Here is a 56,441-nt window from a genome sequence, read left to right as displayed (position 1 = left end):
GAACGAGGTCGAGCGCGTCACCGCCTACCACCGCGAGTCGGATTCCTAGCCGCCGGGGCCGGCACCGTGGTCGTCTACGGCATCCCGAACTGCGACAGCGTGAAGAAGGCGCGTGCCTGGCTCGCCGAGCGCCACGTCCAGCACCGCTTCCACGACTTCCGCAAGGACGGCCTGCCGCCCGCGGAGCTCGACCGGTGGATCACCGCCGCCGGCTGGGAGCGCGTGCTCAACCGCAAGGGCACCACCTGGCGCCGGCTCGACGACGCGGCGCGCGCCGCCGTGGTGGACGCGGCCTCGGCCCGCGCGGCGATGCTGGCGCAGCCCAGCCTGGTGAAGCGGCCGGTGATCGAGTGGGACGACGGCCGCCTGACGGTCGGCTTCGAGCCGGCGCGCTGGTAGCGCGGCCTCAGCCCGCTGCCTTGCCCACCGCCACGCCGCGCAGGCGGTGCGCCTGCGGCAGGCCGCTGCCCAGCAGCGGTCGCAGGTAGTCGGCGAACGCCGGCGTCACGTGGTTGCCGGCGGCGTTGATGAAGTCGTCGTCCATCACGCGCGTCTTCGCCGCCACGGCCTCCAGCGGCTGCAGCACGTAGTCCACCGCATAGTCGCCGGTGCGGCGGATCGCCACCGAGCCGACCCGGTTCTCGCGCAGCGCGAACTGCACCGCACGCTCGCCCACCTCGCGCGCCTCCTGCGCGTCGACGTCGCTGACGCAGCCCAGGAAGCTGCGCTGCAGGTAGCCGAAGGTGTCGCCGCGCACGCGCTTGATGCCCAGCCGCGCCTTGATCTCGTCGCACAGCAGGTCGGCCAGCGCGCCGGTGCCCGACAGCTGCACGTTGCCGTGCGCGTCGCGCTCGACGCCCTGGGCCAGGCGCGTGGCCACAGGCTGCCCTGACGCGTCGTGGATGCCCTCGGACACCGCCACCACGCAGCGGCCGAGCCGGTCGTGCACGGCCTTCACGTCGGCCAGGAAGCGGTCGAGGTCGAACACCCGCTCGGGCAGGTACACGAGGTGCGGGCCGTCGTCGGCGCGCGTGCGGGCCAGCGCCGCGGCAGCCGTCAGGAACCCGGCATGGCGGCCCATCACCACCGCCACGTACACGCCGGGCAGCGCGGTGTTGTCGAGGTCGGCCCCGGCGAAGGCCTGCACCACGAAGCGCGCCGCCGACGGGTAGCCCGGCGTGTGGTCGTTGCCCATCAGGTCGTTGTCGATGGTCTTGGGGATGTGCACCGCGGCCAGCGGGTGGCCGGCCTTGCGCGCCTCCTCGACGACGATGCGCACGGTGTCCGACGAGTCGTTGCCGCCGATGTAGAAGAAGTGGCCGATGCGGTGCGCCGCCAGCACGCGCAGGATCTCCTGGCAGTACTTGAGGTCCGGCTTGTCGCGGGTGGAGCCCAGCGCCGAGCCGGGCGTGGCCGCCACGCGTTCCAGGTGCGCCGTGGTCTCCTGCGTCAGGTCGACCAGGTCGTCGGCGACGATGCCGCGCACGCCGTGGCGCGCGCCGTACACGCGCTGCACCTGCGGCAGGCCGCGCGCGGCCAGCACGGCGCCCACCAGCGACTGGTTGATCACCGCGGTGGGCCCGCCGCCCTGGGCAATGAGGATGCGTTGTCCGTCCATCGGGGTCTCCTGCGCGACAGCGTCATTGTGCGCGCGCGCCGCACAATCGGCCGATGGGCATCCTGTATCTCGTGCGCCACGGCCAGGCCTCGTTCGGCAGCGCCGACTACGACCGGCTCTCTCCGCTGGGGCAGCGCCAGTGCGAGGCACTGGGCGACTGGTTCGCCCGGCGCGGCATCGCCTTCGACGCGGTGCTCACCGGCACGCTGCGGCGCCATGCCGAGTCGCTGGCGGCGCTGCAGGCCGGCTATGCGCAGGCGCTGCCTGCCACGCAGCGGCGGCCCGGCCTGGACGAGTACGACAGCGAGGCCGTGATCCGCGCCGTGCACCCTGAACCCTTGCCGCCGGCTGCCGCGCCGCAGGCCGCGCAGGCGCACTTCCGCGCGCTGCGCGACGGCCTGGCGCAGTGGATGGCGGGCCGCGTGCAGCCGGCCGGCCTGCCCGCGCATGCGCAGTTCCGCGCCGGCGTGGTCGACGCGCTCGACCATGTGCGCTCGGGCCATGCCGACGGTTGCACGCTGGTGGTGTCCAGCGGCGGGCCGATCTCGCTGGCGCTCGGCCATGTGATGGGCCTGAGCGACGCGGCCGTGATCGACCTGAACCTGCAGCTGCGCAACAGCGCGCTGTGCGAGCTGCGCGTGACGCCGCGCCGCCTGGTGCCAGTGAGCTTCAACACCCTGCCCCACCTGGAGGCCGACGTCGAACGCGCGGCATGGATCACGCATGCCTAGCCGGCCGCTAGGGTGACTCCGAATTCTCCTGAACACGCTGCGGCCCTCCAATGCACGGTCTGCCGTCCTGAGCGGCAGGAGTCCGTTGCATGTGGAAGTCCAGCGCCAGAACCGGCCCGCCCGCGAGATCTTCTGAAGGCCGAGGCTGCGCCAGCGCCGGTCTGAGTGGCTCATCGTGGTCGGCGCTTCGCGCCCGGCACGGCAGCGCGGCGGGCGGCGCGCCGGATGCCGGCGATGCCTGAGCCTTTCGAGCGCCTGCTGGAGGCCTGCGACGGCGCCACGGGCGCCTTCAACCCGCGCACCGACGAAGCGCGCTTCACGGCTCGCTGGTTGGCCTTGCTGGGCCTGGCCGCCACCGACCCTGCAGCCCGCCGCCTCTCGGCATGGGACGCGCGCTGCCATCCGGACGACCGGCAGGCATTGCAGATGGCCCGCCAGCGGGTCGAGCGGGGCGAGGCAGACCGCTATCGATTGCGCACCCGCATGCGCCATGCCGACGGCGAATGGCGCGACCTCGACATCTGCGCCATCGTGTCGGCACCGGAGGGTGGCGACGGGCCTGGGTGGCTGTCGGCGATCGCGTTCGAGCGCGGCGGCCAGAGCAGCGACGAAAGGCACTGGCGCGCGATGGCCGAGATGTCGGCCGACTGGTACTGGACCAGCGACGCCGAGCACCGCATCACCGGATTCGAAGCCGCAGCCCAATGGGGCCATCCGCTGGCTGCGTCGCGCTTTGTCGGGCGGCGGCGCGATGAACTCGAAGGCGCCCTGCCGGGCGAAGGCGGCTGGGAGGCCTTCCATGCCGTGCTGGACCGTCACGCGCCCTTCAAGGGCCTGGGCTACCGGCTGACCGCCACGGATGGCGGCCCGGATCTCTGGGTCGAGATCGACGGTCGGCCCCTGTTCGACCCCGAGGGCCGCTTCTGCGGCTACGAAGGCGTCGGCCGCGACGTGAGCGAGGCGCGGCGCGCCACCGAGGCCCGCCGCCAGAGCCTGGAACTGGTCGACGCCCTGTTCGAGGCGATTCCGGTTCCGGTCGTCATGAAGGATCTGCAGGGCCGCTACCTGCGCGTGAACCAGGCCCTGTGCGACCTGTTCGGTATCGAGCGGGAGGCTGCGCTCGGGCACTACCCGTCTTCGGTGGTCGACGACGAGGCCGGGCGCCTGCACGCCGACGCCGACGCCCGGCTGCTCGACGGACGCGCGACGCGTCTGCAGTACGAGGCGCATCAGGTGTCCGCCAGTGGCCGAAGCATCGACACCCTGGTCACCAAGTCGGTCATGAAGGACGACAAGGGGCGCATCATCGGGATCGTGGCCACGGTCGTCGACATCAGCACGATGAAGGCCTTCGAGCGCGACCTGGCCGAGGCCAAGGCCGCCGCGGAAGCCGCCAGCCGGGCCAAGTCGACCTTCCTGTCCACGATGAGCCACGAGATCCGCACGCCGATGAACGCGATCATCGGCATGTCCTATCTGGCGCTCCAGGGGCCGCTCGAACACAAGCAGCGGCGCTTCATCCAGACGGTCCACCGCTCGGCCGAAGCCTTGCTGGTGATCATCAACGACATCCTGGACTTCTCCAAGATCGAGGCGGGCCAGCTCGACGTCGAGCAGACCGAGTTCAGTCTCACCGACCTGATGGACGACCTCGCCGGGCTGCTCACGATGCGTGCCCAGGACAAGGACCTGGAACTGATCTTCGACCAGTCGCCGCTGGTGCCGGACCGTCTGATCGGCGACCCGGTGCGCCTGAGCCAGGTGCTGGTGAACCTGGGCGGCAACGCGGTCAAGTTCACCGAGCGCGGCGAGGTGGTGATCGGCATCGAGCGGATCGGCGGTGACGACCGGTCGGCGCTGCTGCGCTTCGAGGTGCGCGACACCGGCGTGGGCATGGGTCCCGAAGTCTGCGAGCGCCTGTTCCAGCCGTTCGTGCAGGCCGACGTGTCGACGACCCGGCAGTACGGCGGCACCGGCCTCGGCTTGGCGATCTCGAAGCGCCTCGTGGAGCTGATGGGTGGCCACATCGCCGTGGAAAGCGCACCGGCCAAGGGCAGCCGATTCTGGTTCGACCTGCGTCTGGGCGTGCGGCCCGAGTCCCCTCAGGCCGCTGCACCGGACTCCCTGCGCAGTCTGCGGCTGCTGGTCGTCGACGACAACCCGAGCGCACGCCAGGTGCTCGTCGGCATGGCCCGCGCGCTCGGACTGCATGCCGAGAGTGCCCGCGACGCGTCCCAGGCGCTGCAGATGCTCATCCAGCGCGACGCGATGGGCCAGCCTTTCGGGGTGGTGCTGGTCGACTGGAAGATGCCGCAGGCCGACGGTGTGGACTGCCTTCGTTCCATCTCCCAGACGCGGTTCGCGCAGCGGCCTCCCTCGGTGCTGATGGTGACGGCGTTCGAACACGAGGACCTGAGGCAGCGCCTGTCGGACAGCGGCCTGGATTGCCGGATGATCCTGTCCAAGCCGGTCAGTCCGTCGAGCCTGCTCGACGCCTGCACCACGGCCCTCGGCCTGCCGGTACGCCCCAGCGTGCGGGCAGCGGCAGAGAGCTCGCTGGAGGCGCATCAGGCGGGCCTGCGCGGCGCGCGCATCCTTCTGGTGGAGGACAACGCCATCAACCAGGAGCTGGCCCGCGAGCTGCTCACGCGATGCGGCATCGAGGTCACCGTGGCGGTGGACGGCGTGCAGGCGCTCGACATCCTGTCCCGCGTCACCTTCGACGGTGTGCTGATGGACTGCCAGATGCCCGGCATGGACGGCTATCAGGCCACGCGGGAGCTGCGCCGGGATCCCCGGCTGGCCGCGATGCCGGTCATCGCGATGACCGCCAACGCGATGATCGGCGACCGCGAGCGCGCGCTCGATGCAGGGATGAACGACCACATCGGCAAGCCGATCCGGATCGACGAGATGTTCGCGACGCTCGCGCGGTGGGTGCATCCCCGCACGCCGGACACCGCCCCGGCGCCGACGCCCCTACGCGACACGCAGTTCGACGGCATTCCGGGGATCGACAGCTCCGTGTGGCGCGATCGCGCCCTGGGCGACGCCGGCCTGTACCGCCGCCTGCTGGCGATGTTCTGCCGTGAGCTGGTCGAGTTCCCGGCGCCGTTCCAGCATGCCCTCGATACCGGCAATGTCGCCGTGCTGCGCCGCCTGGCGCATACGCTGAAGTCCACGGCCGGGACGCTCGGCGCGATGGAGGTCGAACGCGCCGCGCAGTCGCTCGAGTCGGCCTGCATCGCCGGCGCGGACACGCCGGGCCTGCAGGCGGCGCTGGACAGCCTGTCCCGGTGCCTGACGCCGTTGCTGGCTGCGCTGCGCGACCGCTTCGCCTTCTAGGGCGGCGCCGGAGCCGGCTTCGCAGTGGCAAGCCACCGCGCCGGCGCCTGGCATCAGCCCAGCGCCAGGCGCCGCGGCGTGCCGCCGCCGTCCCACTGCCACAGCGTGCCGTCGGCCGCGCGCGCCAGCGTCGCGGTGTCGCCGGCGGCGGTCTCGGTCACTCGCTCCATGATGCGCGTCGGCTCGATCGCGAAGCCCTCGCCCCAGGCCCACAGGCTGCCGTCGGCGCGCAGCGCGAGCGAGTGGCGCGAGCCGGTGGCGATGGCGCTGGCGCCGGTGAACAACGGCCCCCAGCGGTCGGCCTTGTCGCCCAGGCCGTGGCGGCCGAGCGGGCCGAAGCGGTTGCCGCCGGTGCCGAACACCGTGCCGTCGCGCCCCAGGTAGATGGCATGGCCGGTGTGGGCGCGCACCGCCACCGCGTCGCGCGCGGTGGGCACGAAGGCGTCGGTGGCGCGCAGCAGGCCGTCGCCGTACTGGCCGCGGTGCGCGAGGCCCTGCACGTGCAGCGTGCCGTCGCGCGCCACGAAGTAGTCCGCGCTGTCGCCGATGCAGGCGTCGACGGCGGCGTCGGCCACGCGCACCGGCGCCGCCCCGCCGCGCGCGCGCCACAGGGCGCCGGCGCGGTCGATCGCGAACCAGCCGGACTCGCCGGCGGCAAAGCGCTGCACGCCGCTCATCAGCACCTGCGCCCTCGCCGCGTCGGCGTCCCAGGCCACCAGCGTGCCGTCGGCGCGCAGCGCGAACCAGCGCTCGCGCGCCACGCCCACCTGCACCACGCCGGGCATCAGCGCGCGCGGCGTGCCGCGACCGGTCCAGCCCCAGGCGGTGCCGCCCAGCAGCGCCATGTGGCGCTCGTAGTAGGACGCGAGGCCGGGGCCGGAGGCGTCGGCGCGGGCCGGGGTGCCGAGGGTGCTCATGGCCAGGGGCAGCGCCAGGACGACGAGGCGGCGGCCGGTGTTCACCGCGGTGCGTCGAGCAGGCGCGCCAGCGGCGGTGGCAGCCCGCGATGCGGCTTCACCGGCAGCGGCCCGAAGCTGCCGGCCGACGCGCGCGCCGGCCGCAGCGCCACCATCGACTCGGCATGGCGCACCGCGCTGGACACGCCGTCCACCATCGGCACCGGCAGCCGCCCGGCGAGCGAGCGCGCCAGCCCGGCCAGCGGCGCGCCGGCCAGCACGATCACGTCGGCGCCGTCCTCGGCCACGCAGCGGCCGGCCAGCTGCACCAGGCGCTCGCCCTGCTCGCCCTGCACATTGCCGATGTCGGCCAGCGTCTCGTCGAGCGCCCGGATGCTGGCCAGGCGCCCTTCCAGCCCGTAGTGCTGCACCGTCTCGCGGTACCACGCCTTGATGCGCTGCGAGATCGCCACGATGGAGAAGCGCCCGCCCAGCAGGCAGGCGCTGGCCAGCGCGGCCTCGGTCAGGCCCGTCACCGGGCACGGCAGCGCCTCGCGCAGGCCGCCCAGGCCGGGGTCGCCGAAGGCGGCCACGATCACCGCGTCGAAGCGCTCGTGATGCTCGGCTGCCAGCTGCGCCGCGGCATAGGCGCCGATCAGCGCCTCGAAGCGCGTTTCGATGTAGGCCACGCCGAAGGGCGCGGTCAGCACCTCCACCGTGGTGCCCGGCGACGCGCTGCGTTGCGCCTCGGCGCCAATCAGCGCGGACACGCTGTCGGAGATGTTGGGGTTGATCAGCAGCAGGCGGGTCATCGGGGCCTCGGCATCAGCGTGGGCGCGCCGCAGCGCAGGAAGCGGCCGCGGCCGGCGCGCGGACGGAAGCGCTCGCCGTCCCAGACCACGTCGCCGCCGACCAGCGTGAGCGCCGGCCAGGCGCGCAGCGTCATGCCCTCGTAGGGCGTGTAGTCCACCGCGTGGTGCAGGTCGGCATTGCGCAGCACGCGCTCGCCCTCGCCCCACACCACGAGGTCGGCGTCGGCGCCGATGGCGATCGTGCCCTTGCGCGGATGCAGTCCGTAGGCACGCGCCGGGTGGGTGGCGGTCAGCTCGACGAACTTCTGCAGCGTGAGGCGGCCGCCGAGCACGCCCTCGGAATACAGCAGCGGCAGCCGCGTCTCGATGCCGGGGATGCCGTTGGGGATGTGGCGGAACGGCACCTCCTGCCCGCCCGGCTTCTTGCCTTCCGGCGCGTCGTAGCGAAACGGCGCGTGGTCGGACGAGAACACCGTGAAGGTGCCGTCGGCCAGCCCCTGCCAGATCACCTGCTGGTTGGACGCGTCGCGCGGCGGCGGGCTGCACACGCAGCGCGCGCCCTGGTAGCTGTCGTCGATGCCGAGGTCGGCCGCGGTGAGGAACAGGTACTGCGGGCAGGTCTCGGCGAACACCGACAGGCCGTGCGCGCGCGCCCAGCGGATCTGCTCCACCGCCTCGCGGCCGGACACGTGGACGATGAGGATCGGCACGTCCACCAGCTCGGCCAGCGCAATGGCGCGGTGCGTGGCCTCGCGCTCCACCAGCATCGGCCGCGCATGGGCGTGGAAGCGCGGCGCGGTGCGGCCCGCGGCCTCCAGCCGGCGCGTCAGCCACTCGATGCAGTCGGCGTTCTCGGCGTGGATCATCGCCATGGCGCCGTGCTGCCGCGCCACCGCCAGCACGTCGAGGATCTGGCCGTCGTCGAGCTTGAGGTCGTCGTAGGTCATGTAGATCTTGAACGACGTGTAGCCCTCGGCGATCAGCGCGGGCAGCTCGCGCTCGAGCACCGCTGGGGTCGGGTCGGACACGATCAGGTGGAAGGCGTAGTCCACGTGCGCGCGGCCGTCGGCGCGGCGGTGATAGTCGTCCACCGCGGCGCGCAGCGAGGCCCCCTTCTCCTGCGCGGCGAACGGGATCACCGTGGTGGTGCCGCCGCAGGCCGCCGCGCGGGTGCCGGTGTCGAAGTCGTCGGCCATGCGCACCGGCGGCGGCATCGGCTGGTCGAGGTGGCAATGCGCGTCGACACCGCCCGGCGTGACCACGCGCCCGCCGGCGTCGACCTCGCGCGCCGCCGCGGGCAGGCCGTGGCCGAGCGCCACGATGCGGCCGCCGGAGATGCCGATGTCGCAGTCGAACACATCGGCGGCCGTGGCGGCACGGGCATTGCGCAGTACCAGGTCCAGCGCGGTCATCGGGGGGACTCCAGGGCGTCGGCCACGGCCTGGGCGGCCGCCAGCACATTGTCGATCACCGGCACCGGCAGGTGCGGCTGGAGCGTGGGCGCCAGACCGGCGAGGCCGGCGCCGCCCAGCAGCACGCACTCGGCGCCGCCGTCGATGCCGGCACGCGCGGCGGACAGCAGCGCGTCGCGCGCGCCGTCGGGGTCGGCCAGGATGCGGGCGCCCGTCCAGTCGATGGTGTGGATGCCGGTCAGGCGCTCGTCCAGGCCGTGCGTGCGCGCGAAGCGGGCCAGCATCGGCGCCCAGGCATGGCCGCCGGTCACCACCGCGAAGCGGCCCTGCCGCGCCGCGGCCTCGAAGCTGGTCTGCGCCAGGCCGAGCACGGGCACGGTGGAGCGCTCGCGCAGCGCGGCCAGACCCGGGTCGCCGAAGCAGGCCAGCAGTACGATGTCGTGGCCGTCGAGGAAGGTCTCCAGAGCGTCGAGCGCCGCGTCTGCGCCGACGGCATAGCTGGCCTCGTCGGAGATGTAGGCCGCGCCGGAACGGGCCGTGGCCCCCTGCCACTGCACGCCCGGCTGGGCGCGCCGGCAGGCTTCGACCACGATCGAGGTGACGGACGCCGATGTGTTCGGGTTGATGACGAGACAGCGCCCGGCCATCACATCTTGCCCGGCAGCCAGGTCACCAGGGCCGGAAAGACCATCAGCAGCAGCGTGAAGGCCATCATGATCACGACGTAGGGCAAGGCGCCGCGGATCACCTCACCGATGCCGCCGCTGTCGGGTCGCACACCCTGCACCACGAACAGATTCATGCCCACGGGCGGCGTGATCAGCGCCAGCTCGCACATCAGGATGATGAAGATGCCGAACCAGATCGGGTCGACGCCGAGGGCGGTGACGATCGGGTAGGTGATCGGCACGGTGGCCACCAGCATCGACATCACGTCCATGAACATGCCCAGCAGCAGATAAAAGACGACCAGCACCAGCAGCATCGACGTGGCCGACAATCCCAGCGAGGTGACGGCCTTGGTCATCTCCTCGGCGACGCCGGACAGGCTGATCAGCAGGTTCAGCACGAAGGCCGCGGCCAGGATCAGCATGATCATGCCGGTGGTGCGCGCGGTCTGCAGGAAGCAGGTCTCCAGCATCGCCCAGGTCAGGCGCCCCGAGCGCCAGGCGAAGAACAGCGCCACGACCACCCCCAGCGCGGCGGACTCGGTGGCGGTGGCCACCCCGGTGTACAGGCTGCCCATCACGATGCCGAAGATCACCAGGGGCGGCACCAGGTGCACCGACTGGCGCAGGCGCTCGGCCATCGGCGGCAGCTCTTCGGTCGGCACCCCTCCCTTGATGCGGGCGTGCAGGTAGACATAGAGCATGAAGAAACCGGTCAGCAGCAGGCCGGGCACGATCCCGGCAATGAACAGCTTGCCGATGGAGTTCTCGGTCAGAGACCCGTAGACGATCATGTTGATCGACGGCGGGATCAGGATGCCCAGCGTGCCGCCGGCCGCCAGCGTGCCCAGCGCCTGCGGCATCGGGTACTTGCGCGCCTTGAGCGACGGCAGGGCCACGGTGCCGATGGTGGCGGCGGTGGCCACCGACGACCCCGACGTGGCGGCGAACAAAGCGCAGCACGAGATGTTGGTGTGCAGCAGGCCGCCGGGCAGGCGCGACAGCCATGCGGCCATCGCGCCGTACATGCGGTCGGCCATGCCGCTGCGCAGCAGCAGTTCCCCCAGCAGGATGAACAGCGGCGCCGCCGTCAGCAGGTTGTCGTTGAGCACGCCCCACAGCATGGCGCCCGTGGAGGACAGGAAGGGCACGCCGTGCACCCATACGCCGGCCCCTGCACCGGCCAGCACCATCGCCACGGCGATGGGCACGCCCAGCAGCATCAGGCCGATCATCGCGACGAAGACGAGACTGAAGGCAAGAACGCTCACGACGGCCTCCTGTCACCCGAGTCGGTGCGTTGCGCGAGGTCGTCGAGCTCGTCCTTGAGCTCCTCCTTGGCGCTCTTGGGGTGGAACTCGACCAGCAGTTCCTCGCGCCGGCCGGTGAAGTACAGGCGGCTGGCATGCAGAGCGTGCACAACGGCGTAGACCGCGAACGCCACCAGGGCCGCGTACCAGACGCTTTGCGGATAGATCAGCGGCGTGGCCCAGGGCGTCTGCGCCGCGCTGCCGTACTCGACCGTCTTGGCGACAACACGCCAGCACACGCCGGCCAGGAACAACCCCAGTCCCGCGAGCGTGACCGCCGAGAACCAGTTCAGGAAGGCCTGCAGGGACGGCGGGAAGCGCTCATGGAACACGTCGACCCGGATGTGGCTTCGGCTGGTGACGGCCAGGCCGAAGCCGATGGCCGATCCCACCGCCAGCGCATAGCCTCCCAGTTCGGCCGCGCCCTGCAGCGAGAAGTTGAAGGCCTTGCGCAGGAAGGTCTCCAACGTCACCAGGAACGACAACCCGAGGAAGCACAACCCGAACAGGTTGGCCAGCACGCGCTCCAGTCGCTGCTTCACCGCCGACCTCCGGTCACTTGACGCCGACGACGGCGCCGACGGTCTTCTTCCACTCGTCGGTGCAACCCTTGGCGGTCTTCTCGCAGGTCTCGCTCCAGGTCGGCAGCGACACGTCGCGCATGGCATCACGCACGATCGCGACGTCGCCCGGGGTCACCGGCACCTCGATCAGCTTGAACTTCTTCAGCGAGCAGGGTTCCTTGCCGAGGTTGCAGTTCACGGCTTCGCCGGAGAGTTCCTGCGAGTACTTCCAGACGTCGTCCTCGAAGGCCGAGAACGCCGCCTGCAGCTGGGCCTGCTGCGCCGGCGTGAACTTCTTCCAGGTGGCCAGGCCGATGCCGTAGCCGTTCATCGCGAACTGGAAGCCAAGCGGCAGCATGTGGGTCGTCACCTCGGGCCAGCTCGCCGAGTTGGCCGACAGCGCGCTCGTGATGGCGCAGTCCACCACGCCCAGCGACAGGCTCTGGTGCACTTCACCGAACGCGAGCGGGATCGGCGTGGCGCCGAGGTGCTGGAAGAACTTGGCGGAGTTCTGGTCGAACACGCGCACCTTCAGGCCCTTGACGTCGGCCAGCTTCGTGATCGGCTTCTTGCAGAACAGCACCTGCGGGCCGGCCGGCCAGACCCCGAGGTACTTGGTCTGATAGCGGGCCTGCAGGCGCTTGTCCAGCGTGGCCGCATAGGCCTTGGTGGTGGCGCGCGCAGTCTTGTAGTCCGGGTTCAAGCCCACCAGGTCGAAGCCCATAGTGAGCGGCTCATCGCGCGAAATCTGCGCCATGCGCAGCGCGATGATGTCGAACAGGCCCGACTCCAGCACACGCAGCGCCTCGGTGTCCTTGATCCCGGTGGTGTCCTGCGGCTTGTACTCCACCTCGATCGGCAGACCACTGCGGGCTGCCAGCGTCTCGAAGAAGGGCTGCTCCTTGTTCTTCTGGATCGCACCGCCAGCCAGCGGCTGACCCATGACCTTGAGCTTGATCTTGTCCTGCGACAGCGCAGGACCGGACGACAACAGCGCGGCCAGAGCCGCTGCCAGTGCGAAGGAAACAGACTTCTTCATGAACGACTCCTAGGGGTCAGTGGGTGAACGCAGGGGTGGAAACTCGTACGCGCCGTCCAGCCGTCTCGACACGGACACCGGCGTGGCGGCGACGCGCTCGAGCATTCGGCGGTAGGCAGGCTCCAGGGCGGCGGCCTGGCGCGAGGCTTCGGATAGGTGCTCACGGTGGGCGGTCATCAGCTCGCGCGCCTCCGCACGCAGGGCGCGCTCGTCGACGGTGGTGACGCGCCCACCCTCGAACACCACCTCTCCGTGGACGATGGTCATGCGCACCGAACTGCCGTCCTCGCAATGGACGAGCTGGCGCACCAGGTCGTTCAGCGGCGTGAAGGCATGCGTGTCGAGATCGAGCAGGATCAGATCGGCCGCAGCTCCAGGCCTGAGCTGGCCGAGGTCGTCGCCGCGCCGGATCGCGCGTGCGCCACCGCGTGTCGCCGCCTCGAGGAACTCGGGTGCCCGCGGCCAGCGCCGGTCGTCGGGTTCGACCAGCGTCTGCAGCAGCGCACCGGTCTTGGCCGCGAGCCAGAGGTTCGTGGTGTCGTCCGTGTTCATCTCGTCGGTGCCCAGGCACAGCGTGACACCGGCCTCCCGCAGCGCGCGCCAGGGCATCACGCCGCTTCCCAGGCGCAGGTTGCACACCGGGTTGTGGGCCACGCAGCAGCCGGCCTGCGCGAGTAGCGAGATGTCGTCGGCGTCGATCCAGATGGCGTGTACCACCATCATTCGTTCATCGAGCAGGCCGAGGTCGTGCACGTGGCGCACCAGGGACCGGCCGTACTTCAGGTCGCCCAGCACGCGTTGCAGGCGTGTTTCGAGCACATGGGCATTGAACGGCAGGTCGTACGCCCTCGACAGCGCCGACAGGCCGCGGAAGTAGTCGTCGCTGACGCGCTGGGGGGCCGAGCAGGAGATCGCAGCGGCGAGGCGACCGCCCGCCGCGCCGTGCCAGCGGCGGATCAGGTGCTCGTAGAGCCCGAGCAGCTCGGCCGTGTCCTGGCGCGGTGCCGCGTCGAGCTCCGCGCGTTGCGCCGGGCTGAGGATCTCGCGCAGGTAAGGCAGCTTGTCAAGCTCGGGCACATTGGGCTGGTCGATGGCCACCGTGGCGCGGATGCCCACCTGCTCGTACGCGTGCATGATCGCATCGACGCTCTCGCGCGTGGCCCGGGGCACGTGATAGGCGTCGTCGTGGACCGTGGTGATCCCGCGCCGCAGCATCTCCACCGCTCCGAGCTGCGTGCGCACCTGGATCAGCCGCTCGGCCTCGCCCGAGGACGCCAGTGGCGGCACCTCGTGAAGCATGAACAGTTCGAGCGGCATCGCGTCCAGGCAGCCCTTCATCAGGTTGCCGGGCGAGTGGAAGTGGGCATTGATCAGACCGGGCATCGCCAGCATGCCGCGCCCGTCGACGCGCCGGGCGATCGGCCCGGTCCACGCGGCCGCAGCCCCGGGGCCCACGGCAGCGATGCGGGCACCGTCGATCACAACGTCCGCGCGCGGCCACTCGTGGCCCGCGTCGTCCAGAGACAGGACATGGGCATCGGTGACCAGGATGGCGCCGTTGCCCATCACAACCCCATCTCGAACAGCGATCCCCAGCGCGCGGCGGCAGGCGTGGTGTCGACGCCGGTCAGACGCAACGCGTGCCAGACCCCGAGCGCGGTGGTGTCGAACACCGGCAGCCCGAGTTCGGCTTCCAGCGTTGCGGCCATCACGGCAGCGGGAAAGTTGGTGCACAGACAGACGATGGCCTGCGGACGGCCTCGGGCCACCTCGCCGGCCATCGCGGCGATGCGTTCCAGCGGCACGCTGGCATAGGAAAGGTTGTCCGACAGGCCGGCACAGGCCTCGGCCACGACTTCGTAGCCTTCGGCGCCGAGGCAGTCGACCGTCTTGCGCTGCGCCGCCGGGGAGTACGGCGTGACGATCGCGATGCGCCGGATGCCCTTGGCGGACAGCAACGCGTGCAGGCCAAGCACCGAGGTCGTCGCCTGGACCCCGGTCTCGCGGGTGATCGATTCAACCAGCGCACGGTCGTGCGCGAAGCCGATGCCCGCGCCCTTGCTGCCGTTCCACACCAGCACATCGGGCGCGGCGTGGGCCAGCAGTCGGGCCGCCGCCAGCAGGCCGTCGACGGCGTAGGCGTCGGGCGACGGATCCGTGGCGCCGAACACCGGGGTGCGCGAGAAGTGCATCGACACCTCGGGCAGGTCCCGGGCGATGCCCTGCGTGACGCGCTCGACGACGGTGTTGCCCGACGGCGTGATCGTGCCGATGCAATGGCACTGTGCGGCGTAGGCGTCGGCGGCGGTCATATCAATACCCCAGGGCCCGTGGGACCGTCAGTACCAGCTGCGGCACGAACATGCACACGAACAGCAGGCCGTACATCAGCGCGATGAAGGGCCACACGTGCTTCGTCAGCTCGCCGAGCTTGAGCCCGGACACGCCGCAGATGACGAACAGCACCACGCCCACCGGTGGCGTGAGCATGCCGATGACCAGGTTGAACACGAACAGGAAGCCGAAGTGCAGCGGGTCGATGCCGTACTTGAGCGCGATCGGGTGCAGCAGCGGCACCAGCATGATGTAGGCCGCGTTCGACTCGAGGAACATGCCCACGACGAACAGCACCACCGCCACGATCAGCAGGTAGCCGATCGGGCTGCTGGTGATCTGCTGGATCAGCGCCAGCAGCTTGGTGGGCATCTGGTCGATGGTGAGCATGTAGGTCACCACCGACGCGAACGCGATCATCGCGCCGACCACGGCCGAGGTGATCGCGGTGCGCACCAGCGCCTCGGGCAGGTCGGCCAGCGTCAGCTTGCGGGTGACCAGGAAGCCGATCGCCAGCGCGTAGACCACGGCGATCGCCGAGCCCTCGGTGGCGGTGAAGGCGCCGCCCACGATGCCGCCGATGACGACGATGGGCATCATGAAGATGATCCACGAGCGCCTGAGTTCGTGGCCGATGCGGGCCCACGAGAAGGCCTCGCCGGTGAGCGGGAAGCCGCGCTTCTTCGAGATCCAGGCGTTCATCGCCATCATGCCGGCCACCAGCAGCAGCCCCGGCACGATGCCGGCCATGAACAGGCCGCCCACCGACACCGAGGGCCCGGCCATGAAGGCGTAGACGATCATCGCGCCCGACGGCGGGATGATCGGCCCGAGGTTGGCCGCCGCGGCGCAGAGCGCCGCCGAGTAGCCCACGCCATAGTGCTTCTTCAGCGACGGCAGCAGCGTGCTGCCCAGCGCGCTGGCGTCGGCCACGGCCGCGCCGGACACGGTGGACAGGCCCAGGCCGGCGAAGATGGTCACATGACCCAGGCCGCCGCGCACGCGGCCGATGGCCGCGTTGGCGAGGTCGATCAGCCGCTCCATCATGCCGGCCTTGAGCATCAGCTCGCCCGCCAGGATGAAGAACGGGATCGACATCAGCGGGAACGCGTTGACCGCGCTCATCATGCGTGAGGGCAGCAGGTTCAGGTCGACGTCGCTGACCAGCAGGCCGGCGATGGCCGACAGGCCGAGCGAGAACGCGAGCGGCATGCCCAGCAGGGCGACGCCGAAGAACACCAGCAGGATCACGAGGCTCATCGCGCGGGCCTCACTCGGTGGCCACGGCCACGCCGCGCGCCGGGCCGTTGATCGCGATCCACACCAGGTGCAGCGCGCCGTGCACGCCGCCGACGATCAGCGGCACCAGGAACCAGCCGGTGCTGGCCTGCACGGCGCCCATGAGTTCGTCCCACTGGTCGCGCGCGACGGTGACCGACTCCCAGGCCACCAGCAGCAGCGCGCCGGCACACACCAGTGCCACGATGCGCGCGATGGCGCTGCGCACCGCGGCCGGGAACTTCGCCACCACGATCTCCACGCCGATGTGCGAGCCGGTGCGGATACCCAGTGCGATGGCCAGGAAGATGGACCAGACGAAAGTCAGGCGCGCGATCTCGTCGGCCCAATCCAGGGAGCTGTTGAAACCGTAGCGCAGCGCCACCTGGGCGCCGACGACGACCACCATCACCGCCATCGCGGCGCACAGCACCCACGACACGGCGACGTCGAAGGCCGCCAGCACCCAGGCCAGCGGTCGCAGCGCCGCCGGCCCCGCCATCGGGGACCAGCGCGTGAAGGTGACGCCGTGCATCGCGCAGGGCGGCTCAGCCGCCGGCCTTCTTGACCGCCGCCAGCACCTGGTCCACGAGCTGCGCGCCCACGCGCTTGCGCACCTCGTCCACCACGCCCGCGGTGGCCTTGCGCATCAGCTCGCGCTCGCTCTCGGGCATCACGGTGTAGGTCATGCCCTTCTTCTGCAGCTCGGCCAGCGCCTCGCCGTCGGCCTTGGTGGCCATCACGCGCTGGGCGTTGATGGCGTTGGTCATCGCCGTCTGCACGATCTTGCGGTGCTCGGGCGAGAGCGAGTCGAACTTCTTCTTGTTCGCCACCACCGAGATGAAGTCGAAGAAGTGGGCCGTGTTCGACAGGTGCTTCTGCACCTCGAAGAAGCGGCTGGTGAGGATCAGCGCATACGGGTTCTCGTGGCCGTCGATCACCTTCTGCTCCATCGCGGAGTACACCTCCTTGATGTCCATCGCCAGCGGGTTGGCGCCCAGCGCGCGGAAGGTGGCGAGGTGGGTTTCGTTGGGCTGCATGCGGATCTTCAGGCCCTTCAGGTCGGCCATCGTCCGGATCGGCCGCGCACTGTTGGTCACCTGGCGCGCGCCCAGCTCCATGAAACCGAGCGACACGAAGCCCTTGTCGGCCATCTTCGACTCGATCAGGTCACCCACCGCGCCGTCCATCACCTTGTAGGCGACCTCGCGGTTCGGGAACATGAAGGGCAGGCTGACCGCTTCCAGTTCGGGCACGGTGCGCGACAGGAAGGCCATGCCGACCCAGGTCATGTGGATCGTGCCGGCGCGCGTCTGCGTCACGTTCTCCTGCGCGCCACCGAGCTGCATGTTGTCGAACACCTCGATCACGAGGCTGCCCTTGGAGGCCGACTCGACCTCCTTCTTGAACTGCTGCATCGCGATCGACGACGAGTGGTCGGGCGCGAAGTTGCCGGCGATGCGCAGCTTCTCCTGCGCCCAGGCGCCCCCGGCGGCCAGCGCCATCACGGCCGTCCAAGCGGCCTTGCGAACCCATGCTGTCTTCATTGCTGCTCCTGGTTGAACATTTCGCGAACCCGATTGCACGCGATCAGAATAGTTGTTTGGATACAAAGCATCAACGGCTTTGAATCCAATCTGATCGGTGAAAACCCCATGCACCGGCCTGGGGATCGCGCCGACATGGCGCTCCGGTTGAGCAACAACCGCGCCACCCCGCCTCCGATGGCCGGCGCCGAGGCCGGATCCGGACCTGGAATCGCTACGATGGCCGAGGGGCTCCATACCCCGAGGGCGATGCTGGCTTGCGCCTTGCGTAGACCCTCCTCACCGATATACTGACCGCCACTTTGCATTCAAAAGCGGCACTGCTTTGGATACAACCATGCCCCAAACTGGGTCGTCAGCGCGCCAAACCGGCGCATCCGAAAGCCGGGCGGCGCGCGCGCTGCCCAGCGTGGACACGATCCACCAGCGGGTGCTCACGGCCATCGTCGAGCACCGCCTGCCCCCCGGCACCAAGCTGGGCGAGGAGCGGCTGGCCAAGGTGTTCGGCGTCAGCCGCACGCAGATCCGCCAGGTGATCGAGCGGCTGGCGCACGACAGCATCGTCACCGTGCAACTGAACCGGGGCGCCTTCGTCAGCAGCCCCACGGTCGAGGAGGCGCGCGAGGTGTTCGCGGCGCGCCGCCTGATCGAGCCGGACCTGATCCGCCAGGCGATCCGGCGCGCCGGGCCGGCCGAGATCCGCCGCCTGCGCGACCATGTCCAGAGCGAGTCCGACGCCCGCGCCGCCAACGACAAGCGCGCCGTGGTGCGCCTGTCGGGCGAGTTCCACCAGCTCATCGCCGACATCGCCGGCAACCGCTTCCTGGCCAAGACGATGCGCGAGCTGGAGGCGCTGACCTGCCTCGTGATCATCCTGTACGACGCGCCGAACATGCCGGCCTGCCCGTACCACGAGCACAGCGACCTGGTCGACGCGATCGAGGCACGCGACGAGGAGCGCGCGGCGAGCTTCATGGTGGAGCACCTGCGCCACGTGGAGGCCTCGCTCGACTTCGACGGCACCAGCGACGGCGAGATCGACTTCGAGTCGATCTTCGGCGACTGAGATGGGCCCCGCGATGCGCCTGCTCGTCGTCAACGCCAACACCTCCGACATCGTCACCGAGAAGGTGGCGGCCCAGGCGCGCGCCAGCGCCGCGCCCGGCACCGAGGTGGTGGCCGTCACCGGCACCTTCGGCGGCCGCGTCATCGGCACGCGCACCGAGCAGGCCATCGGCGAGCATTCGGCGGTGGCGCTGATGGCACGCCATGCGCCGGGCTGCGACGCGGTGGTGATCGCGGTGTCCTACGACACCGGGCTGCGCGCCGCGCGCGAGATGCTGTCGATCCCCGTGGTAGGCATGACCGAGGCCGGCCTGCTCACCGCCTGCATGCTCGGCGGCCGCATCGGGCTGGTCACCTTCGGCCGCCGCGTGCGGCCGATGTACGAGGAGCTGGTGGCCGGCTACGGCCTGGCCTCGCGCGTGGCCGGCTGGCGCACGCTCGAAAGCACCGCCGCCTACCAGCGCGGCGCCCACGACGCGCTCGACGCCGAGCTGGTGGCCGCGGCCAACGACCTGGTCGACCGCGACGGCGCCGAGGCCGTGCTGCTGACCGGCGCGGTGATGGCCGGCGTGCCGCGCCGGTTGCAGCCGCAGGTACTGGTGCCGCTGGTGGACGGCATCGACTGCGCCGTGCGCCAGGCCGAGCTGCTGCACCGCCTGGGCGCGCCCAAGCCGCGCACGGGCAGCTACGCCCTGCCCAGCCCGCGCGAGAGCGCGAACCTCGACGAACCCCTGGCCCGCCTGCTGCGCGACGGCCCCCTGCCATGACCCTGCCCCTGCGCGGCCACGGCCGCTTCGCCTACCAGCCCATCGTGTCGCGCCCGGCCGCGCGCTGGCCAGGCGGGCAGGGCCTGGCGGTGTACGTGGCGCTGAACCTGGAGCAGTACGCCTGGGGCGAGGGCCTGGTGGAAGACCTCGTGCCCGGCATCCCGGCACCCGACGTCCTGAACAACTCCTGGCGCGAGTACGGCAACCGCGTCGGCGCGTGGCGGCTGATGGCGCTGATGGACACCCTGCAGCTGCCGGTCACGCTGCTGATCAACTCGGCGCTCTATGGCACCTGCCCGCAGCTGGTGGCGGCGTTCCGCGAGCGCGGCGCCGAGATCGCGTCGCATGGGCGCACCAATTCCGAGCACCAGGCCGGCCTCGCCGAAGCCGACGAGCGCGCGCTGATCGACGAGGTGACGCGCGAGATCGCGCGTCACGAGGGCCGGCCGCCCGCGGGCTGGCTGAGCCCCTGGATCGCCGAGACGCCACGCACGCCCGACCTGCTGCACGAGGCGGGCTATCGCTACGTGCTCGACTGGTGCGTCGACGACCAGCCGGTGTGGCTGACCACGCGCACCGGCCGCCTGCTCGCGGTGCCCTACCCGCAGGAGCTCAACGACAGTGCGGCCATCATCGGCCGCCAGGTCGACGCGCACGAGTTCTCGACCATGATCATCGACCAGTTCGACGAGATGCTCGAGCAGTCGCGCGACACGCCGCTGGTGATGGGCATCGCGCTGCACGCGATGATCGCCGGCCAGCCCTTCCGCGTGCGCGCGCTGCGCCGCGCGCTGCAGCACATCGCGTCGCACCGCGACCGCTGCTGGCTCACCACCGCGGGCGCGGTGGCCGACGCGGCGGCCGCCTTCGCGCCCTGACCCGCCGGCGCTCTCGCCGCCGCGAGCTAGGCGCCGATCGAGAACAGCCGGGCGTTGTTGACCGCGTAGACGCGGCCGTCGGCACCCACCGCCGTGGGCGTGTAGGCCTGCGCATAGCCGTTGTTCAGGCGGATGCGCTGCGACAGCGTGTTGGTGGGCAGGTGCCAGCGGTACAGGTAGCCGTCCTCGCTGTTCATCAGCACCGAGCTCGTCGCCGGGTCCACCGCGGCGGTGTTGATGCACCACTCGGTGACGCCGCCGTTGTAGTTGGGGTCGGCGGTGGGGCCGAGCACGGTGATCACCTCGCGCATCACGAAGGTGCTGGAGAAGCGGTCGGGCTGCGACTGCGTGGGGTCGACGATGGCCACCCGGTGCTGGCCGTCGCCGGTGCCGATGTTGGGGTAGCTGTTGTACTTGAGCGCCAGCAGGTACGACGAGGTGCCGGTGTACTGCGGCAGCATCGCGCGCGGCACGATCGACGGCGTGATGTCCCAGCCGAAGCCGCCCGGCACGCCGGCCGGCGCCAGCGCGGCGTCGAACTGCAGCAGCCAGCCGCGGAAGTTGTGCGACGGCGGGTTGGCTTCCAGCACGCCGATGAACACGCGGCCGTCGGGCCCGACGGTGGGCGATGCACTGGCGTTGTCGCTGACCCAGGCTGGCGTGGCAAAGAGCGGGTCGATCAGCGCGCGGCTGGCGATCGGCGCCAGCGTGGTGCTGTCCAGCGCGAGCAGCCGGCCGGTCGCCCGCGTGCCCGAGCCCACCACCTGGTTCACCACCACGTACAGCGTCGCGCCGTCGGCGGACAGTGCCGGCGCGCTGTTGGTCGCGGTCTTGACCATCGTCGCGTCGCCGGCCGCGTCGGCTGCGGCCACCCAGCGCCGGCTGCCGTCAGCCCCCAGGCGCGCGATGCCGCCCACCAGCGCGGACGGGTTGGCGCCGGTCACGGTGAAGCCGAAGTAGAGGTTGCCCGCCGCGTCGGAGGTGATCGGCGTGTTGACGAACACCGTGGCGTCGAAGGTGGCCGACGCACCGGCATAGGCGGCGTCGCCGTAGAACGCCAGCGTCTCGTTGGCGCCGGTGGCACTGTCGGGTGTGGCACGCACGCGGATGCGGCCGCCGGCCATCGGCCAGGCGACGCGCCGGTCCGGCGTGAGCGCCGGGTTGAACGACGGCACCCACGCATGCGGCGGCAGGCGGTAGTCGCTGTCGCCGGCCCACAGCAGCGCGCCGGTGGCGCCGATGCGCGCCTCGACCCGGAACGCGTTGGCGCCGGTCTTCACCGGCACCACCACCGTGTTCTGGCGCGTGATGACGGGCGAGCCGTAGTGGATCAGCAGCGAGCCGCTGCTGGTGTAGCTGGGCGCCAGGTCCACCGGCGTGGTCCACCACACCGTGGTGAGCGGCTGGCTGGCCACCTCGTCCAGCAGCGCGGTGTGCTGCGCATTGCGCGCGAAGCCGAACCATGCCGGACCGTCCACCGGCACCACCGGCGGCGGGGGGGGGGGGGGCGGCGGCAGGTCAGGGCCGCTGTCGCCCCCCCCCCCGCCGCAGCCGGCCAGCGTGAACAGCGAGGACAGCAGCGCGCTGCGGCGCGACACGCCGCCGCCGGTGGCATCGGCGGCAGCGGAAGGTTGATCGGGCGTGGGGGCGGGTTCCATGCGCGCGCAGTGTGCCGCACCCGGCGCGGACGCACGAGCGCCGATTGGCAACCCGATGTGACCCCCCGGACGCCGACCCACCCCACGAAGCGCAGGCGACCGCTCGCGCGGGAGCGCTGCGGCGCCCCTTACAGTGCGCGCTGGCCCACAGCCCCCTCGTCGACTGCATGCCCGCGACTCCCCTGCCCCACCCCCGCGGCGCCATCGCGCAGCGCCTTCGCGTTGCCGCCGCCGGCTCGTTGCTGGGGCTCGGCCTGGGCGCCGGCACCGCGCTGGCCCAGGGCGCCGGCGCCGACTGCGTGGCACTGACCGACGACGCGCAGCGCCTGGCCTGCTACGACCGCGCGCATGGCCGTGGCGCGCCCGCGCCGGTCGCCACCGGCGCCGCCGCCTCCACACCCACATCCGCACCGGCGCCCGCGCCCGCAACGGCGCCGGCCACAGCGCGTCCGTCGGCAGAGGGAGGGCCCGTGGCCGCCGCCGGTGGCGTGAGCCTCGGGCCGCGCTGGGACCTGGACGGGCAGCGCGGCGAGCTGTTCGCGCCGCGCGTGCATCGCCCGGTGTACCTGCTGCCCGTCACCTGGACCGACCGCGTCAACCTGCGTCCGTCGTCGCCCGCGCCCGGTCACACCGTCACCGAGGACCAGGTGCTGCGCGAGCTGGAAGCCAAGTACCAGCTGAGCCTGAAGACCAAGTTCTCGCACGGCCTGCTGGGCACGCCGGTGTCGCTGTGGGGGGCCTACACGCAGTCGTCGCGCTGGCAGGTCTACAACGGCGCCGCGTCGCGCCCCTTCCGCGAGACCAACTACGAGCCCGAACTCATCTTCGCGATGCCGCTGCAGGGCGAGCTGGCGGGCTGGAACCTGCGCCTGGCATCGCTGGCACTGAACCACCAGTCCAACGGCCGCTCGCTGCCGCTGTCGCGCAGCTGGAACCGCGTGATCGGCACGCTGGGCGCGGAGCGCGGTGCCTGGACGCTGGAGCTGCGCCCGTGGCTGCGCATCCGCGAGAACGCCGAGAGCGACGACAACCCGGACGTGGAGGACTACGTCGGCCGCGGCGAGCTGCGCATCGCCCGCCACGGCGGCGACCATGGCCTCGTGCTGCAGCTGCGCCATTCGCTGCGCGGCGGCGACCGCTCGCGCGGCTCGGCCCAGCTCGAATGGGCCTTCCCGCTGTCGGGCGTGCTGCACGGCTACCTGCAGGTGTTCCGCGGCTACGGCGAGAGCCTGGTCGACTACAACCTGCGGCAGACCAAGCTCGGCCTGGGCGTGGCCATCGCCGGCTGGCAGTAGGCGCGGCCGGGCGCCGCGGGCCCGCTTGCTATACTCCCGCGCTTCGTGCGCCGGTGTAGCTCAGTTGGTAGAGCAGCGCATTCGTAATGCGAAGGTCGGGAGTTCGACTCTCTTCACCGGCACCAACGATCCCCAGGGCCTGCCTCCGCGCAGGCCCTGTTCCCTTCGGGCACCTGCCGCTCCCTGCCGCCTTGGAATCGTCGTTGGCACGCGTGGCACGGCAGGGTTGCCGTGACAATGCGGGCCTATCGAAGTCTTTTGGCCACAGACCCGACAGGTTGAACACGGTTCAGGCTCTCGGCCGAGTCTGCGGGCTTGACCCGAAAACGGGCCTCGAAGGCCCCTGACGCTCGCGGTTCTGGACATTGGCTTCGCACAGACACCCGCCAGGACCCCCATGACCGCCGATGACCTGCTCGACCCGCTGATCGGCCCCGGTTTCAAGGGCTTCCCCCACGACCGCCCCGCGCTGCGTCGCAGCGCCATCGCCCAGGCCGGATGGAACGTGCTGGCCGGTGACCTGCCGTTTCCGGTCGCCGTGCTCAAGCGCGACGCGGTGGCACACAACGTGGACTGGCTGCAACGCCAGGCGCGCCACTGGGGCATCGACCTGGCGCCGCACGGCAAGACGACGATGTCGCCGCAGCTGTTTCGGCGCCAGCTCGACGCCGGTGCCTGGGGCATCACCTTCGCCACGGTCACCCAGCTCGCGGTCGGCGTGGCGTCCGGCGTGCGCCGCGCGTTGATCGCCAACCAGGTGCTGGGCGACGCGGACCTGGCAGCGATCCAGCGCCTGCTGCGCGAGCATGCCGGGCTGCGCATCGTGTTCCTCGTCGATTCGACCGCGCAGCTGGACCTGATCGAGGCCTGGGCGGCGCGGCAGGCCGGCTGCGTGCCCTTCGACGTGCTGCTCGAGCTGGGCCTGCCGGGCGGCCGCACCGGCTGCCGCTCGCACGACGAGGCGCTGGCGCTGGCTCGGCGGCTGCACGCCAGTGCTGCGGTGCGACTTGCCGGCCTCGAATGCTATGAAGGACTGGGTGCCCAGGGCCGCAGCGAGGTCGACGTGCCTTATGCACAGGCGCTGATGGACCGCGTGGAGGCGCTCGCGCGCGAATGCGACCAGCACCAGCTCTTCGACACCGACGAGGTGCTGATGTCGGCCGGCGGATCGGCCATCTTCGACCTCGTGGCGACGCGACTGACGCCGAGGCTGAGCCGCCCCGTGCGCGGCCTGCTGCGCTCGGGCTGCTACATCACGCACGACCATGGCCACTACAGGCGTCTGGTGAACGTGCTCGAGTCGCGCCTGGGCTGCGCCCCGGGGGCCGCGCTGCTGCCCGCCCTCGAAGTCTGGACCCACGTGCAGTCCTGCCCCGAGCCGGGCCTCGCGCTGCTGGCTGCGGGCCGGCGCGACCTGTCGTTCGACATCGAGATGCCGATGCCACTGCTGCGCGCGGCGCCTGGTGTGCTGTCGCCGCGCGCCGTGCCGGCCGGCTGGCGCGTCACGGCACTCAATGACCAGCACGCCCACCTGCGCTGGGAGCCGGGCGCACACGTCGACTCGCCAAGGGTCGGGGAGCGCATCGCACTCGGCATTTCGCACCCCTGCACCACCTTCGACAAGTGGCATTGGATGCCTCTGGTCGACGACCGGTACCGCGTCGTCGACGCGGTGGTCATGCACTTCTAGGCGCCGCCCCGGGCGCCTCAGGCGCCGATGCGCAGCACGATCTTGCCCAGGTGCAGGTTGGCCTGCATGTGGGCCTGGGCGGCCGGCAGGTCGGCGAAGTCGAACACGCGGTCCACCAGCGGCACGATGCGGCCGTCGGCCAGCGCGGGCAGCAGGTCCGCGGCGAACGCCGGCACGCCGGCGGCGCGCTGGTCGGCGCTGCGCAGCTTGTTGGACACGCCGAACAGCGTGAGCCGCCTGGCGTGCAGCGCCTGGAGGTCGAGTTCGGCCCGCAGCGTGTGGTCGACATAGCCGACGGTGGCCAGGCGCCCCTCGAACGCCATCGCGCACACGCACTCCGCGAACACGCTGCCGCCCACGGTGTTGACGACGAGATCGGCCCCGTGGTCAGCGGTGGCGCGCATCACGGCACTGGCGAAGTCGGGGGCGCGCGTGGCCAGCGCCACGTCCAGGCCCAGGGCCTCCAGCCGGCGCAGCTTGTCCGGCGAGCCGGAGGTGCCGATCACCCGGGCCCCCAGCGCCTTGGCCGCCTGCAGCGACGCCACCCCCACGCCGGAGGCCACGCCGGCCACGAGCAGCCACTCGCCGGGCGCCAGCCGGCCCTGCAGCACGAGCATGTCGTGCACCACGAGGAAGGTCAGCGGCACGGCGGCCGCGCGGTCCATCGACAGCGCGCCGGGCACCGGCAGCGCCTCGCGGGCGTCCATCAGGGCGTACTCGGCGAAGGCGCCGGCACAGCGCCCCATCACGCGCTGGCCGGGCTCGACGCCGTGCACGCCCGGACCGCAGGCCACCACCTCGCCAGCCCCTTCCATGCCGGCCGGCCTGGACGCCCCGCCCTTGACCAGACCGCCGGGGATGAACTCGCCGCGGTTGAGCCCGGCCGCATGCATGCGCAGCAGCACCTGGCCGGCACCGGGCTCGGGCACCGGCCCGTCGCGCCGGAACACCACCGCCTCCGTGCCCTGCACGGCCACGTGATAGGCCTTCATCAACGCCCCTTGAACACCGGGCGGCGCTTCTCCATGAAGGCGCGCCGGCCCTCGGCATAGTCCTCGCTGTCGAAGCAGGCGCGGGTCAGTTCGCGGCTGCGCTCCAGGCCGGCGCCGGGCGGCCCGTCGAGCAGCGCGCCCACGGTGGCCTTGGCCGCCGCGATGGTCAGCGGCGCGTTGTCGCCAATGGCGCCCACGTACTCGGCCAGCAGGGCCGGCAGCGCGTCGGCCGCGGCCACGCGCGTCACCAGGGCCAGCCGCAGCGCCTCGGCGGCGTCGATGCGGCGCGCGGTGAAGAACAGATCCCTCGCGGCACCGGCGCCGACGAGATCGATCAGGTTCTTCAGCGCGGAATCGCGATAGCCCAGGCCCATGCGCGCGGCAGGTATGCCGAACACGGCATCGTCCGCCGCGATGCGGACGTCGCAGGCCATCGCCACGTTGAGCCCGGCACCGAGGCACCAGCCGCGCACGCAGGCCAGCGTCGGCCGGGGCAGGCGCTGGATCGCCTCCAGCGCGTCCTCCGACAGGGTCTCGTAGCGGGCGACGGCGTCCTGCGAGGCGCGCTGGTCCTCGAACTGGGAAATGTCGGCGCCGGAGGCGAAGGCGCGGCCGCCGGCCCCCTGGAACACGACCAGCCGCACGCGCTCGTCGGCGGCGGCCTGCGCCAGCAGCGGCGGCAGGGCCTGCCACATGTCGACGGACAGCGCGTTGTGCCGCGCCGGGTTGTCGAACACCAGGTGCAGTGCCACCCCTTCCAGCCGAACCTTCACGCGGTCGGTGCCGCTGACGTACTCCGCGCCCATCGCCGCGCTCCCTGTGCCCGGGGCCCCGGCCCCTGTGCCGGCAGTGTTGGCGCCTGCCACAAAAGTGTCAACACTTCGGACCTCATCGAAAACACCCAGGGCCGGGTTGCCGACAGGTCGATAGCATCCGGCGCATGCCCGCACGTGCCACTCCCACCCGCAAGGCGGCCGCCGCCGCAGCCCCCGCGCCACGCGACGGCCCGGGCCTGGCGCAGGGCATCTGCGACCAGCTGCAGCAGATGATCTACGGCGGCGAGATCGCCGCCGGCGAGCGCCTCAACGAGGCCGCGCTGGCGCTGCGCATGGGCACCAGCCGGGGGCCGATCCGCGAGGCGATCCGCATGCTCACCGGCATCGGCCTCGTGGTGGCGGTGCGCAACCGCGGCGTGTTCGTGCGCGAGATCTCCGTGCGCGAGATGCTCGAGATCTACGAGCTGCGCGCGCTGCTGTTCGGCCAGGCGGCCGAGCATGCCGCCGAACACCTGGACAGCGCGGCCCGCGCGGACTTCGAGGCGCTGCTCGACGGCATGGACGAGGCCTGCGCCGCCGGCGACGGCCAGCGCTACTACGTGCTGAACCTGCGCTTCCACGACCTGGTGCTGGCGCAGTGGCCGAACCGGCGCGCCCGCCGCGCCTACGAGGACCACGCCAAGGAGCTCCACCTCTACCGGCGCCGCTACTTCAATGCGCCGGTGAACATGCGGCGCTCGAACAATGAGCACCGTCGCATCTACGAGGCCATCGCGGCCGGCGCCGCCGACCGCGCCGGCCGGCTCGCCCGCGCCCATGTGCTCCAGGGCCGGCAGCGGCTGCTGTCGACGCTGGCGCTGCCCGACCAACCGCCCCTGAGGAGACACGCATGAAACGTCGCACCCTGCTGCAGAGCGCCCCGGCCCTGCTCGGCCTGCCGGCCTGGGCCCAGTCGGCCTACCCGAACAGGTCCATCCGCTACATCATCCCGGTGGCGCCCGGCGGCGGCAGCGACTTCGTCGGCCGCACCGTCACCGATCGCTGGGGCCAGGTGCTCAGGCAGAGCTTCGTCGTCGACAACCAGAGCGGCGGCGGCGGCACGATCGCCTGCCAGGCCACGGCGCGCGCGGCACCGGACGGCTACACGCTGATGCAGGGCTACGTGGCCACGCACGGCACCAGCCCGGCGACGCGCAAGGTGCCCTACGACGCGATCAGGGACTTCACCCCGGTGGGCATGATCGGCGGCACGCCCAACGTGCTGGTGGTCAACGCGTCGCTGCCGGTCGCCAACCTCAAGGAATTCGTCGAATACCTGCGGAAGAACCCCGGGCGCCTGAGCTACGGCTCGGCCGGCGCGGGGTCGCTGACGCACCTGACGATGGAGCTGTTCAAGCAGCAGGTCGAGTCGTTCATCGTCCATATCCCCTACCGCGGCATCGCGCCGGCCTTCACCGACCTGATGGGCGGCCAGACGCAGGCGATGTTCCCGGGCCTGGCGGCCGCGGTGCCGCACATCCGGTCCGGCCGCGTGCGCCCGCTGGCGGTGACCGGCAAGGACCGGCATCCCCTCTTCAAGGACCTGCCCACGCTGGAGGAGTCCGGCTTCAAGGGCTTCGACGCCCAGCAGTGGTACGGCGTGGTCGGCCCGGCCGGCCTGCCCGCGCCGATCGTGCGGCAGCTCAACGAGACGCTGTCGTCCGTGCTGTCCACGCCGGAACTGCGTGAGAAGCTGTCGATCGAGGCGCTGGAGCCCACCCCGATGAGCCCGGACCGCTTCGGCGAGTTCATGCGTGCCGACATCGCGCGCTGGACCCAGATCGCCAAGGCCCGCAACATCCAGCTCGACAGCTGAGACCCGCCACGCACAGGACTCGCAGCCCCATGGCCCGCAACACCCAGGTCGCCGCCGACCACCACGCCCCGCCCGTCACCGAGATCCTGGCCCGATTCGTGGCCGAGCACCCGAGCCGGGGCTGGAGCGACGCGATCGACCACGAGGCGCACCGCACCTTCCTCAACTGGGTGGGCTGCGCCGTCGGCGCCGCGCACCACGACACCCTGCGCGCGGCGCTGGCGGCGGTGCAGGCGCTGCAGCCCGCGCCCCAGGCCAGCCTGCTGGGCCGGCGCGAGCGCGTGGACATGGCCGGCGCGGCGCTGCTCAACGGCATCAGCTCGCACACCTTCGACTTCGACGACACCCACCTCAAGACCATCATCCACCCGGCCGGCCCGGTGGCCAGCGCGCTGCTGGCGCTGGCCGAGCACGGCGGCGCTAGCGGCCGTGCGCTGATCGACGCGCTGGTGCTGGGCATCGACGTGAGCTGCCGCGTCGGCAACGCGATGTACCCCGACCACTACGACCGCGGCTGGCACATCACCGGCAGCACCGGCAGCGTCGGCGCCGCGGCGGCCTGCGCCCGCCTGCTCGGGCTGGACGCCCACGGCACCGCGATGGCGATCGGCATCGCGGCGTCGCAGCCGGTGGGCGTGCGCGAGCAGTTCGGCACCATGACCAAGCCGTTCCACCCTGGCGGCGCGGCGCGCGCCGGCCTGATGGCCGCGCTGATGGCGCAGCACGGCTACACCGCCAGCCCGCGCGCCCTGGAGGCGCCGCGCGGCATGATGCAGACGATCTCCACCAAGAACGACTGGTCCGAGATCACGTCGGAACTGGGCCAGCGCTTCGAGATCGGATTCAACACCTACAAGCCGTTCGCCTGCGGCATCGTGATCCACCCGAGCATCGACGCCTGCACGCAGCTGCGCGCCCAGGGTGTGCGGCCGGAGCAGGTGGAGCGCATCGAGCTGAAGGTGCACTCGCTGGTGCTCGAACTCACCGGCAAGAAGGAGCCGGCCGACGGGTTGCAAGCGAAGTTCAGCGTCTACCACGGCTGTGCCGCGGGCCTGACCTTCGGCCGCGCCGCCGAGGAGGAGTTCGACGACGCCATCGTCAACCGGCCCGACATGGTGGCGCTGCGGCGCAAGGTGGTGGCCACGGTGGACGACGCGATCGACGAGGCCAGCGTCGACGTGACCGCGGTGCTGGCCGACGGCCAGCGCGTGCACGTGTTCGTGGAACACGCCATCGGCTCGCTGGCCAACCCGATGACCGACGCCCAGCTCGAAGGCAAGTTCCGCGGCATGTCCGAACCGGTGCTCGGCGCCGCGCGCAGCAGCGAACTGATCGGCGCATGCTGGAACGTCGGCTCGGCGGCCGACCTGCGCGACCTGGCCCGCCTGGCCACGCCCGGCTGACCGCCGCGCCTCAGCCGCGCCCTGCGGCAGCCCGGGCGTCGCGGCGTGGGCCGGCCGGGGCGCGCGCCGCCCGCGCCGGCACCGACGACTCGTCGAACAGGTCGTACAGCTTCTGGGCCGCCGGCGACAGCGGCCGGCCGCGCTTGCGGATCAGGCCCACGCGCCGCGTGACGACGGGGTCCGTGAGCGGCACGCTCACCAGTAGCGGGTGGTCCGGCCCCGGCATGGCCATCGACGGCACGGCCGCCAGCCCCAGCCCGGCCTCGACCAGGCCGAGCATGGCCGTCACGTGCTGGGTCTCGAAGATGGCCGTGGGCCGCCGCGCCGCGCCGGACAGGGCCTGGTCGATCAGCAGCCGGTTGCCGGACGTGCGGTGCACCGAGATGAAGTCGTGGTCCGCCAACTCGGCCCAGGCCACCTTGCGCCGCCGGGCCAGCGGGTGGTCGCGCCGGCAGGCGGCCACGAAGCGGTCGTCGACCAGGGGCCGGAACTCCAGGTCGCCCTCCTGCGAGCCGATGAAGTTGATGCCGAAGTCCGCCTCGCCGCTGGACACCGCCGTCAGCACCTCGTTGGCGCCGGCGTCGCGCAGCCGGACCCGCACGCGGGGATTGGCGGCGTGGTAGCGCGCGATGACGCGCGACAGGAAGTAGTTGACGGTGGACGGCACGCAGGCGACGGTGACCTCGCCCATGCGCGTGGCGGCCACGCCGCGCACCGACAGCAGCGTCGTGTCCAGCTCGTCCAGCAGGAAGCGCACCCGGCGCTCGAACTCCCGGCCCACCGTGGTCAGCGCCACGCGCCGCGTGGTGCGCTCCAGCAGCAGCACGCCGAGCGCCTGCTCGAGCTTGTCGATGCGCCGGCTGAGCGCCGGCTGCGACAGGTGCACGGCCTCGGCGGCCTTGCCGAAGCTGCCGAGCTCGGCCACGGCGCGAAAGGCCTGCAGGTCGTTGAGGTCGAAGTTCATCGCCATTGATGCGTATTGTCGATCAATCGATCAGAACAATGCAATTCACAGATGAGGCCGACCTGACGACCATGCCGGCATGCCACGCGAGATCCCCTGCGTCCTCATGCGTGCCGGCACTTCGCGCGGCCCGTTCTTCCTGCGCGACTGGCTGCCCAGCGACGAGCACGAGCGCGACGAGACGCTGATCGGCGCGATCGGCGCGTCCGACCTGCTGCAGGTCGACGGCGTCGGCGGCGGCAGCACCCTGACGAGCAAGGTGGCGATCGTGTCGCGCTCGTCCGAGCCGGGCTGCGACGTCGACTACCTGTTCGCCCAGGTCGGCGTGGGGCAGAAGTCCGTCGACACCCGGCCCAACTGCGGCAACATGCTGTCGGGCGTGGCCCCCTTCGCCATCGAGCAGGGGCTCGTGCCGGCGCAGGACGGCCAGACCACCGTGCGCGTGTTCAACGTGAACACGCGCTCGCGCATCGACGTCACCGTGCTGACGCCGGGCGGCCGCGTCACCTACGAGGGCCAGACCGGCATCGACGGCGTCGCCGGCACGGCCGCGCCGGTGCGCCTGAACTTCCTGGACGCCTGGGGCTCGGTCACCGGCTCCCTGTTCCCGACCGGCCAGCCGATCGACCGCATCGACGGCCTGGACGTGACCTGCATCGACGCGGCGATGCCGATGGTGCTGCTGCGCGCCGCCGACCTGGGCCTGCACGGGCGCGAGTCGCCCGAGTCGCTGGACGCCGACCGGGCCCTGCTCGACCGGCTCGAGGCGGTCCGCGTGGCGGCCGGCGAGCGCATGGGCCTGGGCGACGTGCGGGGCAGCGTGGTGCCCAAGCCGGTGATCGTCAGCGCCGGCGACGACGACGCCAGCATCACCTCGCGCTACTTCACGCCGCGGCGCTGCCACGCGTCGCATGCCGTCACCGGCGCCATCGGCGTGGCCACGGCGTTCGCGCTGCCCGGCACCGTGGCCAGCGCCGCCGCGCCGCTGGTCGGCGTGCACACGGTGTCGGTGCTGCACCCGCAGGGCCGCATCGACGTCGAGGTGGCGGTGTCGGCCGACTCGCGCATCGAGCGCGCGTCGCTCGTGCGCACCGCCCGCGCCATCTTCAAGGGGACGCTGCAGATCCCCGACTACGTGTTCTCGAAGTCCACCCAGACCGCCCACCCAGGAGACCGACCCATGAAACAGATCATCGCGCCGCTGCTCGCCACGGCGCTGGCCGCCACGCCGGCCATGGCCCAGACCTTTCCCAGCAAGACGATCACGATCGTCGTGCCCACCGCGGCCGGCGGCGGCAACGACGCGATGGCGCGCACCATCGCCCAGAAGCTCGGCCCGCTGCTGGGCCAGACCATCATCATCGACAACCGCGCGGGGGCCAACGGCTCGATCGCCAGCGAGTTCGTCGCCCGGGCCGCCCCGGACGGCCACACCCTCATGTTCGGCTACATCGCCACCCATGCGATGAACCCGTCGCTGCAGAAGCTGCGCTACGACCCGGTGGCCGACTTCGAGCCGATCGGCCTCGTGGGCTACTCCCCGACCCTGATGGTAGCCAACGCCACGACGCCGATCAAGGACGTGAAGGACCTGATCGCGCAGCTCAAGGCCAAGCCGGACAAGTACACCTACGCGTCGGCCGGCAACGGCACGGCGCCGCACTTCGCTGCCGAGCTGTTCAAGATCAACGCCGGCGTGGTGATGCTGGGCGTGCCCTACAAGGGCTCGGCGCCCGCCGTCAGCGACACCATCGGCGGGCAGACGCAGGTGATGTTCCCGAGCTTCTTCACGGCCCTGCCGCATGTGCGGTCCGGCAAGCTCAAGGCCCTGGCCGTGGCCGGCCCGAAGCGCTCGCCGCTGCTGCCCGACGTGCCGACGCTGAAGGAAGCGGGCGTGGACGGCGTGGAGGTGCAGCAGTGGTACGGCTTCTTCGCACCCGCCCGCACGCCCAAGCCGGTGATCGACCAGCTGAACAAGGCGCTCAACCAGGTGCTGGCCGACAAGGACACCATCAAGCGCATCGAGGACCACGGTGCCGACGTCGAGTCCAGCACGCCGCAGGAGTTCGGCAACCTCGTCAAGTCGGAACTCGTCAAGTGGAAGGCCGTGGTCCAGAAGGCCCGCCTCACCGCCGACTGACCAGCCGCCGCGCCGCTGAATGAACACACCCCAAAGAAACACCACCCGAGGATCGACATGAACCATGCCTTCACCCTGGCCGGCCTGCTCTGCGCCGCCACCGCCACCACCGCCACGGCCCAGTCCAGCGTCACCCTGGGCGGCATCGTCGACGCCGGCGTGCGCCACGTCAGCAACGACGGCGCCGGCTCGGCCAAGTCGATGGTCAGCGGCTCCAACTCCACCAGCCGCTTCTTCATCCGCGGCACCGAGGACCTCGGCGGCGGCCTGAGCGCCGGCTTCCACCTGGAGCACGGCCTGAACCTGACCAACGGCGCCCAGGCCTCGAGCGTGGCCGGCCAGTTCTGGGACCGCCGGTCGACCGTGAGCCTGGCGTCGCGGTCCCTGGGCGAGATCCGCATGGGCCGGGACTTCGTGCCCTCCTACTCCAACTGGAGCCCGTTCGATCCCTTCAGCTATGTCGGTGCCGCGGGGTCCAACAACCTGATCAGCGCCACGCCCCAGGGCCCGATCCGCGCCGCCTTCGGCACCAGCCCCAACACCACGGTGCGCGCCAACGACGCCGTGCAGTGGCTGATGCCGTCGGGCTGGGGCGGTCTCGAGGGCGGCGTGATGCTGGCGCCCAGCGGCGGCGGCACCGTCGCCAACGGCCGCAACAAGGTGATCGGCGCCCGCCTGGGCTGGGCGGGCGGCCCGGTGCGCGTGTCGGCCGCCGTCACGACGACGCAGAACAACCTCACCACCGTCGGCAAGTTCAAGGACCACGCCCTGGCGGCGGCCTACGACGTGGCCGGCATCCGCCTCGGCGCGGCCTGGCGCCGCTTCGAGTACGCACAGGCCGAGCAGACGAACCTGCTGCTCAGCGCGACCGCGCCGGTGGGCACGTCGGGCCAGGTCAGGCTGTCCTGGGGCCGGGCCGACTTCGACGGCCGCGTCGGCACCACCGACATCAGCGCCAACGGGGCACGCCAGCTCGGCCTTGGCTACGTCCACAGCCTGTCCAAGCGCACGGTGCTTTATGGCACGCTGTCGAACCTCGACAATGCCGGCGCACTGACCCTGGCCGTGCCGGGCGGCAACAGCGGTATGACCGCCGGGGGCGCGTCCAAGGCCTACGAGTTCGGCGTGCGCCACAATTTCTGACCCCTCATGAGCAGCGACCTGGCTTCCCTGCGCGACTGGATCGGTCGCCACGAGTCCCATCACGACACGATCACCGCCGCGCCGGTGCAGGCGCTGGGGGCCACGCTCGACCATGCGCCCACCGAGGTGGCCGACGGCATGGCGCTGCCGCCGCTGTGGCACTGGCTGTACTTCCTGCCCAAGCATCGCCAGAGCGAGATCGGGCCGGACGGCCATGCACGGCGCGGCGGCTTCCTGCCGCCGGTGCCGCTGCCGCGCCGCATGTGGGCGGGCAGCCAGTTCGAGTTCCGCGCGCCGGTGCGCGTGGGCGACCGCGCCGAGCGGCGCTCCACCATCGACGACGTCACCGTCAAGCAGGGCCGCACGGGCACGCTGGTGTTCGTCAAGGTGCGGCACGAGGTGCGCTGCAACGGCGCGGCCGACCCGGCGATCGTGGAGTTCCACGACATCGTCTACCGCGACGCGCGGCGGCCCGGCGATGCCGAGCCCCCGCCACAGGCCGCGCCGGCCGACCCGCAGTGGCAGCGCGAGATCGTGCCCGACGACGTGCTGCTGTTCCGCTACTCGGCACTCACCTTCAACGGCCACCGCATCCACTACGACCGGCGCTACGTCACCGAGGTCGAGGGCTACCCCGGCCTGATCGTGCACGGCCCGCTGATCGCCACGCTGCTGATGGACCTGCTGCGCCGCGAGCTGTCGCAGGCCGACGTGGCCACCTTCCGCTTCCGCGCCGTGCGGCCCACCTTCGACCTGAACCCGTTCCGCGTCAGCGGCCGGCGCGACGGCGCCCAGGTGCACCTGTGGGCGCAGGACCACGAAGGCTGGCTCACGATGGACGCCAGCGCCACGCTGCGGAGCTGAGGATGCAGCCACTGAAGGGCGTGACCGTCGTCGCGCTGGAACACGCCATCGCGGCACCGTTCGCCACGCGCCAGCTCGCCGACCTGGGCGCCCGCGTGATCAAGGTCGAGCGGCCCGGCAGCGGCGACTTCGCCCGCGGCTACGACCAGCGCGTGCGCGGGCTGGCCTCGCACTTCGTCTGGACCAACCGCAGCAAGGAGAGCCTGACGCTCGACGTCAAGCATCCGCGGGCGGCCGAGCTGCTGCAGCAGCTGGTGATCGACAAGGCCGACGTGGTGGTGCAGAACCTCGCCCCCGGCGCCGCCGCCCGGCTCGGCATGTCCTGGGACGCATTGAGCGGGCGCCGGCCAGACCTGATCGTGTGCGACATCTCCGGCTACGGCGACGCGCCGGACGCACCCGGCCCCTACCGCGACCGCAAGGCCTACGACCTGCTGATCCAGAGCGAGTCGGGCTTCGTGTCGATCACCGGCACGCCACAGGAGCCGTGCAAGGCCGGCCTGTCGATCGCCGACATCGCCGCGGGCATGTACGCCTACAGCAACATCCTCGCGGCGCTGCTGCAGCGCCGCATCGACGGCCGCGGCCGCCGCATCGACCTGTCGATGCTCGAGGCGATGGGCGAGTGGATGGGCTACCCGCTGTACTACGACTTCGACGGCGCCGCGCCGCCGCCGCGTGCCGGCGCGGCCCACGCCACCATCTACCCCTACGGGCCGTTCGAGGCCGGCGACGGCAAGTCGGTGATGCTCGGCCTGCAGAACGAGCGCGAATGGCAGCAGTTCTGCGCCAAGGTGCTGCTGCGACCCGAGCTGGCCGACGACGAGCGCTTCCGGGGCAACGCGCAGCGCACCGCGCACCGCGAACTGCTGCGCGGCCTGATCCTCGACACCTTCTCCACGCTCACGTCGACACAGGTGCTGCAGCGCCTGGAAGACGCGCAGATCGCCAACGCCCAGGTCAACGACATGGCGGGCCTGTGGGCGCATCCGCAGCTGCAGGCACGCCAGCGCTGGCGCACGGTCGATTCGCCGGCCGGCGCGCTGCCCACGCTGCTGCCGCCGGGGTCCTGGGACGACGGCGACCCGGCGCTCGGGCCCGTGCCCGCGCTGGGCCAGCACACCGACGCGATCCTGGCCGAGCTGGGCCTGGGCCCGGAAGAGATCGGCGCGTTGCGCGCGGCCCAGGCCGTGTGAGCCGTGCGCCTGGCATGAGCCCGCTGCCGCGCAGCTATCTCTTCGTCCCGGGCGACCGGCCCGAGCGCTTCGCCAAGGCGCTGGCCAGCGGCGCCGACGCCGTGGTGGTGGACCTGGAGGACGCCGTGGCGCCGACCGCCAAGGCCGCGGCCCGGGACCATGTCGCCCGGCTGCTCGACGACGACGCGGACCGCGCGCGGATCGTCGTGCGCATCAACGACGAGGCCGCCGACGGCTTCGAGGCCGACCTCGACCTGCTGCGCCGGGGCCGGGCCTGCGCCGTCATGCTGCCCAAGGCCGAGCGGCCGGCCACGATCGCCCGCCTGCGCGACGCCTGCCCCGACATCGCCGTGCTGGCGCTTCTGGAAAGCGCCCGCGGCGTGCTCGCCGCCGAGGCCGTGGCCGGCGCGCCGGGCGTGCAGCGCCTGGTCTTCGGCACCATCGACTACGCGCTCGACATGGGCCTGCACGGCGATCTCGCCGACAGCGTGGGCCTGGACGCCGCGGCCGCGCGCATCGCGATGGCGTCGCGGGCCTGGGGTCTCGCCCCGCCGGTGGCCGGCGTCACGGCCGCCGTGAACGACGACGAGCGGCTGCACGGGGACCTGCTGCGCGCCCGCGCCCACGGCTTCGCGGCCAAGCTGTGCATCCATCCGCGCCAGGTGCCGCTCGTGCATGCGGCGCTCGCGCCCGGGGCCGACGAGGTGGCCTGGGCCCGCCGCGTGCTGGCCGCCGCCGAGGGCGCCCACGGCGCCGTGCTCCTGGACGGCCGCATGATCGACCGGCCTGTGATCGAATTCGCCCGGCGCGTCCTGGAACGCGCCCCCTGACACCACGAACCGAGGGACCCCATGGCCGCCAGCATCATCGACTCCACGATCTTCCAGGGCATCTTCACCACCGACGCGATGCGGCACGTGTGGTCCGACGAGAACCGCACAGCCCAGTACGTGAAGATCGAGCGTGCGCTGGCCATCGTGCAGGGCCGGCTGGGCATCATCCCGCAGGAGGCCGCCGACGAGATCGTGAGCCACTGCCACATCGACCGCATCGACATGGCGCGCTTGCGCCAGCAGACCGAGCGCATCGGCTACCCGATCCTGGGCGTGGTGACGCAGATCAACCAGAAGTGCCGCGACAAGCTCGGCGAGTACGTGCACTGGGGCGCCACCACGCAGGACATCACCGACACCGCCACCGTGCTGCAGATCCGCGAGGCGCTGGAGCTGGTGGACGCGGAGCTGGCCGCGATCGCCCTCGCGCTGGCGAAGCTGGCCCGGGAGCACCGCCTGACGCCGGTGATCGGCCGCAGCAACCTGCAGCAGGCGATCCCCGTGACCTTCGGCTACAAGATGGCCGGCATCCTGGCCGCGGTGCTGCGCCACCGCGAGCGCATCGCTCAGCTGCGCACGCGGGTGCTGGTGGGCGAGTTCGCCGGCGCGGCCGGCACGCTGGCGTCGCTGGAGCGCGGCGCGATGGAGACCCAGGCCGGCCTGTGCGCCGAACTCGGTCTGGGCCAGCCGGTGATCGCCTGGCACACCATCCGCGACAACATCGCCGAGGTGGGCTCGGTGCTGGGCCTCATCGGCGGCACCCTGGGCAAGCTCAGCACGGACGTCAAGCTGATGATGCAGACCGAGGTGGGCGAGGTGTACGAGCCCTACCACCACGGCCGCGGCAGCAGCAGCACGATGCCGCAGAAGCGCAACCCGATCAGCAGCGCCTACACCCACGGCGCGATCAGCGTGCTGCGCCAGCACGCCGCCGCGCTGATGGACGCGATGGTGGCCGACCACGAGCGCAGCACCGGCCCGTGGCAGATCGAGTGGATCGTGCTGCCCGAGGCCTTCTGCCTGCTGGCCGGCGCGCTCAGGCAGATGCGCACCGTGCTCGAAGGCCTGGAGGTGGACGTCGAGGCGATGCGGCGCAACATCGACATGACCGGCGGCCTGGTGATGAGCGAGGCGGTGATGATGGGCCTGGGGCCCTACATCGGCCGCGAGTACGCGCACGACCTCGTGTACGACCTGTGCCGCGAGTCGCTGAAGACGAAAACGCCGCTGATCGACCTGCTGGCCGCGCACCCGGAGATCGCCCGCCACGTCGACCGTGCCGCGCTGCAGCGCATGCTCGACCCGGCCAACTACCTCGGCCAGTCCGGCGTGATGGTCGACCGCGTGCTCGCGGCAATGGACGCCGCATGACGCTGCCCCCCGAGCGCCTGCGCTCCGCGCGCTGGTTCGCGCCCGACGACTTCCGCTCCTTCGGGCACCGCTCGCGCTTCATGCAGATGGGCTACGGCCCGGCCGACTGGGCCGGCAAGCCGGTGATCGCCATCGTCAACACCTGGAGCGACGCCAACCAGTGCCACGCGCACTTCAAGCAGCGGGTGGACGACGTCAAGCGCGGCGTGCTGCAGGCCGGCGGGTTCCCGCTCGAACTGCCGGCGATCAGCCTGTCCGAGCCGATCGTCAAGCCCACCACCATGCTGTACCGCAACTTCCTCGCGATGGAGACCGAGGAACTGCTGCGCTCGCACCCGGTGGACGGCGCGGTGCTGATGGGCGGCTGCGACAAGACCATCCCCGGCCTGGTGATGGGCGCGCTGTCGATGGGCCTGCCCTTCGTGGTGCTGCCGGCCGGGCCGATGCTGCGCGGCCACTGGCGCGGCCAGGTGCTGGGCTCGGGCTCGGACAGCTTCAAGTACTGGGACGAGCGCCGCGCCGGCCGCCTGGGCGACGCGGCCTGGTTCGAGATGGAAGGCGGCATCGCGCGCAGCCACGGCACCTGCATGACGATGGGCACCGCGGCCACGATGATGGGCATCGCCGAGGCGCTGGGCCTGACGCTGCCCGGCGCGTCGAGCCTGCCGGCGGCCGACGCCGGCCACCTGCGCATGAGCGCCGAGTGCGGCCGTGCGACGGTGCGCCTGGTGTGGGACGAGGTCACGCCGCAGCGCCTGCTCACGCCCGCGCACTTTGCCAATGCCATCGCCTGCGCGATGGCCATGGGCTGCTCCACCAATGCGGTGATCCACCTGATCGCGATCTCGCGCCGCGCCGGCCACCCGGTGACGCTGGACGACTTCGACGCCGCCAGCCGCCACGTGCCGGTGGTGGCCAACATCCGGCCCAGCGGCGACCGCTACCTGATGGAGGACTTCTTCTACGCCGGCGGCCTGCCCGCAATGCTGCAGCGCATCCGGCCACACCTGCAGTGCGAGGCCCTCACGGTGAACGGCCGCACGCTGGGCGACAACATCGCCGGCGCCGAGGTGTTCGACGACGACGTGATCCGCCCGCTGGACCGCCCCATCTACGCCGAGGGTGCGCTGGCCGTGCTGCGCGGCAACCTCGCCCCGGGCGGCGTGGTCATCAAGCCCAGCGCCTGCGCGCCGCACCTGCTGCGCCACACCGGGCGCGCCGTCGTCTTCGACGACTACCCGGCGCTCAAGCAGGCGGTGGACGACCCGGCGCTGGACGTGACCGGCGACGACGTGCTCGTGCTGCGCAACGCCGGCCCGCGCGGCGCCGGCATGCCCGAGTGGGGCATGCTGCCGATCCCGACCAAGCTGCTCAAGGCCGGCGTGAGCGACATGCTGCGCCTGTCCGACGCGCGCATGAGCGGCACCAGCTATGGCGGCTGCCTGCTGCACTGCGCGCCCGAGGCGCATGTGGGCGGCCCGCTGGCACTGGTGCGCACCGGCGACCGCATCACGGTGGACGTGCCCGCGCGCCGCATCCACCTCGAAGTGGACGACGCCGAGCTGGCGCGCCGCCGCGCCGCCTGGACGCCGCCGCCCGAGCGCTACCAGCGCGGCTGGGGCTGGATGTTCGCGCGTCACGTGCTGCAGGCCGATCAGGGCTGCGACTTCGACTTCCTCGAAACCGGCTTCGGCGCCGCGGTGCCCGAGCCCGACATCTACTGAGGCCTGCCATGAAGGACAGCACCCGCGCACAGCTCGCCCGCGTCTCGGTGGCCACGCTGTGCACCGCGCTGTTCAAGCGCGGGCTGCGCCACCAGTTCATCCAGGACGTGCACCCGCTTAACACCGGCCTGCCCAACATGGTGGGCGAGGCCTACACGCTGCGCTACATGCCCGCACGCGAGGACCTGAACACGCTCGACGTGTTCCGCGACCGCGGCCACCCGCAGCGCAAGGCGGTGGAGGAGTGCCCGCCCGGCGCGGTGCTGGTGATCGACAGCCGCAAGGACGCGCGTGCGGCGTCGGCGGGCGGCATCCTGGTGGCGCGGCTGATGCAGCGCGGCGTCGCCGGCATCGTCACCGACGGTGGCTTTCGCGACAGCCCGGACATGGCGAAGCTGGCCTTCCCCGTCTACCACCAGCGGCCGGCCTCGCCGACCAACCTCACCGTGCACCAGGCGATCGACATCGACGTGCCCATCGGCTGCGGCGACGCGCCGGTGTTCCCGCGCGACGTGATCGTCGGCGACGCCGAGGGCGTGGTGGTGATCCCCGCGCACCTGGCCGACGAGGTGGCCGCCGAGGCGCTGGAGATGACCGCGTTCGAGGACTTCGTCCAGGAGCGCGTGATGGCCGGCCAGTCGATCCTCGGCCTGTACCCGCCCACCGACGAGGCCAACCGCACGGCGTTCGAGGCCTGGCGGCGCGAGCGCGGGCGCTGAGCCTTCCGAGCTCGTCAGGCCCGGGCACGACCCGGCCGCAACCCTAGGGTTTGCCTGAGCAGGCGTTGCCGAAACTTGATATCGGCAGGACGACCCGGTTTCCAGAATCCAGCCCCATCGCCGCTCGGGCTCCTGGGGCCGGAGCGGTGTTTCCGAGGAGACACCGATGACCGGCCGGGCCACCCCGCGACTTACCCGCAGCGCGCTTCGTCCCCTGATCGCCCTGGCGGCCGGGGCTGCCTTCGCCTCGGCTGCGGCCGCGCCGAAGGCCGTTCCGCCTGAGCTGCCGACCGAGACCCTTTCCAGCGGCGGCACGCTGGCCAACGTCACCCGCGAGCGGGTCTACGTGGCCGACGTGGCCATCTCCCATATCGCCGACGGCCGCCTGCGGGTGTTCGACGGCCGCAGCGGACGCATGCTGGGTCTGATCAACACCGGCTACGCAGGCAACTTCGCGCTGTCCGACAAGGCCGACGAGGTCTACGTCGCCACCACCTACCTCAGCCGAGGCGGCCGCGGCGACCGCAACGACGTGCTCGAGGTCTGGGACTCGAACACGCTGTCGTTCAAGTACGAGGTCCTGCTGCCCGCCAAGCGGGCCCAGGCGCTGAACTACCGCGGTCTCGTCCGGCCCACCGCCAACGGCCGCTTCGTGCTGGTACAGAACGCGACGCCGGCCACGTCGATCACGGTGGTGGACCTGGCCGATCGGAAGGTCGCCTCCGAGGTCGCCACACCCGGCTGCTGGGGCGTGCTGCCCGCTGCCAGTCATGCCGCCCGCTTCTCGATGCTGTGCGGCGACGGCAAGGTGGCCACCGTGACACTGGACGACAAGGGCCAGGTCGCGGACCGCCAACTCAGCGACAAGCTGTTCGACGCCGACAACGACGCCTGGTTTCACAGCGCCGACCAGATCGGCGACCGCTACTTCTTCGTCTCCTTCAAGGGCGTTCTGACCGAGCTGAACCTCGGAGGCCCCGTGGCGCAGCAGAAGTCGGCGCGCAGCATCGTCGCGCCGGCGCAGGCCAAGGCCGGCTGGCGACCGGGCGGCTACCAACCGCTCGCGGTGCACCCTTCGGGCCGACTGGCGGTGGTGGCGATGCACGACCAGGGCCGCGAAGGCTCGCACAAGGTGCCAGCCAAGCAGTTGTGGGTGGTCGACGTGGACACCGGCAAGCGTGTGGCCACGGCACCCGGGCAGGGCACGGTGTCGATGACGTTCTCGCGCAGCGGCCAGCGGCTGCAGGCCCTGGACGGCATGACCGGCGCCCTGCGCACCTGGCAGTGGTCCGGCGATGGCCGGCTGAAGGCCCTGGCCACGGTGGCGCGTGCGGGCGAGGCGGCGCTGCACCTCGAGACCCACGACTGACCGCGGGCCGACCGACATGACGGCTCCATTCGATCCCCTCTTCATCTGGATCGCCCGCGCCGCGCTGGCGGTGCTGCTGGCGCACGCGGCCTTGTCGAAGCTGGCCGACCGGGCGCTGTTCGAGCAGCATCTGGCGGCCTACCGGGTTCCGACGGACTGGCTCGCCGCGTTGGCACTGGCCCTGCCGCTGGCCGAGCTGGCTGCTGCCGCGCTGCTGCTGTCGCCGTGGCGGGTGGTCGGCGCGGGGCTCGCCGCCGGGCTCCTCGCGCTCTATGCCGGCGCGATGGCCCGGGCCCGCCTGCAGGGGCGCGAACTGGACTGCGGGTGCGGCGGCGACCCGCTGCCGGTGTCGTGGGCCCTCGTGGCGCGCAACGGCCTGCTGCTGGGCATTGCTGCGCTGGCGGGGGCGCCCGCCGACGCGCGCACCCCAGGCTGGCCGGACTCTCTCGTCATCGTGCCGGCCGTGTTGGTAGGCACCTTGCTGTACGCCGCGCTGAACCAGGTGCTGCGGCACCAGGCCGGGTTGCGCCGCAGGGCGCCCGGCACCACTCTCTGGAGGACCTGATGGACGTGCTGACCGTTTCCGTGGTGCTGCTGTGGCTGGCGGTGCTGGCCCTGGGCCTGATGCTCTGGGCGCTTTCGCGCCAGGTGGGCGTTCTGTTCGAACGCGTCGCACCCATGGGGGCGCTGATCACCGACGCCGGGCCGGCCGTCGGCGCGGCGTCGCCGAGCTTCAGTCTTCGCGGCATCCAGTCGGAAGCGGTCTCCATCGGCGGACCGCAGGCCGATCAGCGCGCCACGCTGCTGTTCTTCCTGTCGCCGACCTGCCCGGTGTGCAAGAAGCTGATCCCGGTGCTCAAGGCGCTGGTGCGCGACGAAGGCCGGCAGCTGTCCGTGGTGCTGGCCAGCGACGGCGAGCAGGCCGACCACCTGCGTTTCGTGCGCGAGCAGGGCCTGGATGCGCTGCCCTACGTGCTGTCCACCGAGCTGGGCATGAGCTACCGCGTGTCGCGCCTGCCCTATGCCGTGCTGCTGGACAGCCAGGGCACGGTGGCCGCCAAGGGCCTGGTCAATTCGCGCGAGCAGCTCGACAGCCTGCTCAACGCCCACGACATGGGCAAGTCCTCGATTCAGCAGTTCCTGGGCGGCAAGGCCGCCTGATCCTCCGGAGCGACCGACATGCGCTGGCTACTCGACCTCATCGATCGTCTGACCGAAAGCACCGTGCGCGGTGCGGCGCACCGGCACGGACGGCGCAGCTTCGTCACGCGCCTGGGCGTGGCCCTGGTGGGCGGTGCGGCCCTGCCGATGCTGCCGTTCGACCGCAGCGGTCAGTTCGGCACGGCGCAGGCGGCGGGTGCCGCCGCCAAGGGCAAGCCTTCTCCGGCTGAGGACCCGACCCAGTGCGAGTACTGGCGCTATTGCGCCTTCGACGGCTACCTGTGCACCTGCTGCGGCGGCAGCCTGACCCAGTGCCCGCCCGGTACCGAGGCGTCCAAGGTGTCCTGGGTGGGCACCTGCATGAACCCGAAGGACGGACGGCAGTACCTGGTCTCCTACAACGACTGCTGCGGCAAGGCCTCCTGCGGCGAGTGCCTTTGCAACAACAACGAGCGCGAGCGCCCGGGCTATCGGCTCGGCGTGCACAACGACATCAACTGGTGCATGGCCAACACGAATTCGATGTTCCACTGCACCACCTCGGTCATCGTCGGGGTCGCATGAACCTGCATGCGCCCACCACGGCGCGCAGACACGGCCGCCTGCACGCCGCCGGCCTCGCTGCGCTCGTCGCCTGCACCCTCCTGGGCACGGCGCAGGCCCAGCCCGACGCGGCCGCCCTCTATGCCCAGCACTGTGCGGCGTGTCATCAGGCCGACGGCAGCGGCACGGTGGGACTGGCCCCCTCGCTCAAGGGCGAGCATTGGGTCCGGCTCGGCGCCGACCGCGCCTATCTGCCGGCCGTACTGGTGCATGGCCTGTCCGGCCCGATCAAGCTCGGCAGCCAGACCTTCGTTGGCAGCATGCCGGCCTTCGGCGGTGCGCTCGACGATGCGGCGCTCGCGGCGCTGGCCACCCATGTGCGCCGACTGCAGGGGGCCCCGGGCGACGCGGCGTACTCAGTCGACGACATCAAGGCGGCACGCACCCGGCCGGGCAGCCCGTCGCAGAGCCGACTGCATCGGCTGAAAGTGCTGGGGTCATGAAGCGCCGCGCCGCCTGCACTCTGACCCTGGCCGCGACGCTGGCTGCCGCGTCCTGCGGCGCAGGGGCCATGGGCGGCGGCACACCGCACAACATGGTGCTCGGGCGCATGGTGGCCGCACGGGCGGACGCGCCTTCGGTGGCCGCCACGCACGGCGCGCGATCGCACTTCGTGCTGCATTGCGCCGGCTGCCACGGCATGGACGGCGCCGGCGCGCCCGACCACTACGTGCCCGACCTGCGACGCCTGGGCCACTTCCTGCGCGTGCCCGGTGGCCGCGAGTTCGTCATCAGCGTGCCCGGCGTGATGGGCTCGGGGCTGACCGACCAGCAGGTGGCCGACGTGACCAACTGGTTGCTGAGCGGCATGGCGGCCGCCAGCGTGCCGCCCGGCCAGGCCCCCTACACCCGCGAGGAAGTGGCGCGTGCGCGCGCAGCACCCCTCGCTGACGTGGCCGCCGCACGGGGCCGGCTCGTCAACCGAGCCCGAGAAGCCGGAGTCGCGATCGACTGAGTGCCGCCTACCGATGAACCGAGGAGTCGCGCCGCTGACACGGTGCCGAAGAGGAGAACCATGAAGACCGACATTGCCAAGTCCCCTGCCCGCATCACGCGCCTGGCGCTGGCCACCCTGCTGTTCACCGGCAGCCTGGGGGCCGGCGTGCCCCTGCATGCAGCCACCGAGGCGCAGGCCCAGGCCCTGGGCCAGACCCTCACGCCGTTGGGCGCCGAGCGTGGTGCCAACAAGGACGGCTCGATTCCCGAGTGGAAGGGAGGCGACACGCGCGCACCCGCCGGCTGGAAGCCAGGCCAGACCCGCCCCGACCCCTATGCGGCCGACAAGCCGCTGTTCAGCATCGACGCGTCCAACGCCGACCGCTACAAGGACCGGCTGAGCGAAGGCCAGCTCACGATGCTCAAGCAGATCAAGGGCTATCGGATGGACGTCTATCCGACGCGCCGCAGCTGCGGCTATCCGCAACAGGTCTACGACAACACGCGCAAGAACGCCACCGGCGCCAAGCTGGCCGCCAACGGCTACGACCTCGGTCAGGCCATCACGGGCGGCGTGCCGTTCCCGATCCCGGCCAACGGCGCCGAGGCCATGTGGAACTACAAGATGCGCTGGGTGGGCGAGGGTCGCATCGAGCGCTACTCCACCGTGTTCTCCCAGCCGGGCGGCGACGGCAAGTTCGTGCCGCTGGTGCAGGACCAGTGGACCGCGACCCCGCTGGGCAACCTGGCCGGCAAACCCGTGACCGACAACGACGGCATGGAGTGGCAACTGCTCAACGAAGTGGTCACGCCGGCCGCACGCACGGGCGAACTGATCCTCATCCATTACTACCAGGCCAAGGACAACGACGCCTGGCTCTACTTCCCAGGCCAGCGCCGCGTGCGCCGCGCGCCCACCTTCGCCTACGACAACCCGGTGCCCGGCTACGAGAACCTGCTCGCGGTGGACCAGTACCCGATGTTCGCCGGTCGTCTCGACCGCTACGACTGGAAGCTGGTGGGCAAGCAGGAACTGATCATTCCCTACAACACCTTCAAGTTCAACAACCAGGACGCCAAGCTGGCCGACGTCTTCGGGCCGGACTATCCGAAGAGGGACCTGATCCGCTACGAGGCGCACCGTGTCTGGAAGATCGAAGCCACCGTCAAGTCCGGGCAGCGCCATCAGTTCCCCAAGCGAACCATCTACCTCGACGAGGACAGCTGGATGATGGTGGCGGTGGACAACTACGACGCGCAGGGCAAGGTCTGGCGCGTGCAGGAGAGCTACCCCTACGTGGCCTGGGAACTGCCGGCGTGCGTGTACCAGGGCTACACCGTCTACGACCTGAACGCCGGCCGCTACATGGCCGACAACATGCCGCAGGAAGGCAGGGTCGACTGGCTGGCCGGCAGGGAGGGCCGCATCGACGTCAAGCGCTTCAACCCGGACGAGTTGCGCCGGGCCGGTTCGCGCTGATCACAACGACACGAGGAGGACGACACCATGACGAAGACTCCCCATGGGCTGGGGCGGGTCGCGGCTTGCGCCGCGCTGGCCGCGATCAGCGCCACGCCGGCGCATGCCGTGCGAACCACCACTGACAACGGCACCGAGATCGACTTCAACACGACCATCTCCCTGGGGGCACAGGTGCGCCTGGGCAAGCGGCTGTCGACGACCGTCGGCAACGACAACGGGGGCAACGTGCCCACGGGAGCGCGCCTGGGCGCCACGCTCAACGGCCCGGGCTTCGAGGCCGCGGCCAACCCGGACTTCAACTTCCTCAACGGCGACGACGGCAACCTCAACTACAACAAGGGCGACGTCGTCAGCGCACCGCTGAAAGGCACGCACGAGTTCGGCCTGAAGACCCGCGACGGCTGGCGCGCCCTGGTGCGGGCCAGCTGGCTGAAGGACTTCAAGACCGACGACACGCGTCGCACGCCGCTGTCCAGCGAGGCCAAGCGCATCGCCGTCGAGAACTGGACCTGGCTCGACGCCTGGGTATCCAAGGACTTCGAGCTCGCGGGCCGCAACGCCACCGTGCGCGTGGGCAACCAGGTGCTGTCCTGGGGCGAGGACATCTTCATCATCGGCGGCATCAACCAGATCAACGCCTTCGACCTGCGCAAGCTGCGCACGCCCGGCGCCCAGGTCAAGGAGATCCTGCGTCCGGCGCCGATGGCCAGCCTGAACGCCAGCGTGGCCGACGGCGTCAGCCTCGAGGCGTACTACCAGTGGAAATGGAACGCCTTCCGCTTCGACCCCGTGGGTACCTTCTTCTCCGGCGGCGACGTCGTCGGCGCGGGCCAGCGCGACGCCTACATCCCCAGCTCGGTGTTCGCGCCGCTGGGCGTCGGCCTGTGCGAGGCACCCACGCCCTGCGGCGACATCGGTGCGCGCATCCAGCCCGGCGTCAACATCGTGCCGTTCGGACGCGACCGAGTCCCCCCGAAAGGCAAGCAGTTCGGCCTGGCCACGCGCTTCAAGCCCAAGGGCGGCGACACCGAGTACGGCTTGTACTACCAGCGCTACCACGACAAGTTGCCGTTCACCACGCTCTACACCGACGCGGCGCTCCTGAGCGCCAATGCGGCGGGCATCGGCTACTACAACGAGTACGGCAAGAACAAGGATCTCTTCGGCGCCTCGTTCAACACGAAGTGGGGCCCGGTGGCCGTGGGCGGCGAGCTGTCGTACCGCCCGCGCGACTCGGTCGCCGTGGACGGCAGCGTGCCGCTGGCCGGGCCGTACAGCATCTTCGACCCGTCGGACTACCTCGTGAACCGCCGCACGGTGCGCGGCTACGTCGAGGAGAAGAAGGTCCAGGCCCACCTGACCGCGCTCTACTTCACGGAGGTCAACTCCGCGATGGGCCGCCTGGTCAAGGCACTGGGCGCGGCCGAGGGCACGCTGCTGGCGGAGGTGGCGGTGACGCACTACCCGAGCCTGCGCCTGGGCACGGTTCCCTACCTGATCTTCCCGTCCTACGAGAGCCCGACCAAGACCAGCTGGGGCTACGCGATGGAGTTCGACCTGAGCTACCCGCGCGTCTGGGGCTCGGACTGGAACCTGACCCAGGTGACTGTCTTCACCCACGACGTCGCCGGCATCTCGCCCAACACGCTGCCGTTCGTCAAGGGCCGCAAGTCGCTGTTCGTCGGCTTCAACTTCGACAAGGACGCGACCTGGAAGCTGCAGTTCGGCTATTCGGCGTTCTTCGGCGGCGGTCTGAGCAACATCATCCGCGACCGCGACAACCTGTCGGCGAGCCTGTCCTACAGCTTCTGAGACCCGGCCTTCGATGCTCGCACGTCTTGTCCTCGCGAGCGAGCGGCTGATCTTCGGCCACCGTGCCGCGGTGCTGGCGCTGCTTGCGCTGGTCACCGCGGTGGCGGCCGTGTTCGCTGCCCGCCTGCACATGACCGCCGGCTTCGGCAAGCAGTTGCCGCTCGGTCACGAGTACACCGAGACCTTCGTCAAGTACAAGGACGTTCTCTTCGGCGCCAACCGGCTGATCGTGGTGGTCCATGCCCGCCAGGGCGACCTGTGGAAGCCCGAGTCGCTCAAGAAGCTCAATGAGGTGACGCAGGCCCTGCTGTACCTGCCCGGCGTGGACCGCCGGTCCGTCACCAGCCTCTGGACGCCCAACACGCGGGTGATGCAGGTCACCGAGGAAGGCTACGAGGCGCGCGACGTGATCGGCGGCGACATCACGCCCGAGAAGCTCAACGCCGAGAACGTGGCCCGCATCCGCGAAAACGTGATCCAGGGTGGCTACGTGGGGTCGCTGGTGGCCAGCGACTTCTCGGGAGCCATGGTCACCGCCGACCTGCTCGACGCCGACCCTCGCACCCGCGAACCCACCGACTACATCGCGCTGGGCCCGCGCATCGAGGCCGAACTGCGCGCCCGCTTCGAGGATGCCGGGCACGAGATCCGCATCATCGGCTTCGCCAAGCAGATCAGCGACATCGCCGAAGGTGCCAACGGCGTGATCGTCTTCTTCGCGCTGGCCTTCGCGCTGACGGCGCTGGCTGTCTGGTGGTACTGCCGCTCCTGGGCCTTCACCGCGGCCGCGCTGGCATGTTCGCTGGTGTCGCTGGTGTGGCAGTTCGCGTCGCTGCAGCTGCTGGGCTACGGTCTGGATCCGCTCGCGATCCTCGTGCCATTCCTGGTGTTCGCCATCGGCGTCAGCCATGGCGTCCAGCAGATCAACACCATCGTGCGCGAGATCGGCGCAGGCGTCACGCCCTTCGACGCTGCGCGCCACAGCTTCGGCGCGCTGCTGGTGCCGGGCACCATGGCCCTGATCACGGCCTTCGTCGGGTTCGCCACCCTGCTGCTGATCCCGATCCCGATGATCCGCGAGCTGGCCGTCACGGCCAGCCTGGGCGTGGCCTACAAGATCGTCACGAACCTGGTGATGCTGCCGGTGGTGGCCAGCTATGTGAAGCTGCCGGCCGACTACGGGCAGCGCATGCAGGGCATCCGTGACCGCCGGTCGATGGCCGTCGTCGCGCTGGCACGTCTGGCCGAGCCGCGTCCGGCGCGGATGGTGGTGCTCGTCAGCGCACTGCTGTTCGGCCTGGCGGTATGGGGCAGTCGCGACCGACACATCGGCTACGTGCAGCCCGGCGCGCCAGAGCTGCGCGACACCGCCCGCTACAACCGCGACGCAGTGGCCATCGCCGAGAAGTTCTCGGTGGGCCTGGATGTGCTGACCGTGGTCCACGAAACGGCACCCGAGAGCTGCTACGAGCACGCCCGGATGACCTACATCGACGACCTGGCTTGGGAGCTGACCAACACCGAGGGCGTGATCGGCACCGCCAGCCTGCCGGCGCTGGTCAAGCTCGGCGCCGCGGGATTCAACGAAGGCAATCCCAAGTGGGGCGACATGCCGCGCGACCGCCGTTCGATGGCCAGCTTCATCGGCCTCGTGGGCGAGGGCTCGGGCCTGTACGACCCACGCTGCACGGTGCTGCCGGTCAACGTGTTCCTTACCGACCACAAGGCCGAGACGATCAAGCGCACGGTGGACGTGGTCAAGCGCTACCGCGACGAGCACAAGCTCGATGGCGTGACGGTGCGCCTGGCCAGCGGCAATGCCGGTGTGCAGGCCGCCACCAACGAGGTGCTTGAAGCCACCGAGCTGCCGATGATGCTCTACGTGTACGCCACGATCGTCGTGCTGGTGTTCCTCACCTACCGCGACTGGCGCGCCGTGGTCGCCTGCTGCCTGCCGCTGACGCTGGCCACCTTCATCGGCTACTGGTTCATGAAGGTGCTCGACATCGGCCTGACCGTGGCCACGCTGCCCGTGATGGTGCTGGCCGTGGGCATTGGCGTGGACTACGCCTTCTACATCTACAACCGGCTGCAGCTGTATTTGGCCGACAGCATGGACATCGTCTCCGCATTCCGCCGCGCGCTCGGCGAGACCGGCATCGCCACCGTCTTCACCGCGCTCACGCTGTCGGTGGGCGTGGCGACCTGGGTCTTCTCGCCGCTGAAGTTCCAGGCCGACATGGGGCTGCTGCTGGCCTTCATGTTCATGCTGAACATGCTGATGGCGATCACGGTGCTGCCGGCGCTGGCGGTGACGCTGGACACGCTGATTCCGCGCCGCAGCCCGGTGCATCGGCCGTTCATGGCCCACTGACGGAATCCCGACGATGCCTGCACCGCCCCTCGCGACCCGGATCACCCGCCGAGCATGGCTGGCTGCGGCAGCCCTTGCGCCCTGGGCCGCCGCAGCCACCGTCGACGGGCCGGCAAGGGTGCGCCCGGGCGCCGTGCGCAGCACGCTGCTCGACATCGTGCAGGCCGGCCCGCGCCTGGTGGCCGCAGGCGAGCGTGGCCACGTCCTGCTGTCCGACGACCAGGGCAAGTCCTGGCGCCAGGCGCGCAGCGTACCCACGCGAACCACCCTGACCTGCCTGCACGCCCTGGACGCGCGCACGATGTGGGCCGCCGGCCATGGCGGCATCGTGCTGCGTTCGGGCGACGGCGGCGAGACCTGGGCCCAGGTGGCCGGCCGCGTCGATGCGGCCGACGTGCTGCTGTCGATCCGCGTCGACGTCGACGGGAGGGGTCTCGCGGTGGGCGGCTTCGGCTTTGCCCTGGTCACGGCCGACGCCGGACAGACCTGGAAGCCCCAGACGCTTCTGGACGGCGAAGCCGGCGAGAAGCATCTCAACCGCATCCTGGTCAGCCGTGCCGGCACCTGGGTCATTGCGGCCGAAGGCGGGCAGGTGCTTCGCAGCACCGACCGCGCACGCTGGTCCGCCCTCACGACGCCCTACAAGGGGTCTCTGTGGACCGGCGTGCAGTTGCCGGGCGGACCGCTGGTGCTGGGCGGCATGCGCGGCAATCTGGTGCGTTCGGCCGACGACGGTCAGACCTGGACCCACCTGCCGGTGCCGGAAGCAGGGTCGCTCACCGGCGCGGCCGTGCTGGCCGACGGCAGGCCGGTGCTGGTGGGGGTGGATGGCACCGTGGTCGTAGGCGACGCCGCCGGTGCGGCCTTCACGATGCGCCGGCTCGACGACCGTGCGACCCTGACTGCAGTGGTGGCCACGGGCACCGCCGCGCTGGCCGCGGTAGGGACAGCCGGGGTACGCCTGCTGGACGTTCCGCGGTAGGTTCCCACAAGTAGAGGAGGAGAAGACGATGGCCACCGTGGTGACCCATGAGTCGCAGGACGTGGACGACCAGGCCAAGGCACTGGCCGGATGGGAACAGTCCTACGAACAACTCGGTTGCGGGCGGTTCCAGGGCAGTGCCTGGCAGCTCGTCATGCATGACGGTGTACTGCTGCGCGAGACCACCAACCGCCAGCTTCGCGAGCAGGTCAAGCCGCCGCCGGGCCACCTCGTGTTCGCCCTGCCGCTTTCGGTCGAGCCCGGCTCGGTGTTCGCCGGCCGACCGCTGCACCGCGAATCGCTGATGGTGCTGGGCGGCGACGACCAGCACGACGTGATCTCGGCCGGTGAGCTCGATCTCATCGGCCTGTCGGTCGACCGTGCGCTGCTCGAGCACTCGCTCGCACCGGCCAAGCTGGATTGGCTCGACGCCAAACTGCTGGAACGCAGTGTCGAGCTGCCGCCACCGACGGCGGCGGCTATCCGGCACATGCTGCTGGCAATGTCCGAGGATGTCAGCGGGCGCCTCGACCGTCTTTCCGACCCCGCGCAGGAGCGTGCGCTGCTGACGTCGACGCTCACGCATGCCGTGGTACTGGCCATGGCCGCCGATCGCGCAACGGCGCCGTCGACGATTCCGCGCCGCGCCGACACCCGCCTGAGGGTCGTCAAGCGCGCGATCGACTTCATGCGAGCCAGCCTTCAGGAGGACATCGGCATCCCCGAGATCTGCGCGGCGGCCTATGCCAGCCGCCGGACGCTGCAGTACTGCTTCGAGGAATTCATGCACACCACGCCCCAGGCTTACCTGCGGGCCCTGAGGCTCAACGAGGCCCGGCGTGCACTGAAGACCAGTACGCACCAGCCCATCACCGAGCTGGCCAGCACGCTCGGATTCTCCAGTGCCAGCCACTTCACGCGGCACTACAAGCTGATGTTCGACGAACTGCCGTCCGACACCCTCAAGCTCCACTGCTATGGGCCGAGGGCGATCTGAGGAGGGTGCGACCATGACCCCCGAAAGCCGAGCCCCGCAGGGCGGGACATCGCATGTGCGCGGCGCCACGGATGTCCCACTGGCCGACGTGACCATCCACGCGCTGCTGGCCCACGCGGTCGCACGCTGGCCCGAGCGGGACGCCGCTGTTTTCGTCGAACAGGGGCGACGCCTCACGTGGCGCCAGCTCGCCGACGAGGTCGAGGCTGCGGCGTCGGGCCTGTGGTCGCTCGGTGTCCGCAAGGGCGACCGCGTCGGCATCTGGTCGCCCAACCGCCTGGAATGGGTGCTGACCCAGTTCGCCACCGCGCGCATCGGCGCCATCCTCGTCAACATCAACCCGGCCTACCGCCTGTCCGAGCTGGAGTACGCGCTGAACCGCTCGGGCGTGTCGCTGCTTGTCACGGCAGCGGCATTCAAGTCGAGCAACTATCTCGGCATGCTGCAGAACCTTGGCGTGGGCCAGGGCAACGGCCACGTTGCCCGCCTGCCGAAACTCGCGACCGTGGTCCGCATGGGAGACGAACCGACGTCCGGCATGCTGAACTGGAACGACCTCTTGACCCGCGGCCGAGCTGCCATCGGCGAACTGCCGGCGGAAAGCATCCTCGGCTGCCACGATCCGATCAACATCCAGTTCACCAGCGGCACCACCGGCGCGCCCAAGGGCGCAACGCTGACCCACCACAACATCGTCAACAACGCGATCGCCGTGGCCCGCTGCATGCGGCTGTCCGAAACGGACGCGTTGTGCATTCCGGTACCGCTGTACCACTGCTTCGGCATGGTGCTGGCAGTGCTGGCCTGCGTGTCCTCCGGTGCCAAGATGGTGTTTCCGGGCGAGGGCTTCGAGCCACGTGCCACGCTGGCGGCGGTCGAAGCGGAACGCTGCACCGCGCTGCACGGCGTGCCGACGATGTTCATTGCCGAGCTCGACCATCCGGAGTTCGCGCTATTCGACCTGCGCACACTGCGCACCGGGATCATGGCCGGCGCACCCTGCCCGATCGAGGTCATGAAGCGGGTGCAGCGCGACATGCACATGACCGAGGTGACCATCGCCTACGGCATGACCGAGACCTCGCCCGTGTCGTTCCAGAGCGCCACCGACGATCCAGTCGAGAAGCGCGTGTCCACGGTCGGACGCATCCTGCCCCACCTCGAAGTCAAGATCGTCGATGCGCAGGGCCAGCTGGTACCGGTCGGCGAAAAGGGCGAGCTCTGCACCCGGGGCTACTCCGTGATGCAGGGCTACTGGAACGACCCCGAGCGTACCGCCGAGGCCGTGCGCGACGGCTGGATGCACACCGGCGACCTGGCCACGCTGGACGCGCAGGGCTACTGCAACATCGTGGGGCGGGTGAAGGACATGGTCATCCGCGGCGGGGAGAACGTCTACCCGCGCGAGGTGGAGGAGTTCCTCTTCCGCCATCCCAAGGTGGCCGCGGTACAGGTGTTCGGCGTGCCCGACCGACGCTACGGGGAAGAGCTCGCCGCGTGGATCATCACGCGGCCCGGCCAGAGCTGCACGGAAGACGAGATACGCGCCTATTGCAGCGACCAGATCGCCCACTACAAGGTTCCCCGGTACATCCGCTTCGTCGACGAGTTGCCCGTCACGGTGACGGGCAAGCCGCAGAAGTTCGTCATGCGGGAGGCCATGGTGCGCGAGCTCGGTCTGAGTTCCGACGCCACGGCCTGAGAAGTCGCCGCACTCAGTTCGCAGGCACGCGGTGGCTTGCCACGAGCACGGTCGCTGAGGGCCACAGGTCATCCCGTCGCTATCGTGCGCGGCCGGCGGCCTCGTGGCCGACGCCGCTCAGGCCGCCGTCAGGTTGCGCAGGTGGTTCAGGTGCACCTTCAGCTCGCGCACCGTCACGCCGTGCGCCACGGCATACACGCGCTGGGTGGTGTCGCGCTTCTTCGGCGTCGGATACAGGCCGCCGTCGCTGCGGCGCAGCGCGGCCACCAGCGGCATGTGGGCCTGCACGCCGCGCTTGATCACCACGCCCAGGTCGCCATTGGCCAGCTTGACGAAGCTGCCCGGCGGGTAGAGCCCGAGCTTGCGCAGGATGCCTGCGCCCACCGCGTCGGGCTTGCCGTCCGGGCCGAGGCAGGTGTCGCGCGCGGCCTTGGCCGGCGTGACGGCACTGCGGCCGGCGCGGCTGCTGAGCTTGGCGGTGTAGATGTCCACCCGGCGCAGCAGGCGTGCCAGGCGGGCCGCGGCGTCGCTGTCGGGCGCACCGTCGGTGCCGGCGTCGTGGTGGCGGCGCACCACGTCCACCCACAGCGTGTCCTGCACGCCGGCGGCCGCCAGCATCTCGGCGCTCTTCTCGGCATGGGCCTGCACCTGCTCGCGCTGGGCCGGCGACAGCGGCTGCACCTGGCGCGTCAGCGCGTCCTGCATCGCCGACATCGAGACGTTCATCGACAGTGCCGCCAGCACCAGCGCCTCCATTTCGGCGGGCGTCCACTCGTACCAGTCGGCGCACACCTCGACCACCAGCGCGCACAGCAGCGAGTGGTGGGCGCTGTAGCGGTCCTCGCCGGCGGCGGCGTCCTGCAGCAGCAGGTACAGCGCGGTGTCGAAGTCGCGCCGCGCCAGCACCTGCATGCGCTCCTTCAGCGCCTTCAGCGACTCGACCCAGGCGGCGTCGGGCGCCGGGTTTCGCAGCAGCACCGCGAACGCCCGCTTGGTCTGTGCCCAGGCCTCGATCGCCTCGTCGGGAGGCAGCGGCCGGGTGTCGGCCACGGCCGCGTCGACCCCGGACGCCGGCGCTTCGGCCACTGCCGTGTCTGGGTTCTGATCGGATGGCGCACCCATGGCCGGGGAAATCGGCCGGCGGCGCCCATTCTTGAGCCGGCTCGGGCCTAGCCGAACGGGCCGGATTGCACGGTTTGCACGGTCCAGCGCCGCGCCTGCTCGCTCAGGCGCAGGCCCAGGCCCGGCCGCCCGGGCAGGTGCATCAGGCCGTCGCGGATCACCAGCCGGTCCTCGAACAGCGGTTCGAGCCAGTCGAAGTGCTCCACCCAGGGGCCGTGCGGATAGGCCGCGGCCAGGTGCACGTGCAATTCCATCGAGAAGTGCGGCGCCAGGCGCAGGCGCGCCTGCTCGGCCAGGGCCATCACCTTGAGCATCGGCGTGATGCCACCGACGCGCGGCGCGTCTGGCTGCAGGAAATCGGCGCTGCGCAGGCGGATCAGTTCGGCGTGCTCGGCCACGCTGGTGAGCATCTCGCCGGTGGCCACCGGCGTGTCCAGCATCGCCGCCAGCGCAGCATGGCCCTCGCTGTCGTAGGCGTCCAGCGGCTCCTCGATCCAGGTCAGGCCCAGCGGCTCGACCATGCGCCCGAAGCGTTGCGCGGTGCTGCGGTCCCACTGCTGGTTGGCGTCGACCATCAGGTGCGCGCGGCCGTCGATCAGGCGGTGCACCGCGCTGACGCGCTCGAAGTCGATGCGGCTGTCGGGCTGGCCCACCTTGAGCTTGATGCCGCCGATGCCGCGCTCGAGCAGCGCCTCCACATTGGCCAGCACCTCGGGCAGCGGCGACGACAGGAAGCCGCCCGACGTGTTGTAGCAAGGCACCGCGTCGCGGTGCGCCCCGAGCAGCTTGGCCAGCGGCAGGCCGGCGCGTCGCGCCTTCATGTCCCACAGCGCCACGTCGAAGGCGGCAATGGCCTGCGTGGCCAGGCCCGAGCGCCCCACGCTGGCGCCGGGCGATGTCCCGGAGTCTGTTGAACGCATGAGCTGAGGTGGCGGCTCCTTCGACCCGCATGCGCGAGCATGCGGGTTGCCTCACAAGCAACCGAAGGAGCCACCAGAGTGAAGTCTCACACGA

50 protein-coding genes, 1 tRNA gene and 2 pseudogenes (1 of these 53 running past the window's edge) are annotated in these 56,441 nt (G+C 71.1%); 34 read left to right on the top strand and 19 right to left on the bottom strand.

Annotation, left to right across the window (positions count from 1 at the left end):
- Together AC2EAQ_RS14860 and AC2EAQ_RS14855 are read left to right on the top strand one after the other, a co-directional pair.
- Nucleotides 1–49, top strand: the 3' portion of a protein-coding gene (locus AC2EAQ_RS14860) for a class 1 fructose-bisphosphatase (protein WP_484645123.1). It extends 968 nt beyond the left edge of the window; the window shows 49 of its 1,017 coding nt (coding positions 969–1,017); its start codon lies off the left edge, out of view; its stop codon occupies nt 47–49.
- A 17-nt stretch (nt 50–66) separates the two neighbouring features.
- On the top strand, nt 67–399 hold the full coding sequence (locus AC2EAQ_RS14855; protein ID WP_484645122.1) for an ArsC family reductase: 333 nt from the start codon (nt 67–69) through the stop codon (nt 397–399).
- A gap of 7 nt (nt 400–406) precedes the next feature.
- On the opposite strand, the gene AC2EAQ_RS14850 is transcribed toward AC2EAQ_RS14855, so the two are convergent.
- Complete coding sequence (locus AC2EAQ_RS14850; RefSeq protein ID WP_484645121.1) at nt 407–1,618, bottom strand: 6-phosphofructokinase; 1,212 nt, start codon at nt 1,616–1,618, stop codon at nt 407–409.
- A 53-nt stretch (nt 1,619–1,671) separates the two neighbouring features.
- On the opposite strand from AC2EAQ_RS14850, the gene AC2EAQ_RS14845 reads away from it, so the two are divergent.
- Nucleotides 1,672–2,349, top strand: a complete 678-nt coding sequence (locus tag AC2EAQ_RS14845) for a histidine phosphatase family protein (protein WP_484645120.1) — start codon at nt 1,672–1,674, stop codon at nt 2,347–2,349.
- Nucleotides 2,350–2,583: 234 nt separating this feature from the next.
- A complete protein-coding gene (locus tag AC2EAQ_RS14840; RefSeq protein ID WP_484645119.1) occupies nt 2,584–5,694 on the top strand; it encodes a response regulator in 3,111 nt (1,036 codons plus the stop codon).
- A 53-nt stretch (nt 5,695–5,747) separates the two neighbouring features.
- Here AC2EAQ_RS14840 and AC2EAQ_RS14835 read toward each other — a convergent pair whose 3' ends face one another.
- Genes AC2EAQ_RS14835 through AC2EAQ_RS14780 form a run of 12 tightly spaced genes read right to left on the bottom strand, consistent with a single transcriptional unit; the run spans nt 5,748 to nt 17,553 of the window.
- Nucleotides 5,748–6,656, bottom strand: coding sequence for an RCC1 domain-containing protein (locus AC2EAQ_RS14835; protein WP_484645118.1), 909 nt, complete (start codon nt 6,654–6,656; stop codon nt 5,748–5,750).
- Nucleotides 6,653–7,402 (bottom strand): aspartate/glutamate racemase family protein, encoded by a 750-nt coding sequence (locus AC2EAQ_RS14830; protein WP_484645117.1) that lies wholly within the window; start codon nt 7,400–7,402, stop codon nt 6,653–6,655. The genes AC2EAQ_RS14835 and AC2EAQ_RS14830 overlap by 4 nt, the downstream gene beginning before the upstream one ends.
- Nucleotides 7,399–8,814, bottom strand: a complete 1,416-nt coding sequence (gene hydA / locus AC2EAQ_RS14825; protein ID WP_484645116.1) for a dihydropyrimidinase — start codon at nt 8,812–8,814, stop codon at nt 7,399–7,401. The genes AC2EAQ_RS14830 and hydA overlap by 4 nt, the downstream gene beginning before the upstream one ends.
- Nucleotides 8,811–9,461 (bottom strand): aspartate/glutamate racemase family protein, encoded by a 651-nt coding sequence (locus tag AC2EAQ_RS14820; protein WP_484645115.1) that lies wholly within the window; start codon nt 9,459–9,461, stop codon nt 8,811–8,813. Before AC2EAQ_RS14820 ends, hydA begins: the two co-directional genes overlap by 4 nt.
- Nucleotides 9,461–10,753, bottom strand: coding sequence for a TRAP transporter large permease (locus AC2EAQ_RS14815; RefSeq protein ID WP_484645114.1), 1,293 nt, complete (start codon nt 10,751–10,753; stop codon nt 9,461–9,463). The genes AC2EAQ_RS14820 and AC2EAQ_RS14815 overlap by 1 nt, the downstream gene beginning before the upstream one ends.
- Nucleotides 10,750–11,334, bottom strand: coding sequence for a TRAP transporter small permease subunit (locus AC2EAQ_RS14810; RefSeq protein ID WP_484645113.1), 585 nt, complete (start codon nt 11,332–11,334; stop codon nt 10,750–10,752). The genes AC2EAQ_RS14815 and AC2EAQ_RS14810 overlap by 4 nt, the downstream gene beginning before the upstream one ends.
- Nucleotides 11,335–11,347: 13 nt before the next feature.
- A complete protein-coding gene (locus AC2EAQ_RS14805) occupies nt 11,348–12,394 on the bottom strand; it encodes a TRAP transporter substrate-binding protein (RefSeq protein ID WP_484645112.1) in 1,047 nt (348 codons plus the stop codon).
- A gap of 9 nt (nt 12,395–12,403) precedes the next feature.
- Nucleotides 12,404–13,960, bottom strand: a complete 1,557-nt coding sequence (locus AC2EAQ_RS14800; protein WP_484645111.1) for an amidohydrolase family protein — start codon at nt 13,958–13,960, stop codon at nt 12,404–12,406.
- Entirely contained in the window at nt 13,960–14,706 is a 747-nt protein-coding gene (locus AC2EAQ_RS14795) for a maleate cis-trans isomerase family protein (protein WP_484645110.1), read from the bottom strand. Before AC2EAQ_RS14795 ends, AC2EAQ_RS14800 begins: the two co-directional genes overlap by 1 nt.
- 1 nt (nt 14,707) lies before the next feature.
- Nucleotides 14,708–15,988 carry a TRAP transporter large permease gene (locus tag AC2EAQ_RS14790; RefSeq protein WP_484645109.1) on the bottom strand — a complete coding sequence of 427 codons (1,281 nt, stop codon included), beginning with the start codon at nt 15,986–15,988 and terminating at the stop codon, nt 14,708–14,710.
- A 10-nt stretch (nt 15,989–15,998) separates the two neighbouring features.
- On the bottom strand, nt 15,999–16,541 hold the full coding sequence (locus tag AC2EAQ_RS14785; protein ID WP_484645108.1) for a TRAP transporter small permease: 543 nt from the start codon (nt 16,539–16,541) through the stop codon (nt 15,999–16,001).
- Between the two features lie 13 nt (nt 16,542–16,554).
- Nucleotides 16,555–17,553: a TRAP transporter substrate-binding protein gene (locus AC2EAQ_RS14780; RefSeq protein ID WP_484645107.1), complete on the bottom strand. Its 999-nt coding sequence runs from the start codon at nt 17,551–17,553 to the stop codon at nt 16,555–16,557.
- A 409-nt stretch (nt 17,554–17,962) separates the two neighbouring features.
- Here AC2EAQ_RS14780 and AC2EAQ_RS14775 point away from each other — a divergent pair, with 409 nt between their 5' ends.
- From AC2EAQ_RS14775 to AC2EAQ_RS14765, 3 genes are read left to right on the top strand one after another with little or no spacing between them, the layout of a single operon-like run.
- Entirely contained in the window at nt 17,963–18,619 is a 657-nt protein-coding gene (locus tag AC2EAQ_RS14775) for a GntR family transcriptional regulator (RefSeq protein WP_484645106.1), read from the top strand.
- A gap of 13 nt (nt 18,620–18,632) precedes the next feature.
- On the top strand, nt 18,633–19,385 hold the full coding sequence (locus AC2EAQ_RS14770) for an aspartate/glutamate racemase family protein (protein WP_484645105.1): 753 nt from the start codon (nt 18,633–18,635) through the stop codon (nt 19,383–19,385).
- Complete coding sequence (locus tag AC2EAQ_RS14765; RefSeq protein WP_484645104.1) at nt 19,382–20,263, top strand: polysaccharide deacetylase family protein; 882 nt, start codon at nt 19,382–19,384, stop codon at nt 20,261–20,263. The genes AC2EAQ_RS14770 and AC2EAQ_RS14765 overlap by 4 nt, the downstream gene beginning before the upstream one ends.
- Before the next feature lie 26 nt (nt 20,264–20,289).
- Here AC2EAQ_RS14765 and AC2EAQ_RS14760 read toward each other — a convergent pair whose 3' ends face one another.
- Nucleotides 20,290–21,921, bottom strand: a complete 1,632-nt coding sequence (locus AC2EAQ_RS14760; protein WP_484645103.1) for a hypothetical protein — start codon at nt 21,919–21,921, stop codon at nt 20,290–20,292.
- 167 nt (nt 21,922–22,088) lie between these two features.
- Between AC2EAQ_RS14760 and AC2EAQ_RS14755 the strand changes: the two genes are divergently transcribed.
- The 3 genes from AC2EAQ_RS14755 to AC2EAQ_RS14745 all read left to right on the top strand — a co-directional run bounded on the left by AC2EAQ_RS14755 (nt 22,089) and on the right by AC2EAQ_RS14745 (nt 24,906).
- Nucleotides 22,089–23,216 carry a phospholipase A gene (locus tag AC2EAQ_RS14755; protein ID WP_484645102.1) on the top strand — a complete coding sequence of 376 codons (1,128 nt, stop codon included), beginning with the start codon at nt 22,089–22,091 and terminating at the stop codon, nt 23,214–23,216.
- Nucleotides 23,217–23,265: 49 nt separating this feature from the next.
- Nucleotides 23,266–23,341 (top strand) — tRNA-Thr (locus tag AC2EAQ_RS14750).
- 272 nt (nt 23,342–23,613) lie between these two features.
- On the top strand, nt 23,614–24,906 hold the full coding sequence (locus AC2EAQ_RS14745; protein WP_484645101.1) for an amino acid deaminase: 1,293 nt from the start codon (nt 23,614–23,616) through the stop codon (nt 24,904–24,906).
- Nucleotides 24,907–24,923: 17 nt separating this feature from the next.
- Here the strand turns inward: AC2EAQ_RS14745 and AC2EAQ_RS14740 are convergent, their stop codons facing one another.
- A complete protein-coding gene (locus AC2EAQ_RS14740) occupies nt 24,924–25,898 on the bottom strand; it encodes a zinc-binding dehydrogenase (RefSeq protein ID WP_484645100.1) in 975 nt (324 codons plus the stop codon).
- Complete coding sequence (locus AC2EAQ_RS14735) at nt 25,898–26,704, bottom strand: enoyl-CoA hydratase (protein WP_484645099.1); 807 nt, start codon at nt 26,702–26,704, stop codon at nt 25,898–25,900. The genes AC2EAQ_RS14740 and AC2EAQ_RS14735 overlap by 1 nt, the downstream gene beginning before the upstream one ends.
- Nucleotides 26,705–26,838: 134 nt before the next feature.
- Here AC2EAQ_RS14735 and AC2EAQ_RS14730 point away from each other — a divergent pair, with 134 nt between their 5' ends.
- Genes AC2EAQ_RS14730 through AC2EAQ_RS14720 form a run of 3 tightly spaced genes read left to right on the top strand, consistent with a single transcriptional unit; the run spans nt 26,839 to nt 29,932 of the window.
- Nucleotides 26,839–27,567 (top strand): GntR family transcriptional regulator, encoded by a 729-nt coding sequence (locus tag AC2EAQ_RS14730; protein ID WP_484645098.1) that lies wholly within the window; start codon nt 26,839–26,841, stop codon nt 27,565–27,567.
- On the top strand, nt 27,564–28,529 hold the full coding sequence (locus AC2EAQ_RS14725) for a Bug family tripartite tricarboxylate transporter substrate binding protein (protein ID WP_484645097.1): 966 nt from the start codon (nt 27,564–27,566) through the stop codon (nt 28,527–28,529). Before AC2EAQ_RS14730 ends, AC2EAQ_RS14725 begins: the two co-directional genes overlap by 4 nt.
- Before the next feature lie 29 nt (nt 28,530–28,558).
- On the top strand, nt 28,559–29,932 hold the full coding sequence (locus AC2EAQ_RS14720) for an MmgE/PrpD family protein (protein WP_484645096.1): 1,374 nt from the start codon (nt 28,559–28,561) through the stop codon (nt 29,930–29,932).
- Nucleotides 29,933–29,942: 10 nt separating this feature from the next.
- Here AC2EAQ_RS14720 and AC2EAQ_RS14715 read toward each other — a convergent pair whose 3' ends face one another.
- Entirely contained in the window at nt 29,943–30,902 is a 960-nt protein-coding gene (locus AC2EAQ_RS14715) for a LysR family transcriptional regulator (RefSeq protein WP_484645095.1), read from the bottom strand.
- A 73-nt stretch (nt 30,903–30,975) separates the two neighbouring features.
- Between AC2EAQ_RS14715 and AC2EAQ_RS14710 the strand changes: the two are divergent.
- The 21 genes and pseudogenes from AC2EAQ_RS14710 to AC2EAQ_RS14610 all read left to right on the top strand — a co-directional run.
- Nucleotides 30,976–31,965 (top strand): annotated as a pseudogene (locus AC2EAQ_RS14710) (4-oxalomesaconate tautomerase); the annotation flags it as partial.
- Between the two features lie 165 nt (nt 31,966–32,130).
- A complete protein-coding gene (locus AC2EAQ_RS14705) occupies nt 32,131–33,036 on the top strand; it encodes a Bug family tripartite tricarboxylate transporter substrate binding protein (protein WP_484645236.1) in 906 nt (301 codons plus the stop codon).
- A 57-nt stretch (nt 33,037–33,093) separates the two neighbouring features.
- Entirely contained in the window at nt 33,094–34,179 is a 1,086-nt protein-coding gene (locus AC2EAQ_RS14700; RefSeq protein WP_484645094.1) for a porin, read from the top strand.
- A gap of 6 nt (nt 34,180–34,185) precedes the next feature.
- Nucleotides 34,186–35,043, top strand: a complete 858-nt coding sequence (locus AC2EAQ_RS14695; RefSeq protein ID WP_484645093.1) for an HTD2 family dehydratase — start codon at nt 34,186–34,188, stop codon at nt 35,041–35,043.
- A 2-nt stretch (nt 35,044–35,045) separates the two neighbouring features.
- Nucleotides 35,046–36,239 (top strand): CaiB/BaiF CoA transferase family protein, encoded by a 1,194-nt coding sequence (locus AC2EAQ_RS14690; protein WP_484645092.1) that lies wholly within the window; start codon nt 35,046–35,048, stop codon nt 36,237–36,239.
- 14 nt (nt 36,240–36,253) lie between these two features.
- Nucleotides 36,254–37,069 (top strand): HpcH/HpaI aldolase/citrate lyase family protein, encoded by an 816-nt coding sequence (locus tag AC2EAQ_RS14685; RefSeq protein ID WP_484645091.1) that lies wholly within the window; start codon nt 36,254–36,256, stop codon nt 37,067–37,069.
- A gap of 21 nt (nt 37,070–37,090) precedes the next feature.
- Nucleotides 37,091–38,443 carry a class-II fumarase/aspartase family protein gene (locus tag AC2EAQ_RS14680; protein WP_484645090.1) on the top strand — a complete coding sequence of 451 codons (1,353 nt, stop codon included), beginning with the start codon at nt 37,091–37,093 and terminating at the stop codon, nt 38,441–38,443.
- Nucleotides 38,440–40,167, top strand: coding sequence for an L-arabinonate dehydratase (gene araD, locus AC2EAQ_RS14675; protein ID WP_484645089.1), 1,728 nt, complete (start codon nt 38,440–38,442; stop codon nt 40,165–40,167). Before AC2EAQ_RS14680 ends, araD begins: the two co-directional genes overlap by 4 nt.
- An 8-nt stretch (nt 40,168–40,175) precedes the next feature.
- Entirely contained in the window at nt 40,176–40,886 is a 711-nt protein-coding gene (locus AC2EAQ_RS14670; protein ID WP_484645088.1) for a ribonuclease activity regulator RraA, read from the top strand.
- Between the two features lie 166 nt (nt 40,887–41,052).
- Nucleotides 41,053–42,255, top strand: coding sequence for an amine dehydrogenase large subunit (locus AC2EAQ_RS14665; RefSeq protein ID WP_484645087.1), 1,203 nt, complete (start codon nt 41,053–41,055; stop codon nt 42,253–42,255).
- A 16-nt stretch (nt 42,256–42,271) separates the two neighbouring features.
- Entirely contained in the window at nt 42,272–42,820 is a 549-nt protein-coding gene (locus AC2EAQ_RS14660; RefSeq protein ID WP_484645086.1) for a MauE/DoxX family redox-associated membrane protein, read from the top strand.
- Nucleotides 42,820–43,416, top strand: a complete 597-nt coding sequence (gene mauD, locus AC2EAQ_RS14655) for a methylamine dehydrogenase accessory protein MauD (protein WP_484645085.1) — start codon at nt 42,820–42,822, stop codon at nt 43,414–43,416. Before AC2EAQ_RS14660 ends, mauD begins: the two co-directional genes overlap by 1 nt.
- Before the next feature lie 18 nt (nt 43,417–43,434).
- On the top strand, nt 43,435–43,980 hold the full coding sequence (locus AC2EAQ_RS14650) for a methylamine dehydrogenase light chain (protein ID WP_484645084.1): 546 nt from the start codon (nt 43,435–43,437) through the stop codon (nt 43,978–43,980).
- Nucleotides 43,977–44,462 carry a c-type cytochrome gene (locus tag AC2EAQ_RS14645; RefSeq protein WP_484645083.1) on the top strand — a complete coding sequence of 162 codons (486 nt, stop codon included), beginning with the start codon at nt 43,977–43,979 and terminating at the stop codon, nt 44,460–44,462. The genes AC2EAQ_RS14650 and AC2EAQ_RS14645 overlap by 4 nt, the downstream gene beginning before the upstream one ends.
- Nucleotides 44,459–44,974 (top strand): c-type cytochrome, encoded by a 516-nt coding sequence (locus AC2EAQ_RS14640; RefSeq protein WP_484645082.1) that lies wholly within the window; start codon nt 44,459–44,461, stop codon nt 44,972–44,974. Before AC2EAQ_RS14645 ends, AC2EAQ_RS14640 begins: the two co-directional genes overlap by 4 nt.
- 60 nt (nt 44,975–45,034) lie before the next feature.
- Nucleotides 45,035–46,435 carry a DUF1329 domain-containing protein gene (locus AC2EAQ_RS14635; RefSeq protein WP_484645081.1) on the top strand — a complete coding sequence of 467 codons (1,401 nt, stop codon included), beginning with the start codon at nt 45,035–45,037 and terminating at the stop codon, nt 46,433–46,435.
- A gap of 27 nt (nt 46,436–46,462) precedes the next feature.
- Nucleotides 46,463–48,250, top strand: coding sequence for a DUF1302 domain-containing protein (locus tag AC2EAQ_RS14630; RefSeq protein WP_484645080.1), 1,788 nt, complete (start codon nt 46,463–46,465; stop codon nt 48,248–48,250).
- A 13-nt stretch (nt 48,251–48,263) separates the two neighbouring features.
- On the top strand, nt 48,264–50,624 hold the full coding sequence (locus AC2EAQ_RS14625) for an efflux RND transporter permease subunit (protein WP_484645079.1): 2,361 nt from the start codon (nt 48,264–48,266) through the stop codon (nt 50,622–50,624).
- 13 nt (nt 50,625–50,637) lie between these two features.
- On the top strand, nt 50,638–51,606 hold the full coding sequence (locus AC2EAQ_RS14620; protein WP_484645078.1) for a WD40/YVTN/BNR-like repeat-containing protein: 969 nt from the start codon (nt 50,638–50,640) through the stop codon (nt 51,604–51,606).
- 28 nt (nt 51,607–51,634) lie between these two features.
- Nucleotides 51,635–52,603, top strand: a complete 969-nt coding sequence (locus tag AC2EAQ_RS14615; protein ID WP_484645077.1) for an AraC family transcriptional regulator — start codon at nt 51,635–51,637, stop codon at nt 52,601–52,603.
- A gap of 13 nt (nt 52,604–52,616) precedes the next feature.
- A complete protein-coding gene (locus AC2EAQ_RS14610) occupies nt 52,617–54,305 on the top strand; it encodes an AMP-binding protein (RefSeq protein WP_484645076.1) in 1,689 nt (562 codons plus the stop codon).
- A 117-nt stretch (nt 54,306–54,422) separates the two neighbouring features.
- Here AC2EAQ_RS14610 and AC2EAQ_RS14605 read toward each other — a convergent pair whose 3' ends face one another.
- Together AC2EAQ_RS14605 and AC2EAQ_RS14600 are read right to left on the bottom strand one after the other, a co-directional pair.
- Nucleotides 54,423–55,391, bottom strand: coding sequence for an HD-GYP domain-containing protein (locus AC2EAQ_RS14605; RefSeq protein WP_484645075.1), 969 nt, complete (start codon nt 55,389–55,391; stop codon nt 54,423–54,425).
- Between the two features lie 83 nt (nt 55,392–55,474).
- Nucleotides 55,475–56,365: pseudogene (locus AC2EAQ_RS14600) on the bottom strand (mandelate racemase/muconate lactonizing enzyme family protein); the annotation flags it as partial.
- Between the last annotated feature and the right edge of the window lie 76 nt (nt 56,366–56,441).

It is taken from the genome of Aquabacterium sp. T101, assembly GCF_057219775.1.
The sequence above is the reverse complement of the archived record's forward strand: the minus strand, read 5'-3'. Positions and strand labels throughout refer to the sequence as shown.

Bases quoted from the DNA above. Each gene is read 5' to 3' on its own strand.
- AC2EAQ_RS14850 (WP_484645121.1), bottom strand. From the start codon at position 1,618: ATGGACGGACAACGCATCCTCATTGCCCAGGGCGGCGGGCCCACCGCG.
- AC2EAQ_RS14845 (WP_484645120.1), top strand. From the start codon at position 1,672: ATGGGCATCCTGTATCTCGTGCGCCACGGCCAGGCCTCGTTCGGCAGC.
- AC2EAQ_RS14840 (WP_484645119.1), top strand. From the start codon at position 2,584: ATGCCTGAGCCTTTCGAGCGCCTGCTGGAGGCCTGCGACGGCGCCACG.
- AC2EAQ_RS14830 (WP_484645117.1), bottom strand. From the start codon at position 7,402: ATGACCCGCCTGCTGCTGATCAACCCCAACATCTCCGACAGCGTGTCC.
- hydA (WP_484645116.1), bottom strand. From the start codon at position 8,814: ATGACCGCGCTGGACCTGGTACTGCGCAATGCCCGTGCCGCCACGGCC.
- AC2EAQ_RS14820 (WP_484645115.1), bottom strand. From the start codon at position 9,461: ATGGCCGGGCGCTGTCTCGTCATCAACCCGAACACATCGGCGTCCGTC.
- AC2EAQ_RS14805 (WP_484645112.1), bottom strand. From the start codon at position 12,394: ATGAAGAAGTCTGTTTCCTTCGCACTGGCAGCGGCTCTGGCCGCGCTG.
- AC2EAQ_RS14800 (WP_484645111.1), bottom strand. From the start codon at position 13,960: ATGGGCAACGGCGCCATCCTGGTCACCGATGCCCATGTCCTGTCTCTG.
- AC2EAQ_RS14795 (WP_484645110.1), bottom strand. From the start codon at position 14,706: ATGACCGCCGCCGACGCCTACGCCGCACAGTGCCATTGCATCGGCACG.
- AC2EAQ_RS14790 (WP_484645109.1), bottom strand. From the start codon at position 15,988: ATGAGCCTCGTGATCCTGCTGGTGTTCTTCGGCGTCGCCCTGCTGGGC.
- AC2EAQ_RS14785 (WP_484645108.1), bottom strand. From the start codon at position 16,541: ATGCACGGCGTCACCTTCACGCGCTGGTCCCCGATGGCGGGGCCGGCG.
- AC2EAQ_RS14780 (WP_484645107.1), bottom strand. From the start codon at position 17,553: ATGAAGACAGCATGGGTTCGCAAGGCCGCTTGGACGGCCGTGATGGCG.
- AC2EAQ_RS14770 (WP_484645105.1), top strand. From the start codon at position 18,633: ATGCGCCTGCTCGTCGTCAACGCCAACACCTCCGACATCGTCACCGAG.
- AC2EAQ_RS14765 (WP_484645104.1), top strand. From the start codon at position 19,382: ATGACCCTGCCCCTGCGCGGCCACGGCCGCTTCGCCTACCAGCCCATC.
- AC2EAQ_RS14760 (WP_484645103.1), bottom strand. From the start codon at position 21,921: ATGGAACCCGCCCCCACGCCCGATCAACCTTCCGCTGCCGCCGATGCC.
- AC2EAQ_RS14755 (WP_484645102.1), top strand. From the start codon at position 22,089: ATGCCCGCGACTCCCCTGCCCCACCCCCGCGGCGCCATCGCGCAGCGC.
- AC2EAQ_RS14745 (WP_484645101.1), top strand. From the start codon at position 23,614: ATGACCGCCGATGACCTGCTCGACCCGCTGATCGGCCCCGGTTTCAAG.
- AC2EAQ_RS14740 (WP_484645100.1), bottom strand. From the start codon at position 25,898: ATGAAGGCCTATCACGTGGCCGTGCAGGGCACGGAGGCGGTGGTGTTC.
- AC2EAQ_RS14735 (WP_484645099.1), bottom strand. From the start codon at position 26,704: ATGGGCGCGGAGTACGTCAGCGGCACCGACCGCGTGAAGGTTCGGCTG.
- AC2EAQ_RS14730 (WP_484645098.1), top strand. From the start codon at position 26,839: ATGCCCGCACGTGCCACTCCCACCCGCAAGGCGGCCGCCGCCGCAGCC.
- AC2EAQ_RS14725 (WP_484645097.1), top strand. From the start codon at position 27,564: ATGAAACGTCGCACCCTGCTGCAGAGCGCCCCGGCCCTGCTCGGCCTG.
- AC2EAQ_RS14720 (WP_484645096.1), top strand. From the start codon at position 28,559: ATGGCCCGCAACACCCAGGTCGCCGCCGACCACCACGCCCCGCCCGTC.
- AC2EAQ_RS14715 (WP_484645095.1), bottom strand. From the start codon at position 30,902: ATGGCGATGAACTTCGACCTCAACGACCTGCAGGCCTTTCGCGCCGTG.
- AC2EAQ_RS14705 (WP_484645236.1), top strand. From the start codon at position 32,131: ATGGCCCAGACCTTTCCCAGCAAGACGATCACGATCGTCGTGCCCACC.
- AC2EAQ_RS14700 (WP_484645094.1), top strand. From the start codon at position 33,094: ATGAACCATGCCTTCACCCTGGCCGGCCTGCTCTGCGCCGCCACCGCC.
- AC2EAQ_RS14695 (WP_484645093.1), top strand. From the start codon at position 34,186: ATGAGCAGCGACCTGGCTTCCCTGCGCGACTGGATCGGTCGCCACGAG.
- AC2EAQ_RS14690 (WP_484645092.1), top strand. From the start codon at position 35,046: ATGCAGCCACTGAAGGGCGTGACCGTCGTCGCGCTGGAACACGCCATC.
- AC2EAQ_RS14685 (WP_484645091.1), top strand. From the start codon at position 36,254: ATGAGCCCGCTGCCGCGCAGCTATCTCTTCGTCCCGGGCGACCGGCCC.
- AC2EAQ_RS14680 (WP_484645090.1), top strand. From the start codon at position 37,091: ATGGCCGCCAGCATCATCGACTCCACGATCTTCCAGGGCATCTTCACC.
- araD (WP_484645089.1), top strand. From the start codon at position 38,440: ATGACGCTGCCCCCCGAGCGCCTGCGCTCCGCGCGCTGGTTCGCGCCC.
- AC2EAQ_RS14670 (WP_484645088.1), top strand. From the start codon at position 40,176: ATGAAGGACAGCACCCGCGCACAGCTCGCCCGCGTCTCGGTGGCCACG.
- AC2EAQ_RS14665 (WP_484645087.1), top strand. From the start codon at position 41,053: ATGACCGGCCGGGCCACCCCGCGACTTACCCGCAGCGCGCTTCGTCCC.
- AC2EAQ_RS14660 (WP_484645086.1), top strand. From the start codon at position 42,272: ATGACGGCTCCATTCGATCCCCTCTTCATCTGGATCGCCCGCGCCGCG.
- mauD (WP_484645085.1), top strand. From the start codon at position 42,820: ATGGACGTGCTGACCGTTTCCGTGGTGCTGCTGTGGCTGGCGGTGCTG.
- AC2EAQ_RS14650 (WP_484645084.1), top strand. From the start codon at position 43,435: ATGCGCTGGCTACTCGACCTCATCGATCGTCTGACCGAAAGCACCGTG.
- AC2EAQ_RS14645 (WP_484645083.1), top strand. From the start codon at position 43,977: ATGAACCTGCATGCGCCCACCACGGCGCGCAGACACGGCCGCCTGCAC.
- AC2EAQ_RS14640 (WP_484645082.1), top strand. From the start codon at position 44,459: ATGAAGCGCCGCGCCGCCTGCACTCTGACCCTGGCCGCGACGCTGGCT.
- AC2EAQ_RS14635 (WP_484645081.1), top strand. From the start codon at position 45,035: ATGAAGACCGACATTGCCAAGTCCCCTGCCCGCATCACGCGCCTGGCG.
- AC2EAQ_RS14630 (WP_484645080.1), top strand. From the start codon at position 46,463: ATGACGAAGACTCCCCATGGGCTGGGGCGGGTCGCGGCTTGCGCCGCG.
- AC2EAQ_RS14625 (WP_484645079.1), top strand. From the start codon at position 48,264: ATGCTCGCACGTCTTGTCCTCGCGAGCGAGCGGCTGATCTTCGGCCAC.
- AC2EAQ_RS14620 (WP_484645078.1), top strand. From the start codon at position 50,638: ATGCCTGCACCGCCCCTCGCGACCCGGATCACCCGCCGAGCATGGCTG.
- AC2EAQ_RS14615 (WP_484645077.1), top strand. From the start codon at position 51,635: ATGGCCACCGTGGTGACCCATGAGTCGCAGGACGTGGACGACCAGGCC.
- AC2EAQ_RS14610 (WP_484645076.1), top strand. From the start codon at position 52,617: ATGACCCCCGAAAGCCGAGCCCCGCAGGGCGGGACATCGCATGTGCGC.